At 74.5% G+C, this 55,718-nt stretch carries 50 protein-coding genes and 1 riboswitch (1 of these 51 running past the window's edge); of the genes, 32 read left to right on the top strand and 18 right to left on the bottom strand.

The genetic code is table 11. From position 1 onward, the window contains the following. Positions 1–34: the beginning of a TetR family transcriptional regulator gene (locus AC3ERT_RS29795; RefSeq protein WP_435177884.1), read on the bottom strand. Its footprint begins 764 nt before the window's first position; 34 of the gene's 798 nt are visible here — the first part of the coding sequence; it begins with the start codon at positions 32–34; its stop codon lies beyond the left edge, outside the window. Between the two features lie 104 nt (positions 35–138). Here AC3ERT_RS29795 and AC3ERT_RS29790 point away from each other — a divergent pair, with 104 nt between their 5' ends. Both AC3ERT_RS29790 and AC3ERT_RS29785 read left to right on the top strand, forming a co-directional pair. Continuing rightward, complete coding sequence (locus AC3ERT_RS29790) at positions 139–291, top strand: hypothetical protein (RefSeq protein WP_200823366.1); 153 nt, start codon at positions 139–141, stop codon at positions 289–291. 143 nt (positions 292–434) lie between these two features. Then, complete coding sequence (locus AC3ERT_RS29785) at positions 435–650, top strand: DUF4190 domain-containing protein (RefSeq protein ID WP_335976915.1); 216 nt, start codon at positions 435–437, stop codon at positions 648–650. Positions 651–741: 91 nt separating this feature from the next. Here the strand turns inward: AC3ERT_RS29785 and AC3ERT_RS29780 are convergent, their stop codons facing one another. Then, positions 742–2,217 carry a glycine hydroxymethyltransferase gene (locus AC3ERT_RS29780; protein WP_335976398.1) on the bottom strand — a complete coding sequence of 492 codons (1,476 nt, stop codon included), beginning with the start codon at positions 2,215–2,217 and terminating at the stop codon, positions 742–744. Between the two features lie 27 nt (positions 2,218–2,244). Continuing rightward, positions 2,245–2,335, bottom strand: a riboswitch (ZMP/ZTP riboswitch). A gap of 129 nt (positions 2,336–2,464) precedes the next feature. Between AC3ERT_RS29780 and AC3ERT_RS29775 the strand changes: the two genes are divergently transcribed. From AC3ERT_RS29775 to AC3ERT_RS29755, 5 genes are all read left to right on the top strand, one after another. Beyond that, positions 2,465–3,475 carry an enoyl-CoA hydratase/isomerase family protein gene (locus tag AC3ERT_RS29775; protein WP_435136561.1) on the top strand — a complete coding sequence of 337 codons (1,011 nt, stop codon included), beginning with the start codon at positions 2,465–2,467 and terminating at the stop codon, positions 3,473–3,475. Between the two features lie 140 nt (positions 3,476–3,615). After that, entirely contained in the window at positions 3,616–4,356 is a 741-nt protein-coding gene (locus tag AC3ERT_RS29770; protein WP_335976392.1) for a class I SAM-dependent methyltransferase, read from the top strand. A 277-nt stretch (positions 4,357–4,633) separates the two neighbouring features. Beyond that, entirely contained in the window at positions 4,634–5,704 is a 1,071-nt protein-coding gene (locus AC3ERT_RS29765; protein ID WP_435177882.1) for a LacI family DNA-binding transcriptional regulator, read from the top strand. A gap of 325 nt (positions 5,705–6,029) precedes the next feature. Next, positions 6,030–7,937: a ricin-type beta-trefoil lectin domain protein gene (locus AC3ERT_RS29760; RefSeq protein WP_435177880.1), complete on the top strand. Its 1,908-nt coding sequence runs from the start codon at positions 6,030–6,032 to the stop codon at positions 7,935–7,937. Between the two features lie 301 nt (positions 7,938–8,238). Further along, positions 8,239–9,216, top strand: coding sequence for a lysylphosphatidylglycerol synthase transmembrane domain-containing protein (locus AC3ERT_RS29755; RefSeq protein WP_435177878.1), 978 nt, complete (start codon positions 8,239–8,241; stop codon positions 9,214–9,216). A gap of 76 nt (positions 9,217–9,292) precedes the next feature. Here AC3ERT_RS29755 and AC3ERT_RS29750 read toward each other — a convergent pair whose 3' ends face one another. Both AC3ERT_RS29750 and trxA read right to left on the bottom strand, forming a co-directional pair. Continuing rightward, complete coding sequence (locus AC3ERT_RS29750; RefSeq protein ID WP_435177876.1) at positions 9,293–10,990, bottom strand: bifunctional 3'-5' exonuclease/DNA polymerase; 1,698 nt, start codon at positions 10,988–10,990, stop codon at positions 9,293–9,295. Between the two features lie 135 nt (positions 10,991–11,125). Next, positions 11,126–11,530 (bottom strand): thioredoxin, encoded by a 405-nt coding sequence (trxA, locus tag AC3ERT_RS29745; RefSeq protein WP_435177874.1) that lies wholly within the window; start codon positions 11,528–11,530, stop codon positions 11,126–11,128. A 122-nt stretch (positions 11,531–11,652) separates the two neighbouring features. Between trxA and AC3ERT_RS29740 the strand changes: the two genes are divergently transcribed. Continuing rightward, entirely contained in the window at positions 11,653–11,907 is a 255-nt protein-coding gene (locus AC3ERT_RS29740) for a hypothetical protein (RefSeq protein WP_335976379.1), read from the top strand. Between the two features lie 55 nt (positions 11,908–11,962). On the opposite strand, the gene AC3ERT_RS29735 is transcribed toward AC3ERT_RS29740, so the two are convergent. Continuing rightward, positions 11,963–13,354: a citrate/2-methylcitrate synthase gene (locus AC3ERT_RS29735; protein ID WP_435136542.1), complete on the bottom strand. Its 1,392-nt coding sequence runs from the start codon at positions 13,352–13,354 to the stop codon at positions 11,963–11,965. A gap of 114 nt (positions 13,355–13,468) precedes the next feature. On the opposite strand from AC3ERT_RS29735, the gene AC3ERT_RS29730 reads away from it, so the two are divergent. The 4 genes from AC3ERT_RS29730 to pspAB all read left to right on the top strand — a co-directional run bounded on the left by AC3ERT_RS29730 (position 13,469) and on the right by pspAB (position 17,420). Next, a complete protein-coding gene (locus AC3ERT_RS29730; protein WP_435177872.1) occupies positions 13,469–14,629 on the top strand; it encodes a citrate synthase in 1,161 nt (386 codons plus the stop codon). A 139-nt stretch (positions 14,630–14,768) separates the two neighbouring features. Then, entirely contained in the window at positions 14,769–15,722 is a 954-nt protein-coding gene (locus AC3ERT_RS29725) for a quinone oxidoreductase family protein (RefSeq protein ID WP_435177870.1), read from the top strand. 238 nt (positions 15,723–15,960) lie between these two features. Beyond that, positions 15,961–16,860 carry a zinc metalloprotease HtpX gene (htpX, locus tag AC3ERT_RS29720; RefSeq protein WP_335976372.1) on the top strand — a complete coding sequence of 300 codons (900 nt, stop codon included), beginning with the start codon at positions 15,961–15,963 and terminating at the stop codon, positions 16,858–16,860. After that, on the top strand, positions 16,860–17,420 hold the full coding sequence (pspAB, locus tag AC3ERT_RS29715; RefSeq protein ID WP_435177868.1) for a PspA-associated protein PspAB: 561 nt from the start codon (positions 16,860–16,862) through the stop codon (positions 17,418–17,420). Before htpX ends, pspAB begins: the two co-directional genes overlap by 1 nt. Before the next feature lies 1 nt (position 17,421). On the opposite strand, the gene AC3ERT_RS29710 is transcribed toward pspAB, so the two are convergent. Beyond that, positions 17,422–18,963, bottom strand: a complete 1,542-nt coding sequence (locus tag AC3ERT_RS29710; RefSeq protein ID WP_335976367.1) for an APC family permease — start codon at positions 18,961–18,963, stop codon at positions 17,422–17,424. 139 nt (positions 18,964–19,102) lie between these two features. Next, a complete protein-coding gene (locus AC3ERT_RS29705; protein ID WP_435136531.1) occupies positions 19,103–20,059 on the bottom strand; it encodes a hypothetical protein in 957 nt (318 codons plus the stop codon). A gap of 263 nt (positions 20,060–20,322) precedes the next feature. On the opposite strand from AC3ERT_RS29705, the gene AC3ERT_RS29700 reads away from it, so the two are divergent. The 5 genes from AC3ERT_RS29700 (at position 20,323) to AC3ERT_RS29680 (ending at position 28,321) form a co-directional block, all read left to right on the top strand. Beyond that, positions 20,323–21,846 carry an NsdA family TPR-like regulatory protein gene (locus AC3ERT_RS29700; protein ID WP_435136528.1) on the top strand — a complete coding sequence of 508 codons (1,524 nt, stop codon included), beginning with the start codon at positions 20,323–20,325 and terminating at the stop codon, positions 21,844–21,846. 147 nt (positions 21,847–21,993) lie between these two features. Then, positions 21,994–23,157, top strand: a complete 1,164-nt coding sequence (locus tag AC3ERT_RS29695; RefSeq protein WP_435177866.1) for a CaiB/BaiF CoA transferase family protein — start codon at positions 21,994–21,996, stop codon at positions 23,155–23,157. 111 nt (positions 23,158–23,268) lie between these two features. Then, positions 23,269–24,483, top strand: a complete 1,215-nt coding sequence (locus tag AC3ERT_RS29690; RefSeq protein ID WP_435177864.1) for an acetyl-CoA C-acetyltransferase — start codon at positions 23,269–23,271, stop codon at positions 24,481–24,483. Positions 24,484–24,568: 85 nt separating this feature from the next. Beyond that, entirely contained in the window at positions 24,569–26,755 is a 2,187-nt protein-coding gene (locus tag AC3ERT_RS29685; protein WP_435177862.1) for a 3-hydroxyacyl-CoA dehydrogenase NAD-binding domain-containing protein, read from the top strand. A 150-nt stretch (positions 26,756–26,905) separates the two neighbouring features. Next, on the top strand, positions 26,906–28,321 hold the full coding sequence (locus AC3ERT_RS29680; protein ID WP_435177860.1) for a M1 family metallopeptidase: 1,416 nt from the start codon (positions 26,906–26,908) through the stop codon (positions 28,319–28,321). 34 nt (positions 28,322–28,355) lie between these two features. Here AC3ERT_RS29680 and AC3ERT_RS29675 read toward each other — a convergent pair whose 3' ends face one another. Continuing rightward, positions 28,356–28,832 (bottom strand): macro domain-containing protein, encoded by a 477-nt coding sequence (locus tag AC3ERT_RS29675; RefSeq protein WP_435177858.1) that lies wholly within the window; start codon positions 28,830–28,832, stop codon positions 28,356–28,358. A 47-nt stretch (positions 28,833–28,879) separates the two neighbouring features. Further along, positions 28,880–29,971 carry a fatty acid desaturase family protein gene (locus tag AC3ERT_RS29670; RefSeq protein WP_435177856.1) on the bottom strand — a complete coding sequence of 364 codons (1,092 nt, stop codon included), beginning with the start codon at positions 29,969–29,971 and terminating at the stop codon, positions 28,880–28,882. A 291-nt stretch (positions 29,972–30,262) separates the two neighbouring features. Between AC3ERT_RS29670 and AC3ERT_RS29665 the strand changes: the two genes are divergently transcribed. The 5 genes from AC3ERT_RS29665 (at position 30,263) to AC3ERT_RS29645 (ending at position 35,753) form a co-directional block, all read left to right on the top strand. Then, positions 30,263–32,680, top strand: coding sequence for a Tex family protein (locus tag AC3ERT_RS29665; protein WP_435177900.1), 2,418 nt, complete (start codon positions 30,263–30,265; stop codon positions 32,678–32,680). Positions 32,681–32,872: 192 nt separating this feature from the next. After that, positions 32,873–33,055, top strand: coding sequence for a hypothetical protein (locus AC3ERT_RS29660; RefSeq protein ID WP_328472075.1), 183 nt, complete (start codon positions 32,873–32,875; stop codon positions 33,053–33,055). A 61-nt stretch (positions 33,056–33,116) separates the two neighbouring features. Further along, a complete protein-coding gene (locus tag AC3ERT_RS29655; protein ID WP_435177854.1) occupies positions 33,117–33,662 on the top strand; it encodes an MOSC domain-containing protein in 546 nt (181 codons plus the stop codon). A gap of 7 nt (positions 33,663–33,669) precedes the next feature. Continuing rightward, positions 33,670–34,344 carry a riboflavin biosynthesis intermediates N-glycosidase gene (gene ybiA / locus AC3ERT_RS29650; RefSeq protein WP_435177852.1) on the top strand — a complete coding sequence of 225 codons (675 nt, stop codon included), beginning with the start codon at positions 33,670–33,672 and terminating at the stop codon, positions 34,342–34,344. Next, on the top strand, positions 34,341–35,753 hold the full coding sequence (locus tag AC3ERT_RS29645) for an FAD-dependent oxidoreductase (protein WP_435177850.1): 1,413 nt from the start codon (positions 34,341–34,343) through the stop codon (positions 35,751–35,753). The genes ybiA and AC3ERT_RS29645 overlap by 4 nt, the downstream gene beginning before the upstream one ends. On the opposite strand, the gene AC3ERT_RS29640 is transcribed toward AC3ERT_RS29645, so the two are convergent. Then, complete coding sequence (locus AC3ERT_RS29640) at positions 35,737–36,582, bottom strand: hypothetical protein (protein ID WP_335976334.1); 846 nt, start codon at positions 36,580–36,582, stop codon at positions 35,737–35,739. The two genes, AC3ERT_RS29645 and AC3ERT_RS29640, sit on opposite strands and share 17 nt — an antisense overlap. Before the next feature lie 208 nt (positions 36,583–36,790). Between AC3ERT_RS29640 and AC3ERT_RS29635 the strand changes: the two genes are divergently transcribed. Next, positions 36,791–37,198, top strand: coding sequence for a hypothetical protein (locus tag AC3ERT_RS29635; RefSeq protein ID WP_435136498.1), 408 nt, complete (start codon positions 36,791–36,793; stop codon positions 37,196–37,198). Here the strand turns inward: AC3ERT_RS29635 and AC3ERT_RS29630 are convergent. Next, positions 37,185–37,793: a class I SAM-dependent methyltransferase gene (locus AC3ERT_RS29630; protein ID WP_435177848.1), complete on the bottom strand. Its 609-nt coding sequence runs from the start codon at positions 37,791–37,793 to the stop codon at positions 37,185–37,187. The two genes, AC3ERT_RS29635 and AC3ERT_RS29630, sit on opposite strands and share 14 nt — an antisense overlap. 13 nt (positions 37,794–37,806) lie before the next feature. On the opposite strand from AC3ERT_RS29630, the gene AC3ERT_RS29625 reads away from it, so the two are divergent. From AC3ERT_RS29625 to AC3ERT_RS29615, 3 genes are all read left to right on the top strand, one after another. Beyond that, a complete protein-coding gene (locus AC3ERT_RS29625) occupies positions 37,807–38,142 on the top strand; it encodes a YnfA family protein (protein WP_335976323.1) in 336 nt (111 codons plus the stop codon). A 119-nt stretch (positions 38,143–38,261) separates the two neighbouring features. Continuing rightward, positions 38,262–38,666, top strand: coding sequence for a roadblock/LC7 domain-containing protein (locus tag AC3ERT_RS29620; RefSeq protein WP_435177846.1), 405 nt, complete (start codon positions 38,262–38,264; stop codon positions 38,664–38,666). 209 nt (positions 38,667–38,875) lie between these two features. Next, positions 38,876–40,162: a DUF6397 family protein gene (locus tag AC3ERT_RS29615; protein ID WP_435177844.1), complete on the top strand. Its 1,287-nt coding sequence runs from the start codon at positions 38,876–38,878 to the stop codon at positions 40,160–40,162. Here the strand turns inward: AC3ERT_RS29615 and AC3ERT_RS29610 are convergent. Continuing rightward, entirely contained in the window at positions 40,069–42,582 is a 2,514-nt protein-coding gene (locus tag AC3ERT_RS29610) for a DEAD/DEAH box helicase (protein ID WP_435177842.1), read from the bottom strand. The two genes, AC3ERT_RS29615 and AC3ERT_RS29610, sit on opposite strands and share 94 nt — an antisense overlap. A 133-nt stretch (positions 42,583–42,715) precedes the next feature. Between AC3ERT_RS29610 and AC3ERT_RS29605 the strand changes: the two genes are divergently transcribed. Further along, positions 42,716–43,510: a metal-dependent hydrolase gene (locus tag AC3ERT_RS29605; RefSeq protein WP_335976314.1), complete on the top strand. Its 795-nt coding sequence runs from the start codon at positions 42,716–42,718 to the stop codon at positions 43,508–43,510. A gap of 4 nt (positions 43,511–43,514) precedes the next feature. Here AC3ERT_RS29605 and AC3ERT_RS29600 read toward each other — a convergent pair whose 3' ends face one another. Then, positions 43,515–44,777, bottom strand: coding sequence for an MFS transporter (locus AC3ERT_RS29600; RefSeq protein WP_435177840.1), 1,263 nt, complete (start codon positions 44,775–44,777; stop codon positions 43,515–43,517). Positions 44,778–44,937: 160 nt separating this feature from the next. Here AC3ERT_RS29600 and AC3ERT_RS29595 point away from each other — a divergent pair, with 160 nt between their 5' ends. After that, complete coding sequence (locus AC3ERT_RS29595; protein WP_435177838.1) at positions 44,938–45,672, top strand: hypothetical protein; 735 nt, start codon at positions 44,938–44,940, stop codon at positions 45,670–45,672. Here the strand turns inward: AC3ERT_RS29595 and AC3ERT_RS29590 are convergent. Next, the gene (locus AC3ERT_RS29590; RefSeq protein ID WP_435177836.1) at positions 45,587–46,558 is read right to left on the bottom strand and encodes a LysR family transcriptional regulator; all 972 of its coding nucleotides are present in this window, start codon (positions 46,556–46,558) and stop codon (positions 45,587–45,589) included. The two genes, AC3ERT_RS29595 and AC3ERT_RS29590, sit on opposite strands and share 86 nt — an antisense overlap. Before the next feature lie 146 nt (positions 46,559–46,704). Between AC3ERT_RS29590 and AC3ERT_RS29585 the strand changes: the two genes are divergently transcribed. Further along, positions 46,705–47,676 (top strand): NADP-dependent oxidoreductase, encoded by a 972-nt coding sequence (locus AC3ERT_RS29585; protein WP_435177834.1) that lies wholly within the window; start codon positions 46,705–46,707, stop codon positions 47,674–47,676. Positions 47,677–47,708: 32 nt separating this feature from the next. Here AC3ERT_RS29585 and AC3ERT_RS29580 read toward each other — a convergent pair whose 3' ends face one another. Together AC3ERT_RS29580 and AC3ERT_RS29575 are read right to left on the bottom strand one after the other, a co-directional pair. Next, entirely contained in the window at positions 47,709–49,493 is a 1,785-nt protein-coding gene (locus tag AC3ERT_RS29580) for an ABC transporter ATP-binding protein (protein WP_435177832.1), read from the bottom strand. Further along, positions 49,490–51,424 carry an ABC transporter transmembrane domain-containing protein gene (locus tag AC3ERT_RS29575; protein ID WP_435177830.1) on the bottom strand — a complete coding sequence of 645 codons (1,935 nt, stop codon included), beginning with the start codon at positions 51,422–51,424 and terminating at the stop codon, positions 49,490–49,492. Before AC3ERT_RS29575 ends, AC3ERT_RS29580 begins: the two co-directional genes overlap by 4 nt. A 308-nt stretch (positions 51,425–51,732) precedes the next feature. Between AC3ERT_RS29575 and mscL the strand changes: the two genes are divergently transcribed. After that, positions 51,733–52,197 carry a large conductance mechanosensitive channel protein MscL gene (gene mscL, locus AC3ERT_RS29570; RefSeq protein WP_335976300.1) on the top strand — a complete coding sequence of 155 codons (465 nt, stop codon included), beginning with the start codon at positions 51,733–51,735 and terminating at the stop codon, positions 52,195–52,197. 166 nt (positions 52,198–52,363) lie between these two features. On the opposite strand, the gene AC3ERT_RS29565 is transcribed toward mscL, so the two are convergent. After that, positions 52,364–52,948: a MarR family winged helix-turn-helix transcriptional regulator gene (locus AC3ERT_RS29565; protein ID WP_435177828.1), complete on the bottom strand. Its 585-nt coding sequence runs from the start codon at positions 52,946–52,948 to the stop codon at positions 52,364–52,366. Positions 52,949–53,088: 140 nt separating this feature from the next. On the opposite strand from AC3ERT_RS29565, the gene AC3ERT_RS29560 reads away from it, so the two are divergent. After that, positions 53,089–54,993: an ABC transporter ATP-binding protein gene (locus AC3ERT_RS29560; RefSeq protein WP_435177826.1), complete on the top strand. Its 1,905-nt coding sequence runs from the start codon at positions 53,089–53,091 to the stop codon at positions 54,991–54,993. 101 nt (positions 54,994–55,094) lie between these two features. Next, positions 55,095–55,487: a DoxX family protein gene (locus AC3ERT_RS29555; RefSeq protein WP_335976296.1), complete on the top strand. Its 393-nt coding sequence runs from the start codon at positions 55,095–55,097 to the stop codon at positions 55,485–55,487. A gap of 30 nt (positions 55,488–55,517) precedes the next feature. Here the strand turns inward: AC3ERT_RS29555 and AC3ERT_RS29550 are convergent. Beyond that, a partial coding sequence (locus AC3ERT_RS29550) for an LUD domain-containing protein (RefSeq protein WP_435177823.1) occupies positions 55,518–55,718 on the bottom strand: 201 nt, incomplete at its 5' end.

Genomic DNA, 55,718 nt, shown 5'->3' with positions numbered 1-55,718 from the left:
GCTGCGGCCGCGGGCCGTCGGAAGTGTGACTCATGTCATTCAGTAAACAACCGTTCTCCGACTTTGGCCACCGTACACTGGAGAAGTCAGTGAACAACTGTCATCCGAAATCTCGAACTCGCTGGAGGTGCAGCAGACATGAGCCTCGTCGTCCTCCTGCTGGGGATGGGCATCCTGATGGGTGCCGCCGCCCACACCTCGCTCACGGTCTTCACCGTCCTCGCCGCCGCCATCGCGGCCTGGCTGCTCGGTTTCGCCGTCCGCGAGGGCATCGCCCGCCGCCACCGCTGAGCGGGCGCCCGACCGACGCCCGGAAGAACCCACCGTTTTCCGAGAGGAACACCGTGAACACCGCAGCGCACCCCGTCAGCGCCGCTACCCCGGCCGCCCCCGCGACCCCGGCGGTCTCCCGCAACGTCCGCGACGCGGACGGCATGGCGGTCGCCTCCTTCCTGCTCGGCCTGCCCGGACTGCTCGTGCTCAACGTCGTGCTCGGCCCGGTCGCCGTCGTCCTCGCACTCGTCGCGTTCGCCCGCGGCACCCGCCGCCGCGGCCGCGCCGCCCTCGGCCTGGTGCTCGGCGTGGCCGACCTGGCCGTCATGGTCGCGGTCACCGTCGCCAACCACGGCGTCATCTGGTCCTTCACCTGAGCGGCCCGGCGCAGCGCCCCACACCGCGAACGGCCCGCCCCTCGTACGGATCGACGTACGAGGGGCGGGCCGTTCGGCGTCCCGGCGGGCGTCAGCTCAGGTCGATCCCCGGGTAGAGCGGGAAGCCCGCCAGCAGGTCCGAGGAGCGCGCCGCGACCTGCTCCGCGACGGCCGGGTCCAGCACGTAGTTCGCCTTCGAGGTGCCGCCCTTGGCCGCGGCCGCGGGCGTGGCGGCGGTCAGCACCGTGTCGATCAGGCCGGCGATCTCGTCCATCTCCGGCGCGCCCAGCCCCCGGGTGGTCAGCGCCGGGGTGCCGATCCGGATGCCGGAGGTGTACCAGGCGCCGTTCGGGTCCTGCGGTACCGAGTTGCGGTTGGTGACGATGCCCGCGTCCAGCAGAGCGGCCTCCGCCTGGCGGCCCGTCAGGCCGTAGGAGGAGACGTCGATCAGCGCGAGGTGGTTGTCGGTGCCGCCGGTGACGAGCGTCGCGCCGCGCCGCAGCAGGCCCTCCGCCAGGGAGCGGGCGTTGTCCACCACGGCGTGCGCGTACGTGCCGAACTCCGGCCGGGCCGCCTCCGCGAGCGCCACCGCCTTGGCCGCCATCACGTGCGGCAGCGGGCCGCCGAGCACCATCGGGCAGCCGCGGTCCACGTGCTCGGCGAGCGCGTCGTCGCACAGCACCATGCCGCCGCGCGGACCGCGCAGCGACTTGTGCGTGGTCGTGGTGACGATGTTCGCGTGCGGCACCGGGTCGAAGTCGCCGGTGAGCACCTTGCCCGCGACCAGCCCGGCGAAGTGCGCCATGTCCACCATCAGCGTCGCCCCGACCTCGTCGGCGATCTCGCGCATGATGCGGAAGTTGACCAGCCGCGGGTAGGCGGAGTAGCCCGCGACCAGGATCAGCGGCCGGAACTCGCGGGCGGCGGCGCGCAGCGCGTCGTAGTCCACCAGGCCGGTCGCCGGGTCGGTGCCGTAGCTGCGCTGCTCGAACATCTTGCCCGAGATGTTCGGCCGGAAGCCGTGCGTGAGGTGGCCGCCGGCGTCCAGTGACATCCCCAGCATCCGCTGGTTGCCGAAGTCGGCGCGCAGTTCGGCCCAGTCCGCCTCGGACAGGTCGTTGACCTGGCGGGCGCCGGCCTTCTCCAGCGCCGGGCGCTCCACCCGCTGCGAGAGCACCGCCCAGAACGCGACGAGGTTCGCGTCGATGCCGGAGTGCGGCTGCACATAGGCGTGCGCGGCGCCGAAGACGGTGCGGGCGTGCTCGGCGGCGAGCGACTCCACGGTGTCCACGTTGCGGCAGCCGGCGTAGAAGCGGCGGCCGACGGTGCCCTCCGCGTACTTGTCGCTGAACCAGTTGCCCATCGCCAGCAGCACCGCGGGAGAGGCGTAGTTCTCGCTCGCGATCAGCTTCAGCATCTCGCGCTGGTCGGCGACCTCGGCGGCGATCGCGTCGGCGACCCGCGGCTCGACGCTCCGCACGACCTCCAGCGCGCTGCGGAACGCGGTCGAGGCGACAGAGTCGCGCTGCGGGGAGGCGGAGTGGGAGGGGACGGACGGCTCGGCCATGGCGGGGTCCTCCGGAGGTTTCGGCAACGGGGTGGCCCAGGCGTACGGCACTTCGGTCCAGAACGAGCCGCTTCCCGATGGTTGCACCCATCCCAGCACGCCAGTCACGGCTCACCGGCAGCGTATCAAGGCGGAGGTCCGCCGCGTAGGGTCGGTCCGGGGCCGCCGCCGGGGCGGCCTCCTTACGGCGGGGGCCGGGCCGGCGCGGCGCGCCCCCGGTGCGGACGGCGAGCGGCGGGAGCGGCGGATGGGAACGGCACGGGCCTCGGCATCGGTACGGGGCGAGGTCACCGCCGCGGGCGCGGGCGTCATCGCATTGGACCGGCCCCGCGCGCTCAACGCGCTGGACCTGGACATGGTCCACGCGATCGGCGCGCTGCTGCGCGGCTGGCGGGAGGACCCGGCGGTACGCGCGGTGGTGGTGCGCAGCACCTCGCCCAAGGCGTTCTGCGCCGGCGGCGACATCGTGGCGATGCGCGCCGCGGGCATGGCCGGCGACGACGCGGCGGTCCGTGCGTACTTCAGCGCCGAGTACGCGCTCAACGCGCTGATCGCGCGCTACCCGAAGCCGTACACCGCGCTGGTCGACGGCTACGCGATGGGCGGGGGCCTGGGGATCTCGGTGCACGGCTCGGCGCTGGTCGCCACCGAGCGGGCGGTGCTGGCGATGCCGGAGACGGCGATCGGCTTCTTCCCGGACATCGGCGCCACCTACTTCCTGCCGCGGCTGCCCGGCGCGGTCGGCTGGTACCTCGGGCTGACCGGCGCCCGGCTGACCGGCGCCGCGGCCGTCGGGTGCGGCCTGGCCACGCACTACGTGCCCGCCGCCGAACTGCCCGCGCTTCAGGAGGCCCTGACCGGGCCGGACGGGGGCGCGCCGGACGCGGTGCTGGCGCGGTTCGCCGTGCCCGCCCCGCCCGCCGAACTCGCCGGGCGCGGCGCGGTGATCGAGCGCTGCTTCGGCGCGCCGGACCTGGACCAGGTGCGGGAGCGGCTGGCCGCGGCGGCCGCCGGCGGCGGCGCGGACGACCGCGCCTGGGCCGAGGACGCCCGCGCGCTGCTGGACCGGGCGAGCCCGATGAGCCTGGACCTGACCTTCCGGATGCTGCGCGAGGGAGAGGGCGCGAGCCTGGAGCAGTGCCTGGCGAACGAGTTGGAGAACGCCTGCCGCACCGCCCGGCAGCCCGACTTCCACGAGGGCGTGCGCGCGGCCCTGGTGGACCGGGACCGGACCCCGGTCTGGGCGCCCCGGCCGTAGCCGCGGCGTGAGCGTTCCGTCGTTCCGCCATGTGAGACGTCGGTATCACCATGTGGGCGGATCGGCGTACGCTGGCACCCGACGGCACCGGACCGCCGCCGTCGGGCGGCCGGCGGTGGCCGCGGGACGATTGGAGCGCCATGCCCCGGGAATGGGACGCCAGGACGTACGACTCCCTGCCGCTGCCGCACCTCGGCTGGGGGCGGCGCACGCTAGGGCGGCTGCCCCTGCGCGGTGGCGAACGCGTGCTGGACGCGGGCTGCGGGACCGGGCGCGACACCGAGGGGCTGCTCGACCGGCTGCCGGACGGCCGCGTCGTCGCCGTGGACGGTTCCGCCCAAATGCTGGACAGGCTGCGGGAGCGGCTGGCCGGGCGGCTGGACCAGGTGGAGGTCGTGCTCGCCGACCTGACGAAGCCGCTGCCCTTCGAGGGCGAGGTCGACGCGGTCTTCAGCGTCGCCGCCTTCCACTGGATCGAGGACCACGCCGCGCTCTTCGCCGCGCTCGCCGAGCGGATGCGGCCCGGCGCCCGCCTGGTCAGCGACTGCGGCGGCCGCGGCAACATCGCGGCCATCAACGCCGCCGTCGCCGACGTCACCGGCACCCCCTCCGACACCTGGGAGTTCGCGGGCGTGGACGACACCCGCGAGCGGCTGGCCGCCGCCGGGTTCACCGACATCGACGTGCGGCTGCGGCCCGACCCGGCGGTGTTCGAGCGCGGCGAGCAGCTGGAGGCGTTCCTCGCCACCCTCATCCTCGGGCCGCGGCTGGACGCCATGGCCGAGGACGACCGTGAACCGTTCGTCAAGGCGGTCGCGGCGCGGCTGGCCGAACCCGTCGCGGACTACGTCCGGTTGGAGATCTCCGCGGTGCGCGGCTGAGGGGTGCTTCCTGGGCGGGCGGCGCGTGGGCAGGAGGCCGGCGGGCAGGGGGCGCCGGCGGTGGACCGGCGGCGCGGGTGGGGCGAGGCGGGCACGGTGGGCGCGGTGGCGAGGGCAGGAGCGGCTCAACCGGTTGAGCCCGCGGCGCCCTGACGCGCCCCCACTTGCCGCCTGCGACAGCACCTGCGGACCGGTTCAGCGTTGTTAAGCTGGGTGGCCCGTCCGCCGCACCCGGCCCGCCCGCGGGCCCCATACCGCCCGAGGCCGTATGCCCCCCGTGTCGTCGCCCGTGCCCCCCGCCTCGCCCCGCAAGCGCCCCACGATCGCCGACATCGCCGCGGCCGCGGGCGTCTCGAAGGGCGCGGTGTCCTACGCGCTCAACGACAAGCCCGGCGTGTCCGAGGGCACCCGCGCGCGCGTCCTGGAGATCGCCGCCCGGATGGGCTGGCACCCCAGCAGCGCCGCCCGCGCGCTGTCCGACGGCCGCTGCGGCGCGATCGGCCTGGTGGTGGACCGCCCGGCGTGGGTGCTGGGCATCGAACCGTTCTTCATGCGGCTGATCTCCGGGGTCGAGGCCGGGCTCGCGGCCACCGGCACCGCGCTGCTGCTCCAGGTCACCGAGGACGTCGGCGCGGAGGCGGCGGCGTACCGGCGCTGGTGGGGCGAGCGGCGGGTGGACGGGGTGCTCCTGGTGGACCTGCGCGAACCCGACCCGCGGCCCGGGCTGCTTGCCGAACTCGGCATGCCCGCCGTGGCGGTGGGGCACGCCGGGCGCCTGTCGGGGATGCCGTCGGTGTGGATCGACGACGCGGTCGCGGTCCGCGAGACCGTGGCCTACCTCGCCGCCCTCGGGCACCGCGAGGTCGCCCGGGTGGCCGGGCCGCCGCACTTCGTGCACACCCGCGAGCGCAGCGAGGCGTTCGAGGCCGCCGCCGAGGAGTTCGGGATCGGCGGGGTCACCTGCGTCTACACCGACTACACCGGCGAGGGCGGCGCCCGGGCGACCCGTCGGCTGCTGTCGGGCACCCGGCGGCCCACCGCCGTCGTCTACGACAACGACGTGATGGCCGTCGCCGCGCTCGGGGTGGCCCAGGAGATGGGGGTGCCGGTGCCGGGCGAGCTGTCCCTCGTCGCCTGGGACGACAGCGAGCTGTGCCGGCTGGTGCACCCCGCGCTGACCGCGGTCAGCCGCCATGTGCCCCAGTACGGCCGCCAGGCCGCGGAGGTGCTGCTCGCGCACATCCGGGGGGAGCAGGCTGCGGGCGCGGCCCCGTTGGAGCCGCCGGTGCTGGTGCCGCGCGGGAGCACCGCCCCGGCGCGGTCGGCGGATGGCGCGGCATCGGCCTGAGCGGCATCGACCCGAGCGGCATCGACCCGAGCCGGCCAACGCCCTTTTGTTTCACGGTGTTTCAGTGCCCCGATGCATGTGTGGGCCCTTGACGGCCCGGAACGGCGCGAGTTAAATCACGTCGCGATAAAAGTCGTGAAACAAGTCCGGGAACAGCTGATGAGCGCAGGCGTGCGGGCCCCCTCGCCGCATGGCTGCCTCGCCCGGACCGCGGACGTACGGGCGTACGCCCCGCTCACGGCACCGCGCGCACGCCCGTACGCCCGCACGCCCGCACGCCCCCCCATGTCAGCCCATGCCACATTGCCGAGAAGGGCAACGAACCATGAGCGCAGCAACACGCCCCCGCGCGGGCGCAACCCGGATGCGGCGCACCCTCGTCGGGGTGGTGACGGCCGCCGCCGCGGCCGTCGCGCCGATGCTCGCGGCGCCCGCCACCGCGCACGCGGCCGGCGAGAGCGTCCAGGTCTACCTGACCACCACCAGCGACTCCGGCGGCCGGAACGTCACCAAGGGCCTGGAGCAGCAGGCCCCGCTGGCCTTCTCCGCCGGCACCGGCGGCTCCGGTCAGCAGGTCACGGTCGACGAGAACACGCAGTACCAGCAGTTCACCGGCGGCGGCGCGTCGTTCACCGACACCGCCGGCTACCTGCTGGGCTCCAGCGGCGCCCTGTCGGCCGCGACCCGCGACTCGGTCATGAAGAAGCTCTTCGACCCCGTCGACGGGATCGGCCTGGACTTCCTGCGCAACCCGATGGGCGCCTCCGACCTGGCCCGCAGCAGCTACACCTACGACGACATGCCGGCCGGCCAGACCGACCCGTCCCTCGCGCACTTCTCCGTCGCCCACGACCAGACCGACATCCTGCCGCTGACCAAGCAGGCCGAGCAGATCAACCCGGACGTCACGGTGATGGCCACCCCGTGGACCCCGCCGCCGTGGATGAAGGACAACGACAGCTATGTGCAGGGGTGGCTCCAGGCGCAGTACTACGCCGCCTACGCGCAGTACTTCGTGAAGTACATCCAGGCGTACCAGGCCGCGGGCGTGCCGATCGACTACGTCTCGGTGCAGAACGAGCCGACCGTCGGCGGCGACTACCCCGGCGCGAACTGGAACGGCTCCGGGCTCGCCTACTTCACCAAGAACGACCTGCTCCCGGCGCTGCACACCGCTGGCCTGTCCACGAAGGTGCTCGCCCTGGACTGGAACCCCGACTCGTACGACAGCTACGCCGCGCCCACCGTCGACGACGCCGCGATCCGCGACGCCCCCAACTTCGGCGGCATCGCCTGGCACGGATACGAGGGCAGCACCAGCGAGCAGACCACGATCCACGACAAGTACCCGGACGTGCCGGACTTCGACACCGAGCACTCCGGCGGGACCTGGATCGGCAACCAGCAGAAGGAGGACATGGAGAACCTGATCGACTACACCCGCAACTGGGGCCAGAGCTGGGTCAAGTGGAGCCTGGCGGTCGACCAGGACATGGGCCCGCACAACGGCGGCTGCGGCACCTGCACCGGCCTGGTCACCGTGCACAACGGCGACAGCCGCAGCGGGCAGGTCGACTACACCATCGAGTACTACACGATGGGCCAGCTGACGAAGTTCGTCCGGCCCGGCGCCCACCGGATCAGCTCCGACGACAACTCCACGATCCGCAACGTCGCCTGGCGGAACCCGGACGGCTCCAAGGCGCTGATCGCCTACAACGAGTCCTCCTCCGCCCAGCCGGTCACCGTCGACTGGGGCGGCGAGCACTTCACCTACACGATGCCCGCGGGCGCCTCGGCCACGTTCACCTGGTCCGGCACCCAGAGCAGCGGCGGCACCTCCTCCGGCCACACCGGCACCATCACCGGTTACGGCGGCAAGTGCGCCGACGTCGCCGGCGGCAACTCCGCCAACGGCACCGCGGTCCAGCTCTACGACTGCAACGGCACCTCCGCCCAGCAGTGGACCGCGAGCGGCAACACCCTCCAGGCGCTGGGCAAGTGCCTGGACGTCACCTCGGCCGGCACCGCCGACGGCACCCCGACGCAGCTGTACGACTGCAACGGCACCGCGGCCCAGCAGTGGACCCGCGGCCCGAACGGCGAACTGGTCAACACCGGTTCGGGCAAGTGCCTCGACGCCACCGGGCCGAGTTCGGCCAACGGCACCAGACTCCAGATCTGGAGCTGCACCGGGGCCGCCAATCAGCAGTGGACGGCGCCCGCCGCCTGATCCACTGCCCGCAACGGCCGGGTGGCGGACCTCTCACCGCCGCCCGGTCGCGCTGAGGGAAGAGCCGCCGGTCCGCGTCACCTCGCGGACCGGCGGCCGCAACTGCTCCCGCCTACCGGGCCTTCTCGGCTCCGCCGCCTGGCCGGCCCCCCTTGCGGGGGAAGGCGTACCTGTGCGCGCGAAATCCCCCGGTCGACTGATGTTCCCCAGCGCTTTGACCCAAGTGGCCCTGGGCGGGTAGGAGAGCGGCTCCACCAGGTCCTAGCCTGGAGCAGCCGTCCCCACGCGCCGAGGAGTCGCCGTGTCCGTCGCACGCACCGATGGAGCCCTTTGGCAGCGCGCCTCCGTGCGGTCCACGGCGATGGCCCTGCCGCTCGCCGCCGTCGCGGTCCTGCTGGTCAGCAAGTGGACGGTCATCAACTCCGGTGCGGGGCGGCTGGGTTCGGCCGACGGCGAGTGGCTCTCGGTCGCCTGCCTGGCCGCGGTCATGACCTGGGTGTTCTCCGCCGTCGCGCTCCAGGGCGCCGTGGTGCGCGCGGTCCCGCCCGGGCGGCTGCTGGCCGCGCAGTTCGCCGCCTCGGCCGCCAACCACGTGCTGCCGGCGGGCGTCGGCGGGAATGCGGTGAACCTGCGCTTCCTGGTCCGGCGCGGCATGACCCCCACCGCCGCGCTCGCCGCCCTCGCGGTGCGCGCGGCCGCGGCCGTCGCCGGGCGGATCGCGCTGCTGCTGGTGGCGCTGCTGGTCTTCCCCGACGCCCTGCACATCCGCCGGGTGGTCGCCGGGCGGCCCGCGCTGCCGGACCACCTGCTGCTGCTGGCCGTCGGCGGTACCGCCGCGGTCGTCGGGATCGTGCTGCTGCTGCGCTACGCCCGCCGGCTGGGCGCCCGGCTGCGCGGCTTCCTCACCTCGGTCGTCCAGGACGTGCGGGCGGTGCACCGCGACCCGGCCCGGGCCGCCGCCCTGTGGGGCGGGTCGCTCTGCTTCCCGCTGATGCACGGCGCGGTGGTCGTCGCGGTGATCCGCGCGGTGCACGCGCCCGTGCCGGTCAGCGGCGCCCTGGTGGCGTACCTGTGCGCGAGCACCGCCGCGGGCTGGCTGCCGACCCCGGCCGGAATCGGCTCGCTCGACGCCGCGCTGGCGCTGGCCCTGGTCACCGCGGGCGCCTCCGGGGTCGCCGCGACCTCCGCCGTCCTCGGCTACCGCCTGCTCACCACGTGGCTGCCGCTGGTCCCCGGCGCCGTGGTCCTCGCGGTGCTGGTCCGCCGCGGCGAGCTGTGAGGCCCGCGGTCCGGGGCTCATCGCCTGGGGCCCGGCTTCGGGGCCCGGGGTCCGGTGCGCGCGGCGGCAGGCGGCGTTACTTCGCGTCCGCGTAGCACTCGACGGCGTGCGTCTCCAGCGGGAAGGGCACCGGGGTGGCACCGAAGACGAGGCGGCGGGCCTCCTCGCCGGCCTCGGTGACGGCCGCTTCGACGGCCGGGGCCAGGTCGGCGGGCACATGGACGACGACCTCGTCGTGCTGGAAGAGCACCAGCCGCGGCTGCGGGCCGATCACGGCCAGCCGCCTGCGCAGCGCCGCGAGCATCGCCAGCGCCCAGTCCGAAGCGCTGGCCTGGATCACGAAGTTGCGGGTGAAGCGCCCCCAGGAGCGGGCGGCCCGCAGGTTCGGCGAGGAACTGTCCCCCGGGTCCTCGGCCGCCCCCGGCTCCGCACCGTCGGCGTCGAGGAACCGGCCCGCCGACGGGGTGGGCGAGGTGCGGCCGAGCCGGGAGCGCACGACACCGCCCGCCTCACCGGTGCGGGCCGCCGCCTCCACCAGGGCGAGCGCGCTCGGGAAGCGGCGCCGCATGACCGCCAGCAACTGCCCGGCCTCCCCGCTGGTCTGCCCGTACATCGCCGCGAGCAGCGCGATCTTCGCGCGCGGCCGGTCACCGGCGAACGCGTCCAGGGCGAGCGCCGCGTACAGGTCGCCGCCGGACGCGGCCCTGGCCAGCCCGGGGTCACCGGACAGCGCGGCCAGCACCCGCGGTTCGAGCTGGCCGGCGTCGGCCACCACCAGCCGGTGCCCGGGATCGGCGACCACCGCGCCGCGCAGCAGCCGCGGGATCTGCAACGCCCCGCCGCCGCGCGTCGCCCACCGCCCCGACACCACCCCGCCGACCACGTACTCCGGCCGGAACCGGCCGCCGCGCACCCACGCCTCGCGCCACGCCCAGCCGTGCGCGGCATGGATACGGGACAGCTCCTTGTACCGCAGCAGGAGTGCGGCGGCGGGGTGTTCGACCTCGCGCAGCTCGTGCGAGCGGGTGGTGCGCAGCGGCACCCCGAGCCGGGCGAAGGCGGGCAGCACCTGCGCGGGGGAGTCGGGGTTGACCGGGCGGCCCAGCGCCTGCTGGATGCGCCGGGTGAGGTCGCCCAGGACGGCGGGGCGGGCGCCGCCGGCCGGGCGGGCGCCGAGCAGGCCGGTGAGCAGTTCGTCGTGCACGGCCGCGCTCCACGGCAGGCCGTCGCGGCCCATCTCCACCGCGGCCAGCGCACCGGCGGACTCCGCGGCGCACAGCAGCAGGGTACGGTCCGGGTGCCCGCTCCCGGCGATACGGCGCCGCTGGTCGGCGTAGACCGCGATCAGCGCGGCCAACGGGTCGGTGTCCGGCGGCAGATGGTGCCGGTCGGCCGCGAAGAGCACCGGCTGGTCGTCGGCGCCGGGCTCCGGCGCGTCCGCCGGCTCGGGCAGGTCGTGCAGCCGCGCCCAGGCCGCGCCCAGGGAGCGCGGCCGCGCGTGCCACCCGGCCATGCCCAGCAGCAGGGACTCCACGAGCTTCACGTCATGGCAGCGGCCCGGCCGCACCGCGGCGCGCTCCAGCAGCCATGGATAGATCTCGTCGGTGGCCGCCCACACCCAGCGCGGCCGCTCGGCCGCCTCGCGCCGCGCCACGGCCGCGGCCAGGTAGGGCACGGCCTGCACCGGCCCCGCCGCACCCCCGTCCGCCGCGAGCGCGCACCACCGACCGCCGGACCCCACCGGGTCCGCGACGACGGCCACCACACTCTCCACACCCCGACCTTAGGTCCGACCACTGACAGGGCCGTGTCCCGGGGTCTTCGCGCAGGTCACCCCGCCCGGACGGCACGTCGGCCGCCGGGCGGGGCGGGGGAGAGGGCAGGGCTGGGGAGGGCGGGGGTGCGGGGCTCAGGCGGAGGCGCCGCCGGCCGCCTCGCCCCCGGACGCGCCGCCGGCCTGGGACTCGGCGACCGCCTTGCGCACCTCGGCCATGTCCAGCGCGCGGGCCTGCGCGATGATGTCCTCCAGCGCGGGCTCGGGCAGTGCGCCCGGCTGCGCGAAGACCGCGACCTTGTCCCGCACGATCATCAGCGTCGGGATCGACTGGATCTGGAAGGCGGCCGCCAGCTCCGGCTGCGCCTCGGTGTCGACCTTCGCGAAGACCAGATCACCGTGCTTGTCCGACGCCTTGTCGTAGACGGGCGCGAACATCCGGCACGGCCCGCACCAGGCGGCCCAGAAGTCGATGAGGACGAAGTCGTTGGCGGACACGACCTCGTCGAAGTTCTCCTTGGTCAGCTCCACAGTGCTCATGACTGTCGCAACGGCCGTGGCCCGCCGGAAATTCCGGCCCCGCGCGGCGCGGCCGTCACTCGTTCGTGTGCCGCGTCGGCCGCCGCAGTGGCTGTACCCGACTCGTCCTCGTTGATCGGCGTATGGCAGCAACGAAGTGGGTTCGCCAGGATCTGACGGTCAGCGGCACCGCCGCGACCCCGGCCGCGGGGACGCCGGCGGCCTGGCGGACGGGGAGCGCGCCCGGCCCTGGCGTAACGGTTCTGCAGGCGCCGGACGCGCCGCTGTTCTCGGCCCTGGTCGCCCAGTGGCAGTCCGCCGGGCGCATGGTGCCCGGCCAGATCGACGCCGAGTGGGCCGAGCTGGTCGGGCGCGTCCCCCGGCTGACCGGCGTGTGAGCCCGGGCGGGGCGGGGCAGGTCGGGCGCGTCCCGGCCGTGCCGTTCGGCGCCGGTCAGCGCGGGTCGGGCCGGGGGAGCGGGCAGCCGGGGCGCGGACCGGCGTAGGCGCCGATCAGCCGCATCCGCAGCGGCGGCTCCGCGTACTCCTCCAGGGCGTGGGCGATCCAGCCCGCGGTCCGGGCGACCGCGAAGACCGTCTCGCCCGCCTGCGGCGGCATCCCGTGGGACACGGAGAGCACGCCGAGCGCCAGGTCGACGTTCGCGTGCAGGTCGCGGTGGCGGGCGGCGGCGGTGGCGACCACGTCGCGGGCCGCGCCGAGCGCGTCCGCGGCGGCCGGCACCTGGTCCAGCAGCGCGAACAGGGCGAGGGCGCGCGGGTCCTCGCCCCGGTAGAGCCGGTGCCCCAGGCCCGGGACGCGCTGCCCGGCCCGCAGGTACTCCGCGACGACCGGCCCGGCGCCGCCCTGCACCGCGACCTCGGCGAGCATGCGGTGGGCAAGCGCGCTGGCCTGCCCGTGCAGCGGCCCGTCCAGGGCGCCGAGCCCGGCCGAGACGACGGCGTAGGGGTGCGCGCGGGCGGAGGCCGCGACCCTGGCCGCGAGCGTGGACGCGGCCAGGTCGTGGTCGATGAGCAGCGACAGCGCCGTGTCCAGGACGCGCAGCGCCGCCGCGTCTGCCGGGGCGGCGGTCAGCTTCGGCCACAGCCGGTGCGCGAGCGGGCCGCCGCCGGGGTCGGCGCGGCCGACCGGCGGCAGCGCGTCCACCAGTGTGGCGATCAGGCTGCGCGCGGTGCCCAGGACCGCGGGCTCGGACAGGTCGAAGCGCAGCGGGTCCGCGCTCGCCGCCGCCGCGACGGCGACCCGCAGCCGGTCCATCGGGCCGCTCCCGGCCGGCAGCGCGCCTGCCGTCGTCCGGGCGGCGGCCAGCGGCGCGGGGGCGGCGGTGAAGCGGGTGCCGGGCCGCAGCGCGCCCGTCCACAGCCATTCCGCGATCTCCTCGTAGGCGTACTCCCCGGCGAGTTCGACCGCGTCGACGCCCCGGAAGAAGTACCGCTCCGGGCCGATCAGGGTGATGCCGGTGCGCAGCCGGCCCCAGCCCTCGGTGGTACCGCCGCCCGGCGCCGCGCCCGGTTCCCGCACCGCGGGCGGCGCGGCAGCCGCCGGGTCGGGCTGGGCCGCCGGGCGCCCCCGCCGGGCGAGGGCGGCGACCTGCGCGGGGTCGAAGGTGCTGCCCCGGCCGCCCTGCGCGCGGCGGCTGTCCAGCAGTCCGCGGGAGACGTACGCGTACAGCGTCTCCGGCTTCACCCCGAGCCGCCGGGCCGCCTCCCGGGTGCTGATCCGCGCCGGCGGCTGCGGTCCGGCCGGTTCGCCGCTGCCGTCGGTGCCCCTGCTGCCGTCGGCGCGCGCGTCCTGCGGCTCCGGCTGCCCTTCCTGCTCCCTCGTCATGGGCCCCACCGTATCTGTACATCTGTACTGGACGGGTCTTCATATTGATTAAATCAACGTTGACACGCTTGAATCAATCATGGACAGTCGCGTACATACCCAAGGAGGAACACCATGCCGACCACCGAGCCCAGCGCCCCGATCGACGTACCCCGCGGTCTCAAGGGCGTCGTCGTCACCGAGACATCCATCGGCGACGTACGCGGGGCCGAGGGCTTCTACCACTACCGCGAGTACTCCGCGGTGGAGCTGGCGCGCACCCGCACGTTCGAGGAGGTCTGGCATCTGATGTGCCACGGCGTGCTCCCCGACGCGGCGCAGCTGGCCGCCTTCCGGGCCCGTACGGCCGAGCTGCGGCACCTGCCGGCCGACGTCGTGGACGCGCTGCCCGCCATCGCCCGCTCCACCGCGCTGTCCGGGCCGCTCGCGGGCCTGCGCACCGCACTGTCGCTGGCGGGCGCGTCCGCCGGGTTCCGGCCGCTGTACGACATCGACCCCGAGCAGCGGAAGGCCGACGCGCTGGCCGCCTGCGCCGCCGTACCCACGCTGGTGACCGCGCTGCACCGGCTGGGGCAGGGCCTGGCGCCCGTAGAGCCGCGTGACGACCTGCCGTACGCGGCCAACTACCTCTACATGCTGACCGGGCGCGAACCGGAGCCGGCCCGGGCGCGGGCGGTGGAGAGCTACCTGATCTCCACTATCGACCACGGCTTCAACGCGTCCACGTTCACCGCGCGCGTCATCGCCTCCACCGGCGCCGACCTGGCCGCCTGCCTCGTCGGCGCCCTGGGCGCACTGTCCGGCCCGCTGCACGGCGGCGCCCCCAGCCGCGCCCTGGACACCCTGGACGCGATCGGCACCCCGGACCGGATCGACGCCTGGCTGCGCGAACGGGTCCTCGCGGGCGACCGCATCATGGGCTTCGGGCACCCCGTGTACACCACCGAGGACCCGCGCTCCCGGATGCTCAAGTCCATCGCGCGCGGCTTCGGCGGGGAACTGGTCGACTTCGCCCTGAAGGTGGAGGAGCGGGCCGAGGCGATACTCGCCGAGCTGAAGCCCGGCCGCGAGCTGCACATCAACGTCGAGTTCTACGCCGGTGTGGTCATGGAGCTGTGCGGGCTGCCCCGGGAGATGTTCACCCCGACCTTCGCCGCGGCCCGGATGGTCGGCTGGAGCGCCAACGTGCTGGAGCAGGCCGAGGACAGCAAGATCATCCGACCCCTGGCCCGCTACGTCGGCCCGCCGCCGGCCCGCCCGGTGCCCGCCGCATGACCCGCGGACCCCACCGCGGCTGCGGGACCTGACCGGGTCGGGCGGAGTCGCGTGCGCCGCATACTGACCAGTCGGTAGTCTTTGCGGGCGAGCTCCCCGCCACCCGGCGGGGACCGCCCCACCCGGAGGAGTGGCGACCGTGCGCGCGATCCAGATCACCGAGTTCGGCGGCCCGGAGGTACTGCACCTCACCGAACTGCCCGAGCCCGTACCGCAGCCCGGCCAGATCCTGATCGACGTCGACTCCGCGGGCGTCAACTACGCCGACACCCACACCGTCGAGAACAGCTACCTGGCCGCCTCCTCGCTGCCCATGGTCCCCGGCGCCGAGGTCGTCGGCCGCACCGCCGACGGCCGCCGCGTCGTCTCCCTCACCGACAACGGCGGCTACGCGCAAAAGGCACTGGCGGCCGAGCACCTGGCCCACGACCTGCCCGACGGCGTCAGCGACGGCCAGGCCCTGGCCCTGGTGGTCCAGGGCGTCACCGCGTGGCACCTGCTGCGCACCTGCGCGCGGCTGGCCGAGGGCGAGAGCGTCGTGGTCCACGCGGCGGCCGGCGGCACCGGGTCGCTGGCGGTGCAGCTCGCCAAGGAGTCCGGCGCCGGCCGGGTGATCGCCACCGCCTCCACCGAGGAGAAGCGGGCCCTCGCCCTGGAGCTCGGCGCCGACGCCGCCATCGACGGCGCGCCCGAGGGCCTGACCGAGCGCCTGGTCGAGGCGAACGGCGGCCGCAAGGTCGACGCCGTCCTGGAGATGACCGGCGGCCCGGTCTTCGACGCCTCGCTCTCCGCCCTCGCCCCCTTCGGCCGCCTGGTCACCTACGGCATGGCCTCCCGCGTCCCGCCCACCCCCGTCGAGCCCGCCCGCCTGATGGGCCGCTCGCGCGCGGTCATCGGCTTCTGGCTCGCCCACTGCCTCGGCCGCCCCGGTATGTACCACGAGCCGCTGGACGAGCTGCTCGCCATGACCGCCGGCGGCCGGCTGCGCCCCCTGATCGGAGCGGTGCACCCGCTGGCCGACGCCGCCCGCGCCCACGAGGATCTGCGGGCCCGCCGCACCACCGGCAAGCTCGTCCTGGACGTGCGCGCCTGACCCGCGGGGTACGAGGGGCTTCGCGCACCGCGGGCTGTGGGCTGTGGACTGTGGACCGGATTGTGGACTGGGCTGTGGGCGACTCCACCCGAATGCCGCAGCGCCCGCGGAACCGGACGGGACGTCCGGAACGTTGCACCGTTGGGCAGGTAGCCGTCGGGCACACCTGTCCAGCACCCTAGGGAGCACGCGGGCCGCAGGCTTGCGACCCGCGCCCCCGCACCACTCGGGAGGGGCCATGCCACGTAACCGCTTCGCCCCCGACCGGGGACTGACGACCCGCATGGTCGTCACGATGTTCCTGATCGGACTGCTCTACGTCGTCTTCGTCGGCGTGCTGCTCGCCCTGCTGCACGGCGCCTGGCCGATGATCCTGATCATCGCGGGCGGGCTCTTCGTCGCGCAGTTCTGGTTCAGCGACAAGATCGCCGCCTTCAGCATGGGCGCCCGCGAGGTCACCCCCGAGCAGGCCCCCGAACTGCACGGCGTCGTCGACCGCATCTGCGCCCTCGGCGACATGCCCAAGCCCAAGGTCGCCATCGCCGACTCCGACGTGCCCAACGCGTTCGCCACCGGCCGCAACCAGCGGAACACGATGGTCTGCGCCACCACCGGCCTGCTGCGCCGCCTGGAGCCCGAGGAGCTGGAAGGCGTCATCGCGCACGAGATGTCGCACGTCGCGCACAAGGACGTCGCCGTCATGACGATCGCGTCCTTCCTCGGCGTGCTCGCCGGCGTGATGACCCGCATCGCGCTGTTCGGCGGCTTCCGGCGCAGCCGCGACCCGGGCAGCAACGCACTGATCGTCCTGATCCCGCTGGTCAGCGCGGTCGTCTACGCGATCAGCTTCCTGCTCACCCGGATGCTGTCGCGCTACCGCGAGCTGTCCGCCGACCGCAGCGCCGCGCTGCTCACCGGCCGCCCCTCGGCGCTGGCCTCCGCGCTCACCAAGGTCAGCGGGCAGATCGCCGCCATCCCCACCGAGGACCTGCGCCGCTCCCAGCCGTTCAACGCGTTCTTCTTCGCCCCCGCGCTGAGCGCCGGCGCCACCGCCTCCAAGCTGCTGTCCACCCACCCCACCCTGGAGCGGCGGCTGGAGCAGCTCGCCCAGATCACCCGTGAACTGGACCGCCGCTGATGGGACTGCTCGATGTGCTGCTCGGCCGCAGCAAGCCGGTCCGCCCCGACCTCGACCAGCTCTTCGGCCTGACCTCCGCCGCGATCACCCTCCAGGCGGCGAGCGACCTGCGCCCGACCGGCATGGGCGCGGTGTGCTTCGCCGCGGTCGAGGGCGGTGCGTTCGCCGAGACCCAGCAGGACCTGCGCGCCCTGCTGCCCTCGGTGGAGACCAGCCAGGACAGCTACGGCTACACCTGGCTGCTGTCCCGCCACCGCCCCGAGGAGACCACCGACCTGGTCACCGACCTGCACGCCATCAACTCCGCGCTCGAACAGCAGGGCTTCGGCCCCCAGCTGCTGTGCTCCCTGGTCAGCTTCAAGGACGCCGCCGGCCACCTGCTGGCCCTGGTGTACCTCTACAAGCGGGGCAGCTTCTACCCCTTCTGCCCGCTGCCCGGCGAGAAGCGGGACAACGCACTGGAGCTCCAGGTCAAGGCGCTGGTCGCCAACGACCTGCGGCTGGAGGAGGACCTGTCGCGCTGGTTCCCGGTCTGGGGAGCGCCGGGCCTCACCGGCTGAGCTACTGCGCCGGGCCGGCCGCCGCGGCTGCCTTCTCCAGCTGGAACGCCTCGTTGCCCTGGCCGATCCTGGCGTGCACCTCGGGGCGCCGGCTCCGCAGCACCGCGCCGTGCACCAGGCCGATCGCGGCGGCCAGCGCGATGATGCCCGGCAGTATCCAGCGCAGCCCGTGGCCCGGGTCGGCGCCCAGCAGCACCGCGAAGTCCTTCACCGAGTACCCGAAGATGACCAGCAGCCCGATCGCGGCCAGGCCCGAGGTCACCAGCCGCCAGCCCTGCACCGCCGCCGCGCCGCGCTTGACGAAGAAGACGATCACCGCGACCGCGGCCATGGCCATCAGCAGCACCACACCGAGCGCGCCCACGTTGCCCGCCCAGGTGAACAGCCGCAGCACCGGTGCCGTCGGGTCCGGGCCCTGCGGGCCGAACGAGCCGTGGTCGGTCACCGCGAAGACCGCCACCACCACCAGCGCCACCAGCGACTGGAGGAAGGACCCGGCCGCCGGGGCACCGCTGGCCTTCGACGTCCGGCCCACGGCCGCCGGCAGCAGGCCGTCGCGCCCCATCGCGAAGGCGTAGCGCGCCACCACGTTGTGGAAGCTCAGCATGGAGGCGAAGATCCCGGTGATGAAGAAGACGTTCAGGGTGTCGGTGAACGCGCCTCCCAGCCGGCTCTGGTTGAGCGCGAAGACCAGGTTCGCCGACTGCTCCCGCGACTGCCCGACCACATGCGCCGGTCCGGTGGCCACCGTGATCGCCCACGAGCTGAACGCGAAGAAGACCGTCGCGAAGCCGATCGCCAGGAACATCACCTTCGACACCACGCGGTGCGGCTCGCTGGTCTCCTCCGCGTAGACCGGCGCCTGCTCGAAGCCGACGAACCCGGCGATCACGAAGCACAGCGCGGTGCCCAGCCCCGCGCCGCTGAGCGTGCCGGGGTCGAAGGCGTGCAGCGAGACCCCCTGCGGTCCCGGGTCGCCGAGGAAGCTGATGTCGAAGACCACCGTGAGCAGGGTCTCCACCAGCAGCAGCACGCCCAGCGTCCTGGCGTTCAGGTCGATCTTCAGCGCGCCGAACACCGCGGTGACCGCCACCCCGCACAGCGCGGGAATCCACCAGGCCACCTGGTGGTGCCAGTGCTGGAAGACCTGCCCGGATATCTCGAAGCCGAAGATCCCGTAGGTGCCGATCTGCATGATGCTGTACGCGAACAGCGCGACATAGGACGCGCCCGCGCCCATGGTGCCGCCCAGGCCGCGGGAGATGTAGGCGTACAGGGCGCCCGCGTTGTGCACATGGCGGCTCATCTCCGCGTAGCCGAAGCTGAACAGCGCCAGCACCACGCCGACGATGACGAAGAGCAGCGGCACCCCGACGATGCCCATGGTGCCGAAGGTGGTCGGGATGACACCGGCCACCACCATCAGGGGGGCCGTCGCGGCCAGCACCGACAGCAGCAGGGCGGGCGCGCCGATCCGGCCCGCCCGCAGCGCGCGCTGCTCACCCTTGAACGTGTTGATCTCGTGCGGACTGCCCGTCAACATGCCTTCGGTTCCTTCCGGTACACGGTGGGAGGTGCGGATGGAGCACGGTCTGCCGGGGGGAGTGCGGGTGGTGCTGGGCGGCGCCCGGGGCGCGGGCGGGTGGGGCGACTTCCGGCCGATTCCGGTCAGTCCGTCCCGGTCACGACGGTCCAAAACCTAGGGCGTAGTTGCGTGCGGCGAGGAACGCCTTCTTGGGGTCGCGGTCCGGGTACGACCAGGGCACGCGGGTGGCGGCGGTGCCGATCCGGCTGAACAGCGAGGCGGCCTCCACGGTGTCGCCGACGTGGAACTTGCCGTACGCCACGTAGTTCAGGTCGACCGGAAGCCGCGGGTAGGGTGCCCCGTTCCACCCCAGCCACCAGTCGAAGCCGGTCCGGACGCTGTTGCGGGCCCGCGCGGTGGTCCAGTACGGCAGGCCGTCGGGCTCGGGCGGCAGCGTACCGGCCGCGGCCAGCACGCGGTACCGCTCCACCAGGGCGACCAGCGGCAGCGCGACCAACGGTGAGGCGGGACCCGCCTCACCGGCCGCCCAGTCGGCGAACTCGTACACCTCGTGGAACGGGTCGTCGCCCTCGGTCTTCTGACGTTCCGCCAGACATCGCGTCATCAGATAATGTGCGTGGTGGTGGCCGCGGTGCCGGCCGCGTACCTGGTCGAAGGCGCGCACCTGCTCGTCGTCGCTGCCGGTGTGCCGGGCCAGGACCAGCAGGAGCAGCCAGGGTGTCGGGTCGGCCGCCGCCATCCGCGCCACCCGCAGGCACTTCTCCCGCGCTTCCTCCGGCTTCTGCTTGCCGGCGATGGCCCGGAAGACCGCCGCGGCGGCGGCCAGCGCCGCGGCGTCCGCGCTCTCCGGCTCGGCGAGCCGCCACTCCTCCGCCCACGCGGCGGCCGACTTGCCCTCGCCGAGCACCACCAGGCGGTGGCCGCGGCAGTCCCAGTCGTCACCGGTGCCGGCCAGCAGGGTGCGGACCACGGTCCACCGCCCCTGATTGAGGGCGGCCCGCGCGGCGACGAGCTGCTGGTCGCCGAACGCGGGGTCGAAGGACATGCCGTCCTTGCCGCGGGAGAAGCGGAAGGGTGGGGGCGGTGGGGTCATCCGCGGGCAGCCCTCCACGGCGCACGTTACGTCCAGTGATCGCGAACAGCCAATCGGTATGCAACAGTTCAGGACAAGGGCGCACCTGTTGTCTTCGTGTAGTCCCGTATCGTTGCCGGAGTTTGGGAGCCGGACCGCGGCACAAGGCGCTGGGCCACCGGTCGCCCAACAGGTGCGGAACACGGCATAGTTGACATTCGAAAACCTGCTCACCGGGCGGCTGCCGCACGGCGATCCGGGTGAGTCCAGTGGGGACCAGGTGAATGGACGAAAGTAACGTGGCACGAGAGGGCACGCCCGCCGCGTCCACGCATCCACTCGCCTACGTGCGCCGCCGGCACGGCTGGAGCTACCAGGACCTCGCGCGGGTGATCGCCGACCACGCGCGGGCGCTCGGCGTCCCGATGGCCGCGCGGCGCGAGAAGGTGTGGCGCTGGGAGCACTGGGGCGTCGTGCCCGAGGCGGACAGCCAGCGCGCCCTCGCCCGCGCGCTCGGCGTCGCCCCGCGCGAGCTGGAGCTCCACCCGTGGCCCCAGTGGCTGCCCGCCCACACCGGGATGCCTGACGGCCTGTCATGGGACGCGGACGGCTCCCGCGCCGCCCTGGAGGCGCTCCTCGACGGCGCCGACGACTCCAGCGGCTGCGCGGTCGCCCAGGGCCACGCGCTGAGGAACGCGATCGCCGAGTGGGACACCGCCCTCGCGGCGCCGCCGCGGGAGCCGGTGGCCGTGCCGTCGCCGCCGGAAAGCGTGGTGGGCACCACTCTGCGGGGCCCTGGAGGCGCCGGCGCGCGGGCCGCCGGCCGCGCGGCCGTGCGGTCGGCCGACCCGGCCCGCGGCGGCCGCCCGGTGGTGCCGCGCCCCGCGCCGGGCGCCGTCCGGCGCACCCGGGTGCCCGAGCAGGCGGGGGCGCCGGGCGCCGTGGACAGCGGCGTGCTGGAGTGGCTGGAGGCCGGTGTGCTCGGGCTGCGGCGGCTGGACGACCGGCTCGGCGGCTCGGCCGTACGGCACCGGGTCGAGGCCGATCTGCGGCTGGTGCGCGGGCTGTTGGCGCGCCGCTCGCACAGCGCCGCCATCGAACGGCGCCTGCTGCGGACCGCCGCGGACCTCGCCCAGCTCGGCGGGCTGGCCGCCACCGACGGCGGCCGCTACGGCGCCGCCCAGCGCCACCACCTGACCGGGCTGCGGCTCGCCCACGCCGCGGGGGACCGGCCCCTCGCCGTCGCCCTGTGGGGCGGCATCGCCCTCCAGGCGGTGCTCACCGAACGGCCGCAGGACGCCGTCGCGGCGGCCGAGGCGGCGGTCCGGGCCGCGGGCGGCACCCCCTCGGCGGTACGCGCGCTGGCCGCGATCAGGCTGGCCCGCGCCCATGCCGCGCTCGGCGCCGAGGGCGCCTTCCGGCGGGCCGCCGCCGAGGCCGAACGCCGGCTGGCCGCAGCGGAGGACGAGGCCGGGGCCGACCGGGCCGCCGCGGCCGCGCCGCCGTGGCTCTACTGGCTGGACGGGCCCGAACTCGCCGCCCAGCAGGGCCTGGCGCTGCTCGACCTTGAACTGCCCTACGAGGCCCGCCCGCTGCTCGAACAGGCGCTGGCGATGCAGAACCCCTGCTTCGTCCGCAACCGCGCGCTGTACTCGGCGCGCACCGCCCACGCCCGCGCGCTGACCGGCGACCATGACGCCGCGCGCGCCCTGGCCCGTGACGCGGCGCGGCTGTCCCGGCACTGCGCCACCGCGGCCCTCACCCAGGCGCTCGACCTGGTCGCCCCCCTGCTCACCAGCCCGCGCTGAGCCGGCCGCCCGCCTGCCGTCGCGCTCCGGTGCTGCTCACCGACCGCGCCGCGGCCCGACCGGGCCTCGGCCCGGCCGTGGCGACGCGCTGAGCGAGCGCTCAGTCAGCCCTTGCCAAAACTGGAACACGTTCCTACCATCGCGGAAGTGACAGCAGAATCGCCGAACCCGGCCGCCGGTCCCGCACCCGGCCCGCTGGCAGGCGTGCGCGTCCTCGAACTCGCGGGCATCGGGCCCGGACCGTTCGCCGCCATGCTCCTCGCCGACCTGGGCGCCGACGTCGTCCGCGTCGACCGCCCCGGCGGCCAGGGCCTGGGCATCGACCCGGCCCTCGACGTCACCAACCGCAACAAGCGCTCCGTCCTGGTCGACCTCAAGGCCGAGGGCGGCCCGGCCGCCGTACTGGACCTCGCCGCCCGGGCCGACATCCTCATCGAGGGCTACCGCCCGGGCGTCGCCGAGCGGCTGGGCGTCGGCCCGCAGCCCTGCCTGGCCCGCAACCCCCGCCTGGTCTACGGCCGGATGACCGGCTGGGGCCAAGACGGACCGCTCGCCCCGACCGCCGGCCACGACATCTCCTACGTCGCGGTGACCGGGGCCCTGCACATGACCGGCGAGCCCGACCGGCCGCCCGCCCCCGCGGCCAACGTCCTGGGCGACTACGCGGGCGGCTCCCTCTACCTCGTCACCGGGGTGCTCGCCGCGCTCCACCACGCCCGCGCCCACGGCCGCGGCCAGGTGGTCGACGCCGCCATCGTGGACGGCACCGCGCACCTGACCGCCATGCTCCACGGCATGCGCGCCGCCGGCGCCTGGCAGGACCGCCGCGGCTCCAACCTCCTCGACGGCAGCGCCCCGTTCTACGGCGTGTACGCCACCTCCGACGGCGGCCACATGGCCGTCGGCGCCCTGGAACAGCGCTTCTACGACCAGTTCGCGGCCCTGCTCGGCCTGCCCGCCGCCACCGCCGCCCTGCGCGACGACCCCGCCCGGTGGCCCGAGCTGCGCGCGGCCGTGGCCGCCTCGTTCCGCACCCGCACCCGCGGGGAGTGGACCGCCGTCTTCCACGGCACCGACGCCTGCACGGCCCCCGTACTGCCGCTCGGCGAGGCCGCGGAGCACCCGCACCTCGCCGCCCGCGGCACCCTGACCACATACGAAGGCGTGGTCCAGCCCGCCCCCGCGCCCCGCTTCTCGGCGACACCCGGGACGCTGCGCCGCCCTCCCGCGCTGCCCGGCGCGCACACCGCGGAGGTGGCCCGCGACTGGGGCGTCCCCGCGCCGGCCCGCGCCGACGACCCGCCCGGCTGACCCGCACCCGCCGCCGTACAGACCCCCCGTACCAGGCCCGCCACAGGGCCCCCGCACCCGCATTGCCCACCCGCACCGCCCACCCGCGAACCCTCAACGAAAGGCACGACGTTGAGCACCGACGCCTACGTCTACGACGCCGTACGCACCCCGCGCGGGCGCGGAAAGGCCAACGGCTCCCTGCACGGCACCAAGCCGATCGACCTCGTCGTCGGCCTCATCCACGAACTGCGCCGCCGCTTCCCGAACCTCGACCCGGCCGCGATCGACGACATCGTGCTCGGCGTGGTCAGCCCGATCGGCGACCAGGGCTCCGACATCGCGCGCGTCGCCGCCATTGCCGCGGGCCTGCCCGACACCGTCGCGGGCGTCCAGGAGAACCGGTTCTGCGCCTCCGGCCTCGAAGCGGTCAACCTCGCCGCGGCGAAGGTCCGTTCCGGCTGGGAGGACCTGGTGCTGGCCGGCGGCGTGGAGTCGATGTCCCGCGTCGCGATGGGCTCCGACGGCGGCGCCTGGGCCATGGACCCGATGACGTCCATGGAGACCGGCTTCGTGCCCCAGGGCATCGGCGCCGACCTGATCGCCACCATCGGCGGCTGGAGCCGGCACGACGTCGACACGTACGCCTCGCTGTCGCAGGAGCGGGCCGCGCAGGCGTGGAAGGAGGGCCGCTTCGACCGCTCCGTCGTCCCGGTCGTGGACCGCGCCGGGCTGACCGTCCTGGACCGCGACGAGCACATGCGCCCGGGCACCACCCCCGAGTCGCTGGCCGCCCTCAAGCCGTCCTTCGCCACGATCGGCGACGCCGGCGGCTTCGACGCGGTCGCGCTCCAGAAGTACCACTGGGTGGAGCGGATCGACCACGTCCACCACGCCGGCAACTCCTCGGGCATCGTGGACGGCGCGGCGCTGGTCGCCATCGGCAACCGCGAGGTCGGCGAGCGCTACGGCCTCACCCCGCGCGCCCGGATCGTCTCCGCGGCCGTCTCCGGCTCCGAGCCGACCATCATGCTCACCGGACCCGCCCCCGCCTCCCGCAAGGCGCTGGCCAAGGCCGGGCTGAGCGTCGACGACATCGACCTGATCGAGATGAACGAGGCGTTCGCGGCCGTCGTGCTGCGCTTCGCCTCGGACCTCGGCGTCAGCATCGACAAGGTCAACGTCAACGGCGGCGCGATCGCGCTCGGCCACCCCCTGGGCGCGACCGGCGCGATGATCCTGGGCACCCTCATCGACGAACTGGAGCGCCGCGACCAGCGCTACGGCCTCGCCACCTTGTGCGTGGGCGGCGGCATGGGCGTCGCCACCGTCGTCGAACGCCTCTGACCGGGCCGCCCCCGCCCGGTCCCTGCCCAGTCCCGCCTCGCCCCCACCTCGCCGGACCAACCGGACCAACGGAGCTTCGAAGACCATGAGCGAGTCCACCACCATCCGCTGGGAGCAGGACGCCGACGGCGTCGTCACCCTCGTCCTCGACGACCCCGCGCAGTCCGCGAACACCATGAACGCGGCCTTCGCGGACTCCCTGGACGCCACCCTCGACCGCCTGGAAGCCGAACTCGACGGCATCCGCGGTGTGATCATCACCTCCGCCAAGAAGACGTTCTTCGCCGGCGGCGACCTGCGCGACCTGATCCGCGCCACCCCTGAGACCGCCGAGCAGGTCTTCACCGGCTCGCTGCGCATCAAGCGCCGCCTGCGCCGCCTGGAGACCCTCGGCAAGCCCGTCGTCGCGGCGATCAACGGCGCCGCGCTCGGCGGCGGCTACGAGATCGCGCTCGCCTGCCACCACCGCGTCGCCCTGGACGCGCCCGGCAGCAAGATCGGCTGCCCCGAGGTCACCCTCGGGCTGCTGCCCGGCGGCGGAGGCGTGGTGCGCACCGTGCGCCTGCTCGGCATCGCCGACGCCCTGCTCAAGGTGCTGCTCCAGGGTCGCCAGTACGCCCCGCAACGCGCCCTGGAAGCCGGCCTGGTGCACGAGGTGGCCACCGACCCCGACGACCTCCTGGCCCGGGCCCGCGCCTTCATCGACGCCCACCCCGAGGCCCGGCAGCCCTGGGACGAGCCCGGCTACAAGATCCCCGGCGGCACCCCGAAGAGCCCCGCCTTCGCCGCGAACCTGCCCGCCTTCCCCGCGAACCTCACCAAGCAGCTGGCCGGCGCCCCCTACCCGGCGCCGCGCGCCATCCTGGCCGCCGCCGTCGAGAGCTCCCAGGTGGACATCGACACCGCGTTCACCATCGAGGCCCGCTACTTCACCGAACTGGCCTGCGGACCGGTCTCGAAGAACATGATCCAGGCGTTCTTCTTCGACATGCAGGCCGTCAACTCCGGCGCCAGCCGCCCCGAGGGCGTGCCCGCCCGCCAGGTCGCCAGGGTCGCGGTGCTCGGCGCCGGCATGATGGGCGCGGGCATCGCGTACTCCTGCGCGCGCGCCGGGATCGACGTCGTGCTGAAGGACGTCACCCAGGAGGCCGCCGAGCGCGGCAAGGCGTACTCCGCGGGGCTGCTGGACAAGGCGCTCGCCAAGGGCCGCACCACGCCCGGCAAGCGCGAGGCGCTGCTCGCCCGGATCACGCCGACCGCGGACCCGGCCGACCTCGCCGGCTGCGACGCCGTCATCGAGGCGGTCTTCGAGGACGCCGCCTTGAAGCACAAGGTGTTCCAGGAGATCCAGGACGTGGTCGCGCCGGACGCGCTGCTGTGCTCCAACACCTCCACCCTGCCGATCACCGCCCTCGCCGAAGGGGTGCGCCGGCCGGACGACTTCGTCGGGCTGCACTTCTTCTCGCCGGTCGACAAGATGCCGCTGGTCGAGATCATCCGCGGCGAGCGGACCGGCGACGAGGCGCTGGCCCGCGCCTTCGACCTGGTGCGGCAGATCCGCAAGACGCCGATCGTCGTCAACGACTCGCGCGGCTTCTTCACCTCCCGGGTGATCGGCCAGTTCATCAACGAAGGCGTCGCCATGGTCGGCGAGGGCGTCCCGGCCGCCTCCGTCGAGCAGGCCGCCGCGCAGGCCGGCTACCCGGCGAAGGTGCTGTCCCTGGTCGACGAGCTGACGTTGACGCTGCCGCGCAAGATCCGCGCCGAGACGCGCGCGGCCGTCGAGGCGGCCGGCGGCACCTGGCGGGCCCACCCGGCCGAGCAGGTGATCGACCGCATGGTCGACGAGTTCGGCCGCACCGGCCGCTCCGGCGGCGCGGGCTTCTACGACTACGAGGACGGCCGCCGGACGCGGCTGTGGCCGGGCCTGGCCGAGCACTTCGGCAAGGCGGCGGACGAGCCCCCAGCGGTGGCCGGGTCGCCGCTGCGCGACATGCAGGAGCGGATGCTCTTCGCGGAGTCCCTGGACACCGTGCGGCTGCTGGAGGAGGGCGTCCTGACCTCCGTCGCCGACGCCAACATCGGCTCGGTGCTGGGCATCGGCTTCCCGGCGTGGACCGGTGGCGTGCTCCAGTACATCAACGGGTACGAAGGCGGCGTCGCCGGCTTCACCGCCCGCGCGCGGGAGCTGGCCGCCGCGTACGGGGAGCGCTTCGAGCCGCCGGCGCTGCTGGTGCGGAAGGCGGAGAGCGGGGAGCGGTTCACGGACTGACCCGGCGGGGCGTGGCGGGCCGCGGCGCTCGCGGTAAGGGCCGGTCGCCTGGCGCACGGGTCTTACCCTGCGTCCGGGCGGCTGGGGGCGCGCCGGTCCCGGCCGCCGCCCCGGGCGCGCGCCGGCCGGCCACCTCGTACGCTGGCCGGCGTGCGCCTACGCCTGCCGCCGCGCGCGGTCCCGCTGCTGCTCGCGGGCTGCCTGCTCGCCTGCGGCGTGTCCTGCACCGGCACCGGCGACCCCTCCGCCACCGGCGCCCCCGGTGTCGGCGACCGGCTCTTCCCCGACGCGGGCAACGGCGGCTACGACGTCGGCCATTACACCCTCGACCTGGACTACGACCCCGCGTCCGGGCAACTGCGCGGCACCGCCGTCCTCACCGCCACCGCCGACCGGCAGCTGGACCGCTTCGACCTCGACCTGGCCGGGCTCACCGTCCGGCGCGTCACCGTCGACGGCGCGACGGCCCGCACCAGCCGGAAGGGCGACGAACTGCGGGTCAGCCCCGCGCACCCGCTGCGGCCCGGCGCCCGTTTCACCACGACCGTCGCCTACCAGGGGGCGCCCCGGCTGCTGACCGACCCGGACGGCTCGCACGAGGGCTGGTTCCGCACCGACGACGGCGCCCTCGCCCTCGGCGAACCGGTCGGCTCCATGGCCTGGTTCCCCGGCAACGACCACCCGTCCGACAAGGCTGCCTACGACATCACCGTCACCGTCCCGCGCGGCCTCACCGCCGTGTCCGACGGCGAACTGGTCGCCACCCGCCCGGTCGCCGACGACCGCACCTCCTACCACTGGCGCAGCACCGCACCGATGGCCACCTACCTGGCGACCGTCGCCATCGGGCACTTCGACGTCACCCGTTCGACGACACCGGACAAACTGCCCCTGTACGTCGCGGTCGACCCGCGCTCCGACGACGCCGCGACCGCCGCGGCGCTGGCCCGCATCCCCGAGATCCTGCACTGGGAGCAGGGCCTGTTCGGGCCCTACCCCTTCGCCTCGGCGGGCGCCATCGTGGACCACCTGGCGCGCGGGCGGGTCGGCTACGCGCTGGAGACGCAGAACCGCCCGGTCTTCCCCGGCGACGGCCCGCCGCCCGCGGTCGACACGACCACGCTCGTGCACGAACTGTCGCACCAGTGGTTCGGCGACTCCGTCACCCCCGCCGCCTGGCAGGACATGTGGCTCAACGAGGGCTTCGCCACCTTCACCGAGTGGCTGTGGAAGCAGCACGAGGGCGGCCCGTCCCTCGACGCGAGCGCCGCCTCCGCCTTCGCCTCCGACGCCGACTGGGCCTTCCCGCCCGCCTCCCCGCCCCACGCGGCGGCCGTCTCCGCCGCGCCCGTCTACGGCCGCGGCGCCCTGGTGCTGTACGAACTGCGCCGCACCCTGGGCGCCCCCGCCTTCGACCGGCTGCTGAAGCAGTGGCCGGCCGCGCACCGCCACGGCAACGCGTCCACCGCCGACTTCACCGCCTTCTGCGCCCGGTTCACCTCCCGCGACCTGCGGCCGCTCTTCGCCACCTGGCTGTACGGCACGGCCAGGCCCGCCCGCCTGTGAACCCGCGGCCCCCGAGCGGACCCGGGCCCGTACCTCACTCGTGGTCGTAGACCGTGACGTCCACCCCGTGCTCCACCAGCCGCGCGGTGACGAGTGGTTCGACGCGCTCCCACCTGCCCCCGGCCAGGCCGCACCCGACACGCGGCATGTGCACCGACGCGCCCAGCTCCAGGGCGCGGCCGCCCAGGACCGCCAGCGCGCTGTCGATCGCCTCGTAACGTACCGGCACGCCCTTGCTGCCGGTGCGTATGCCGCGCTGTCCCACCATGTTGGCCACCCAGGTCCGGCGGTCGACCCGGACGAGCTGGAGGGCGCCCAGCCCGAAGTCGTTGCGCGCCCGGTCGCGGTGCCAGCGCCGGTAGGCCGCCTCCGGTTCCGGCCAGCGGCGCGAGAGCGCCACCACGAACCCCTTGCCCCAGCCGCCGATGTCGTTGCAGACGTGCGCGACCACCTTGACGCCCTTGCCCCGAGGTGCGGTGGCGTCTCCCCGCACATACGTGATCTCCCCCATGCCCTTCACGCTAGCCGCCACCACTGACAGCGGGCCCGGGCGCCGGTTCAGCGCAGCGGCTCGCCGACCGCGTGCATGTGGCCGAGCGCCTGCCGGTAGGACGCGACCAGCCCCGTCTCGGTGTACGGGATGCCCAGGCGGGCGCAGTGCGCGCGGACCAGCGGCTGGGCCAGCCGCAGGTGCGGGCGCGGCATGCTCGGCACCAAGTGGTGCTCCACCTGGTAGTTGAGGCCGCCCAGGAGGAAGTCGACGACCGGGTTGCCGCGCACGTTGCGCGAGGTGAGCACCTGGCGGCGCAGGTGCCCCCAGCGCGATCCCTCCTCGGGCATCGCCATCCCCTTGTGGTTGGGCGCGAACGCGCACCCCAGGTGCACCCCGAACAGCGCGTGGTGCAGCGCCGCGAACGCCACGGCCTGCGCCGGCGACAGCGCGGTCAGCAGCAGCGCCGCGTACCCCGCCGTGTGGGCCACCAGCAGCCCGCCCTCCACCAGCCGCTCCCGGCGCGGGAGGCGCCGCAGGTCCTGGAAGCTGGCGACCTTCAGCGCCAGCCCTTCGAGCAGCAGCATCGGGAAGAACAGCCACGCCTGGTACTTCGTCAGGAAGCGGGCGAAGCCGCGCCGTTCGACCGCCTGCGCCCGCGTCCACACCAGGGCTCCCACCTCGACATCGGGGTCCTTGCCGACGTGGTTGGGGTTGGCGTGGTGCTTGTTGTGCTTGTCGGACCACCAGGCGGCGCCCATCCCCAGCAGCAGGTTCCCGTGCAGCAGCGCGATCGCGCGGTTCGCCCGCCGCCCGGCCGCGATCTGCTGGTGCCCCGCGTCGTGCCCGACGAAGCCGGAACGGGCCGACAGCACCGCCGCGGGCAGCGCCAGCGCCAGCACCCGCCACGACCCGGTGCCGCCGACGAGGAAGACCGCCGCCCACACCGCGGCGAACAGCAGCAGGTTCACCGTCATCGACACCGCGTAGTGCCCGCGCCTGCGCCGGAGCAGCCCGGCGTCCTTGATCTGCCGCAGCAGCGGCGCGAACTCGCTGCCCGCAGCCTGTTCCGGGGCCGTCGGACCGCCCTGCGGTTCAGGACGCGGGACCGCGGGCACGACGGGCGGCGCGGCGGTCAGCGTACGGCTTTCGGGCGGCATGGACGCTCCTCGGGGCAGGCTCCCGTACCGCGTTGCCGCAGACGGGGAGTCGGGGTGGTGAGCGACCGCGACGGCCGCACCCCCGACGCTAGGAACCGCCGCCGCCCGCAACCATGGCGCCATCACCCGGCTTCCGCCGGGCGGGCCCCACGCCCCACCGGGGGATAACCCCACCCCCGCGCCGCCGCGCCCCGCGGGCGTTCGAGTGCTCCTGGCGCCCTGGGTGCGGCCGACTCCGTCCGGCACCGCCTGGCGTCTACGATGCAAGACACACGCGGGGCGGCGCGCGGGATGCGCCGCCCGGCAGGCGAGCTTAGGAGCGAGATCATCAGCGGCAACGTGTCGGTGGAAGCCAGGATCGCCGAGGAGCTTGGCGTACGCGAAGGACAGGTCCGGTCGGCGGTCGACCTGCTGGACGGCGGTGCGACGGTGCCGTTCATCGCCCGCTACCGCAAGGAGGCGACCGGCACCCTGGACGACGCCCAGCTGCGCACCCTGGAGGAGCGGCTGCGCTACCTGCGGGAGTTGGACGAGCGGCGCACGGCCGTCCTGGAGTCCATCGACGCGCAGGGCAAGCTCGACGACGCGCTGCGCGCCCAGATCATGGCCGCGGACTCCAAGGCGCGCCTGGAGGACATCTACCTGCCCTACAAGCCCAAGCGCCGTACCAAGGCGCAGATCGCCCGCGAAGCCGGCCTCGAACCGCTCGCCGACGCCCTGCTCTCCGACCCGGGCCTGGACCCGCAGGCCGAGGCGGCCGCATACGTCGACGCGGACAAGGGTGTCGAGGACGCGGCAGCCGCCCTCGACGGCGCCCGCGCGGTGCTGACCGAGCGCTTCTCCGAGGACGCCGACCTCGTCGGCGAACTGCGCACCCGGATGTGGAACCGCGGCCGGCTGATCGCCAAGGTGCGCGACGGCAAGGAGGAGTCGGGCGCGAAGTTCGCCGACTACTTCGACTTCGGCGAGCCCTTCACCAAGCTGCCCTCCCACCGGGTGCTCGCCATGCTGCGCGGCGAGAAGGAGGAGGTCCTCGACCTCACCCTGGAGCCCGAGGAGCCCGGCGACGGCCCGACCAGCTTCGAGCGGCGCATCGCCCAGCAGTTCGGGATCGCCGACCGGGGCCGGCCCGCCGACCAGTGGCTCGGCGAGACCGTCCGGTGGGCCTGGCGCACCCGCTTCCTGGTCCGCCTGGGCATCGACCTGCGCGTCCAGCTGCGGCAGGAGGCCGAGGACGAGGCCGTCCGCGTCTTCGCCGCCAACCTGCGCGACCTGCTGCTCGCCGCCCCCGCCGGCACCCGCGCCACCATGGGCCTGGACCCGGGCCTGCGCACCGGCGTCAAGGTCGCCGTGGTCGACGGCACCGGCAAGGTCGTGGCCACCGACACGATCTACCCGCACGCCCCCCGCAACCGCTGGGACGACTCCCTGGCCGCCTTGGCGCGGCTCGCCGCCGCCCACCGCGTGGACCTGATCGCGATCGGCAACGGCACCGCCTCCCGCGAGACGGACAAGCTCGCCGCCGACCTGATCAAGGCGCACCCGGAGCTGAAGCTCACCAAGGCGGTCGTCTCCGAGGCGGGTGCGTCGGTGTACTCCGCGTCGGCGTACGCCTCGGCCGAGCTGCCCGAGCTGGACGTGTCGCTGCGCGGCGCGGTGTCCATCGCGCGCCGCCTGCAGGACCCGCTCGCCGAGCTGGTCAAGATCGACCCGCGCTCCATCGGCGTCGGGCAGTACCAGCACGACCTGTCCGAGGTGAAGCTGTCGCGCTCCCTGGACGCGGTCGTCGAGGACTGCGTCAACGGCGTCGGGGTGGACGTGAACACCGCGTCGGTGCCGCTCCTGCGGCGGGTGTCGGGCATCACCGAGGGGCTGGCCGGCAACATCGTGGCGCACCGCGACGCCAACGGGCCGTTCCGCACCCGCAAGGACCTCAAGGGCGTCGCCAGGCTCGGCCCGAAGGCGTACGAGCAGTGCGCGGGCTTCCTGCGCATCCAGGGCGGCGAGGACCCGCTCGATGCCTCCAGCGTGCACCCGGAGGCGTACCCGGTGGTACGCCGGATCAGTGCGAGCGCGCAGACCGACATCCCGGCGCTGATCGGCAACGGCGCGGTGCTGCGCGGCCTGCGCCCGCAGGACTTCGTCGACGACTCGTTCGGCCTGCCGACCGTCACGGACATCCTCGCCGAGCTGGAGAAGCCCGGCCGGGACCCGCGTCCCGCCTTCAAGACCGCGACCTTCAAGGAGGGCGTGGAGGAGATGAAGGACCTGCGGCCGGGGATGCTGCTGGAGGGCGTGGTCACCAATGTGGCGGCCTTCGGCGCGTTCGTGGACGTCGGTGTCCACCAGGACGGCCTGGTGCACGTCTCCGCGCTGTCCGACTCCTATGTGTCCGACCCGCGGGACGTCGTCAAGCCCGGCGACATCGTGCGCGTGAAGGTGCTGGATGTCGACCTGCCGCGCAAGCGGATCTCGCTGACGCTGCGGCTCCAGGACGAGGCGCGGCCGCGCGGGGGCGACCGGCAGGGCGGGGAGCGGCAGGGCGGCGACCGGCGCGGCGGACCGCCGCGGCAGGGCGGCCGCGGCGGCAACGGAGGAAAGGGCGGCGGCCAGGGCAACGGCGGCCGGCGGGGCGGCTCCGGCCAGCCCGCTCCGAGCGGTGCGATGGCCGACGCGCTGCGCCGCGCGGGCCTGACCGGCGGCAAGTAAGCCCGGGCTCCAGGGCGCGCGCTCCTTACCGCACCCCGTGCCGCCCCGACGGCCCCGCGATGTCTTGCCCGGTTTTTACCCGCCGGGTCTTGCGTCGCGGGGCCCCGGGAACCGCGGCGGCTCGCGGCGCGTTCCACTGGACAGGTACGGTGAGGACGCGGCGCGGGCCGCCGTGAGACGGAGGCGGGGACCATGACGAATCGCACGAAGGTCGCCATCGGTGGCGTGGTGGTCGGGCTGATCCTGCTCGCCTGGATTCCCTGGTGGGTGTTCTTCCTGGTCGTGATCGGCGTGCCGGCGGTCGCCTACTTCACGCTCGACTCCTCCCAGCGCCGCCGGCTGCGCCGCGTGAGCCGGCGGCAAATCGGTCGCTGAGCCCGGGCTCCCCCGATAGGGTGAAGCGTCGGGTCAGGGAATCCGATCGAGGGGACACCCCATGCTCAGCGCTTCTGTCCTGGCAGTCAGCCGAGATGCGAAGCACCGGTTCAGCAAGGCCAACCAGCACAGCATCCGGCTGCTGGCCGGACTCGGCGTCGAGGGCGACGCGCACCTGGGCACCACCGTCCAGCACCGCTCCCGTGTCGCCCGGGACCCCAGCCAGCCGAACCTGCGGCAGGTCCACCTGATCCACGCCGAACTCTTCGACGAACTGCGTGCGGCCGGGTACGACGTGGCGCCCGGCGACCTCGGCGAGAACATCACGACCAGCGGTCTGGCCCTGCTCGACCTGCCCACCGGCACCCGGCTGCGCCTCGGCCCGGCCGCGGTCGTCGAGGTGACCGGCCTGCGCAACCCCTGCCTGCAGATCGACGCCTTCCGCAGCGGCCTGCTCAAGGAGGTCGTCGGGCGGGACGAGACGGGCGCGGTCGTCCGCAAGGGCGGCGTCATGAGCGTCGTGGTCGTCGGCGGCGTCGTACGGCCCGGGGACGCGATCGCCGTCGAACTGCCTGACCCGCCGCACCGCCCACTGGAAAGGGTCTGAAGCCGTCATGTCGGCAGACACCCCCGCAGCCGCCGCGTCCTCCGCCGGGACACCCGGCGCCGACGCTGCCGCCGTCCGCTCGGTTCCAGACCTCGCCGCCCTGGTGGCCGCCGGCACCCGCGTGAAGTACCTGCACTTCTGGGGTCACCGCCCGCAGCGCGACGGAAGTGTCGGCGCGGGCTGCCTCAGCCAGTGGTGGCCGGCTCCCTTCACGGTCGACGGCGTCACCTACGCGACCGCCGAGCACTGGATGATGGCGGGCAAGGCCCGGCTGTTCGGTGACGAGGACGCCGAGCGCCGCGCGGTGGCCGCCGGCCACCCCAAGCAGGCGAAGAGCGCGGGCCGCTCGGTCCGCGGCTTCGACGAGGCGGTCTGGCAGCACGAACGCTTCGGCCTGGTCGTGGCGGGCAGCGTGCACAAGTTCGCCCAGCACCCCGACCTGCGCGCCTATCTGCTCGGCACCGCGCGCCGCGTCCTGGTGGAGGCCAGCCCGCTGGACCGGGTCTGGGGCATCGGCCTGGCCGCCGACGACGAGCGGGCCGAGCGCCCCGACGCCTGGCGCGGCCTGAACCTGCTCGGCTTCGCCCTCATGGAGGCGCGGGACCGGCTCGCCGCCCAGGCACCAGGACGCGCAGCGGACACCGCACCCCGCCCCGCACTCCAGGAGCACACCGCCTCATGACCGAGCGCCTCGTCGTCGTCGGCGGCGACGCCACCGGCATGTCCGCCGCCTCCCAGGCCCGGCGCCGCAGGCCCGCCGACGGTCTGGAGATCGTCGCCTTCGAGCGCGGGCAGCACGTGTCCTACAGCGCCTGCGGCATCCCCTACTGGATCGCCGGGGACACCAGCGGCCCCGACGCCCTCGTCGCCCGTACCGCCGCCGAACACCGCGACCGCGGTATCGACGTGCGCCTGGGCACCGAGGTGACCCGGATCGACCCCGAGGGCGGCCGCGTCCTGGTGCGCGACCCCGACGGCCACGAGAGCTGGACCGGCTACGACCACCTGGTGCTCGGCACCGGCGCGGTGCCCGTACGGCCACCGATCCCCGGCATCGACGCCCCCGGTGTCTTCGGGGTGCAGACCCTGGACGACGGCGAGGCCGTCCTGCGCGGCCTGGACCGTACCGGCGTCCGGCGGGCCGTGGTGGTCGGCGGCGGCTACATCGGCGTCGAGATGGCCGAGGCGATGCTGCGGCACGGCCTGGAAGTCACCCTCGTGGACCGCAACCCGCAGCCGATGACCACCCTGGACCCCGACATGGGACGCCTGGTGCGCGAGGCGCTCGAAGGGCTCGGCGTCACCGTGGTCTCCGGCGCGGCCGCCCGCGAGGTGCTCACCGACGCCGAAGGGCGCGCCCGCGCCGTCGCCACCGACGACGCGGAACACCCCGCCGACCTCGTCGTCCTCGGCCTGGGCGTCCGGCCGAACACCTCCCTCGCCCGCGACGCCGGACTCCCGCTCGGCACACACGGCGGGTTGCTCACCGACCGTTCGATGCGGGTGCGCGGCACCGACCGGATCTGGGCCGGCGGCGACTGCGTCGAAGTGCTCAACCTCGTCTCCCGCGCCTGGCAGCACATCGCCCTGGGCACCCACGCCAACAAGCACGGCCGGATCATCGGCACCAACATCGGCGGCGGCTACGCCACCTTCCCCGGCGTGGTCGGCACCGCCGTCAGCAAGGTGTGCGACGTGGAGATCGCCCGGACCGGCCTGAAGGAGTCGCAGGCCAGGGCCGCCGGCCTGGACTTCGTCACCGCGGTCATCGAGTCCACCAGCCGCGCCGGGTACTACCCCCACGCGGCCTTGATGACCGTGAAGGTGCTCGCCGAACGCGGCACCGGGCGGCTGCTCGGGATGCAGATGGTCGGCCGGGAGGGCGCCGCGAAGCGGGTGGACATCGGCGCGGTCGCGCTCACCGCGGGGATGACCGTCGGGCAGATGGTCGACCTCGACCTCGGCTACGCCCCGCCCTTCTCCCCGGTCTGGGACCCCGTGCTGGTCGCCGCCCGCAAGGCCGCGGACGCGGTGGCCGCCGACATCGTACGAACGGCGCCCGCCGCCCGGGACGTCACGAAGCCGGGCTGACCTCGGCCGCGGCGAGCCGGCTGAGCGCTTCCAGCAGCGGTGGCAGTGCGGCGCCGCGGCCCACCGGCAGGACCTCGCCGGGCTCCTCGTCGAGCAGTACGAACGCCATGTCGTCGGTCCGGGCCACCAGGCTCCAGCCCGGACCGTCGGCGCGGACCGCCCCGTACGCGGTCCGGACCCGGCCGGGCGGAGGCGGCTCGCGGGTGTACGCCTCGGCGCTCTCCAGGGCGCGGCGGACACCGTCGTGCGAGATGGCGCCGAGCGCGGCCCTAGGATCGGCGGACGCCGCCGGGGACGCCGGGCTGTCATCGCCGCGGGCTCCTTGCGGTCCTGCGGCGGCCGGGCCGACCTGGTCGCGCCACTCAAGCCACCTGACCGCTATCTCGTCGGCCCCCAGCCGCCGTTGCGGCGGCCCCCACACCGACGTGTCGGGCGGCGCGAGAACCGGTCCGGCATCCGGCGCACCGTCAGGGTCGTGCGGCTCGGGCACCCCGGGCGCCGAGACCGCGACCGGCAGCGGCCAGCCCGGCAGGGACGCGACCATGGTGCTCTCGTCCGGCGCCAGTTCGTAGGCGAGCCCGCAGTCCCACGCGGCCAGCGCGCACGCGACCATCGCGGCATCGCTGGTCACCACCGTCCAGCGGGCCCCGGCGGAGTCCTGTCCGAACACCAGGCCGTAGCCGCCGGCCAGCGGTTCGAGCCCCAACCCTGCGCAGGCCGCGGGATAGTCGTCGCCCAGCACACCGGGAAAGCCGCCGGGCGTCAGCATCGCCGCCGTCAGCACGAGGAGCGCGTCCTCCTCAGGCGTGTCCTGCGCGTTGCCGCCCATCCCCAACCTCCCTGTCGCCACACGGGTCCGCCGCACCCTAACCAGCCGGTAACCTCCGCGTCGAGTAGTGCGGAGTGAGGAATCCGTGCAGGTGGTGCGCTCGCGCGCCGCATCGCCCCCGCCGGTCAGGAGCCGCGCGGCCCGCGGTACGCCGCGCCTGCCGCAAATCACTGGCGGGGCGGCGCCGTTGCCTTCTACGATCCCGCGCATGTCCGGTATCAGGCGCTCCCACTTCGTCTGCGTGTCCTGCCGCGCCTCATGGAAGAAGCAGACGGGACGGGTGGACCGCGGCGACGTCTGCCCGCGCTGCGCCGGGCCGCTCGTCGACGCGGGGATTCAACTCGCGGTGCCGCGCAAGCGGGACACGGCCGGTTGGCGCGCCCTGGAAGCGGTGCTGGCCGCCGGGCTGCGCTTCAACCCGTCCTGTATCGGCTGCATGGACGGTCCCGGCTACCGCCCGCGCACCCCGCGGGAGGTCAGGGAGCGGCTCGCCCACGCGGCGGCGACCGGTGTGCCCGTGGCGGAGGCGCTCGCCTGCCAGGACCCGACCCACAGCGACCTACGCCCCGGGCCGGGGGCACGCCGTGCGGGCGCCGGCCGGCTCAGGACTTCCTGACCGCCAGGGCCAGATAGCGGGCGGCGGAGTCGTCGAGGCACCTCAGCTGCCAGCCGCTTTCGTCCAGCAGCCGTCCGAGCTGCGGCTGCGCGCGGATGTCGTCGGGCGACAGCGCGTGCCCGTGGCGGGCGGCCAGCGCAGCCCGGCCGCAGGGGTGGAAGAGCGCCAGGCGGCCGCCGGTCCTGGTGACACGGGCCAGTTCGCGCAGACCGGCACCCGGGTCGGGCAGGTGGTGCACCAGGCCCGAGGCGAGTACGGCGTCGAAGGCGCCGGATCTCAGCGGCAGTCGGGCGCAGTCCGCCTCCACCAGGGTGCCCTGGGCCCGGCGGCCCAGTGCGGCCGCCTCCCGCAGCATCTCGGGCGTCAGGTCGACCCCCACCACGACGCCCCCGGGCCCGACCGCGTCCCGCAGGTGCGGCAGCGCCCGTGCCGTGCCGCACCCCGCGTCGAGCGCCGACCGGCCCGCACCCAGCTCCAAGGCGGCGACCGCGGCCGCGAACGCCGGGCCGTCGTCGGGGAAGCGCTCCTCCCAGCCCGCGGCCCGCGCCGCGAAGAACTCCCGCACCCCGCCCCGTCCGCGCCCTGTTCCGGCCATGCATCATGTTCGCATGATCACGCTGCGTTCCGTCGCCCTGTTCCTGCTCGCCGCGGTGCTCGAGATCGGTGGCGCGTGGCTGATCTGGCAGGGCTTGCGCGAGCACCGCGGAATCGGCTGGATCGCCGCGGGTGTCCTCTCCCTCGGCTGCTACGGATTCGTCGCGACCCTCCAGCCGAGCGCCGACTTCGGACGCATCCTCGCGGCCTACGGCGGGGTGTTCGTCGCGGGATCGCTGGTGTGGGGCATGATCCTCGACGGCTACCGGCCGGACCGCTTCGACGTGATCGGTGCGGCGGTGTGCCTCGTCGGCGTCGGCGTGATCATGTACGCCCCGCGCGGTGGCTGATTCCCGCCGTCCGCGGGCGTGCGAACGGCCGTCCGAACGCCGTCGGCGCGAAGGTGGGGCTTGCCCTCGCGCGCCGGGCGTACCAGGCTGCGTAGCGCAGCGGAGACGGGAGGCAGGCGATGACGGTGGGCAACGGGCTCGCATGGCTGCTCGATGACCTGACCAAGCGGGTGCCGCACGTGCAGCACGCGCTCGTGCTGTCCAACGACGGCCTGGTCACGGGGGTCAGCGGCGACCTCGACCGGCCGACCGCCGAGCACCTGGCCGCTGTGTCATCGGGTTTCCACAGCCTCGCCAAGGGCGCCGGCCGGCAGTTCGGCACCGGCGGGGTGCGGCAGACCATGATCGAGTTCGAGGAGGGCTTCCTCTTCGTCACGGCGGCGGGCGACGGCAGCTGCCTGTCCGTGCTCAGCGGGATGGACGCGGACATCGGCCAGGTCGCGTACGAGATGACGCGGCTGGTGCGCCGGGTCGGCGAGCATCTCGGCGTGGCGCCGCGGCAGTCCGGCACCGCGCACGCGTGAACGGCCAGGCCCTCCCGCCCGGCCCGGCCCGAGCGCGCCGGGCTCGCCCTCGCCGACCGGGCGAGTTGTCCTGGCCGGAGCGCTTGAACCGGTCCTGAACTGCGGTTTCCTGCGGTTCTCGGAGTTGTCCACAGGCCCTCCGCGGGGGGTTTCCGTTCCGCGCTAGTTTGGTCACTGTCAGTGATCGAACTTCGCGGAAGGTGATGGACATGGGTGTGACGCAGGAGCGGCAGCAGCGGTTCGAGACGCAGCGGCCGACGGGACAGGCGGGTGCGGCAAGGGCACGGCGGGCGGCGCGCCCGGCGCAGGACCGGCTCGCCGTGGACGGGCCGCCCGCGGTGGCGGACGGCTCCTTGATGACGCTCGCGCGAGCCCGCGACGCGCTGGGCCTGGACTATGACGAGTTCGAGCTCGCCGTGCAGATCGGCGAGGTCTCCACGGTCGTGTGCGGGACGCACAGTTGGAAGGTGGAATCGGAGGAGGTGGACCGGCTCCTGGCGGAGGAGGGGCATCCCCTGCCGCTGCTCGACCGGGTCCGGCTGGTCGGCAGCGCCGAGGCGGCCAGAGAACTCGGGGTGGGCCGGGAGCGGTTCGTCCGGCTGGCCAGAGCCGGGCACATCCGTCCGGTCCGCTGGTATGTCAACAGGTACCGCGCGCTGGTGTGGATGTATCTGGCCCGGGATCTTCCGGTGCTCGCCGAGCAGTTCCCTGAGCTGCTCAAAGGCCCGCTGCCCGAGGAGCTACGGGCCGCGGTGGCCGAAGGCGGGGACGAACGGGCCCGCGGCTGGCGCTCCCGCCGTGTCACCCAGCTGCTGCGCGACGCGTCCGACGCGTGGGACGAGGCGGCGGTCTGGTCGGCGCTGCTCGGGCCGGAGCTGGTCGACAGCGCGGTTCCCGACCCCTACGAACGGGCGCATCTGCGCAAGTTGCGCGCGGCCCTGCCGCCCGGCCGGCCCGGCATGGCCACACCCGAGCAGATCAAGGCGATCGCCACGGCCGACCACCCGGACGAGATCGCACCGGCCCTCGTGGCGCTCGCGGACGCGCTCGGTCGGGCCAGGAGCGCGCGCCCCGCGCCGGGGCGGGCCGTCGGGGCCGCGGCCGGACTCGTCGCCGGGCTCGCCCCGTTGCCGGCGGCGCCGCCCCCGTCCCAGCCGGTGCCGTCGTCCGTGCCGCCGGCATCCGTCACGCCACCGCCGGCGCTGCCGGCGCCGGGGCGCCCTGTCGCCGCAGCCGGACCGAAGACAGCGGGGCCCAAGACAGCGGGGCCGAAGACCGCCGAGCCGGAGGCGGCAGCGGCCACGCCGGGCCTGCGCGGGCTGCTGCGGCTGCTCGGGCGCAGGCAGCGGTCAGCGGGCGCGGGCGCGGACCCCGGCCGGTGTGGCACCGACCGGGGCAGAACTCACAGCTCGCCGACGTCGGTGACCCGGACCACCGCGCGGCCCTCCTCGTCGGAAGCCGCGAGGTCCACCTCGGCCGAAATGCCCCAGCCGTGATCGCCGTTCGGGTCGGCGAAGGTCTGGCGGACCCGCCACAGGCCGTGCTCCGGCTGCTCCTCGATGAGCAGGAGCTTCGGACCGCGCGCGTCCGGTCCGGTGCCGAGGTCGTCGTACTCCTCCCAGTAGGCGTCCATGGCGTCGGCCCAGGCGTCGGCGTCCCACCCGGAGTCGGCGTCGAGTTCGCCGAGCTGGTCGTACTTCTCCAGCGCGGCCAGCTCGACACGGCGGAAGAGGGCGTTGCGGACCAGCACCCGGAAGGCGCGCGCGTTGGCGGTCACCGGCTTGACCTGATCGGCGCGCTCGGCGGCCTCCTCGGCGCTCTCCTCCTCGGGGTTGGCCAGCTGCTCCCACTCGTCGAGGAGGCTGGAGTCGACCTGCCGCACCAGCTCGCCGAGCCAGGCCGTCAGGTCCTGGAAGTCCTCCGACTTCAGGTCGTCGGGCACCGTGTGGTCCAGCGCCTTGTACGCGCCGGCCAGGTAGCGCAGCACGATGCCCTCGGTCCTGGCCAGCTCGTAGTAGGAGACGAACTCCGAGAAGGTCATGGCCCGCTCGTACATGTCGCGGATCACGGACTTCGGCGACAGCGGATGGTCGCCGACCCACGGGTGGCTCTTGCGGTACACGCCGTAGGCGTGCAGCAGCAGCTCCTCCAGCGGCTTGGGGTAGGAGACGTCCTGGATGCGCTCCATCCGCTCCTCGTACTCGACCCCGTCGGCCTTCATCTCCGCGATCGCCTCGCCGCGCGCCTTGTTCTGCTGGGCGGCGAGGATCTGGCGGGGGTCGTCGAGGGTGGACTCCACGACGGAGACCATGTCGAGGGCGTAGGAGGGGGAGTCGGGGTCGAGGAGTTCGAAGGAGGCCAGCGCGAAGGTGGACAGCGGCTGGTTGAGCGCGAAGTCCTGCTGGAGGTCCACGGTGAGGCGGACGATCCGGCCCTCGGCGTCGGGCTGGTCGAGCCGCTCCACCACACCGCCGTCCAGCAGCGACCGGTAGATCGCGATGGCCCGCCGGATGTGGCGCAACTGGGACCTGCGGTCCTCGTGGTTGTCCTCCAGCAGCCGACGCATCGCCTCGAACGCGTTGCCCGGCCGGGCGATCACCGACAGCAGCATCGCGTGGGTCACCCGGAAGCGGGAGGTCAGCGCCTCCGGCTCGGACGCGATCAGCTTCTCGAAGGTGTTCTGCCCCCAGCCGACGAAGCCCTCGGGCGCCTTCTTGCGCACCACCTTGCGGCGCTTCTTCGGGTCGTCGCCGGCCTTGGCGAGCGCCTTCTCGTTCTCGATCACGTACTCGGGCGCCTGCGCCACCACGAACCCGGCGGTGTCGAAGCCGGCCCGGCCGGCGCGCCCGGCGATCTGGTGGAACTCCCGGGCCCGCAGCACCCGCACCCGCTGCCCGTCGTACTTGGTCAGTGCGGTGAACAGCACCGTGCGGATGGGCACGTTGACCCCGACACCGAGGGTGTCGGTGCCGCAGATCACCTTCAGCAGCCCGGCCTGCGCCAGCTTCTCCACCAGCCGGCGGTACTTCGGCAGCATCCCGGCGTGGTGCACCCCGATGCCGTGCCGCACGTAGCGGGAGAGGTTGCGGCCGAAGGCGGTGGTGAAGCGGAAGTTGCCGATCAGGTCGGCGATGGCGTCCTTCTCCGCCCGCGTGCACATGTTGATGCTCATCAGCGCCTGCGCCCGCTCCACCGCCGCGGCCTGCGTGAAGTGCACGATGTACACCGGCGACTGACGGGTCTCCAGCAGTTCGGTGAGGGTCTCGGTCAGCGGGGTGGTGCGGTATTCGTAGCTGAGCGGCACCGGCCGGGTCGCGGAGCGGACCACCGCGGTGGGCCGCCCCGTGCGCCGGGTGAGGTCCTCCTCGAACCGCGACACGTCGCCGAGCGTCGCCGACATCAGCACGAACTGCGCCTGCGGCAGTTCCAGCAGCGGGATCTGCCAGGCCCAGCCGCGGTCCGGCTCGGCGTAGAAGTGGAACTCGTCCATGACGACCTGGCCCACGTCGGCGTTCCGGCCGTCGCGCAACGCGATCGAGGCCAGCACCTCCGCGGTGCAGCAGATCACCGGCGCGTCCGGGTTGACCGAGGCGTCGCCGGTGAGCATGCCGACGTTCTCGGTGCCGAACATCTTGCACAGGTCGAAGAACTTCTCCGAGACCAGCGCCTTGATCGGCGCGGTGTAGAAGGTGACCTCGTCGCGGGCGAGCGCGGCGAAGTGGGCACCGGCCGCCACCAGGCTCTTCCCGGAACCGGTGGGGGTGGACAGGATCACGTTCGCGCCCGAGACCACCTCGATCAGCGCCTCCTCCTGGGCCGGGTAGAGCGTGATGCCCTGCCCCTCGGCCCACGTCGAGAACGCTTCGAAGAGGGCATCGGGGTCGGCGTCGGAAGGGAGCTGATCGATAAGGGTCACCCCTCCATCTTGCCCGTCCGAGCGGCCGAGGGCGGAACCGGCGGTGAGAGCGATGATCACCACCGGTAGTGTGTGGCGTCGACCACACGTCAACTCCGCCCGCGGGCGGCCGAATCGGGGGTACCGCAGCACCATGATGGGACCAGCACACTCGCTGTCGGGAGCGGCGGCCTGGTTGGCGGTCGGCGCCATCTCGGCCGGCCTCGGCGATCCGATGCCGTGGCCGACCGTCGTGGTCGGTGCGCTGATCTGTGCCGGTGCGGCGCTCGCGCCGGACCTGGACCACCAGGCAGCGACGATCTCCCGCGCCTTCGGCCCGCTGTCCCATGTGGCCTGCAAAGTCATCGACGCGCTGTCCCACCTCGCCTACCGGACGACCCGGAAGAGCGGCGACCCCCGACGGGCCGGCGGCCACCGCACGTTGACCCACACCTGGCTGTGGGCGGCGATCCTCGGGGTCGGCTTCTCGGCACTGGCCGTCTACGGCGGCCGGTGGGCGGTGCTGGCGATCCTCTTCGTGCACATGGTGCTCGCCGTGGACGGCCTGCTGTGGCGGCAGGCCCGCACCTCCAGCCACATCCTGGTGTGGCTGCTCGGTGCGACCAGCGCCTGGATGCTCGCGGACGTGCTGGACGATCCGGGCCAGGGCAAGGCATGGCTGTTCACCCAGCCGGGCCAGCACTACATGTGGATCGGTATGCCGATCGTGCTCGGCGCCCTGGTGCACTGCGTCGGTGATGCCATCACGGTCTCCGGGTGCCCGATCCTGTGGCCGATACCGATCGGCCGCCGCCGCTGGCACCCGCTGGGCCCGCCGAAGTTCATGCGGTTCCGTGCCGGGAGCTGGGTGGAGCTGAAGATCCTCACGCCGGTGTTCTTCGTCGCGGGCGGCGTCTGCGCCGTCGGCGCCCTGGGGTTCGTCGGCTGACGGCTCAGCCCTCCTTCGCCCGCTCGGCCGGGCGGCCGCGTCCCGCCCGCGCCGGCTGCCGCGGCCGGGCGCCGCGCACCGCGGGCACAGCGAGCACCGCGGCCACCGCCGCGACCTGCCACACCGGCCCGAAGCCCAGCACCCGCGCGGAGCCGAGGAGCGCGGCGGCCGGGCCGGCCGCGGCCAGGCCGATCGGGCCGAGGACGTAGGCCCCGAACGAGCCGTAGGCGCTCACCCGGGCGAGGACCTCCGGCGGCACACCGCCCTGCACCCCGGCCAGGTAGAGCGTGGTGCAGAACGCCGAGCCCACGCCGCCCAGGAAGGCCGCGGCGCAGACCCAGCCGAGGGGCAGTCCGGCGGCGAGGGTGGCCGGTGGCAGCGACCAGCCCAGCGAGGCGGCCGTCCCCACGAGCAGGGGGCGGCGCGGGCGGCGGCCGAGCAGGGCGAGGCCGCCGGCCACCGCCCCGGCCCCGTAGCCGGCCATCACCAGCCCCCAGGCCGCGGAGCCGCCGAGCCGCTGCTGGGCGACGACGGGGCCGAGGACCAGGAACGGCGCCCAGACGAAGAGGTTCATCAGGCCCATGTGCACCGTCGTCACCCACAGCCAGATACGGGAGCGGAAGGCCGACCAGCCGCTTCGCAGGTCGGCGGCGAAGGACGAGCGGCGGGCGGCGGGCCGGACCGTGCGCGGGAGCAGCAGGAGCGCCGCGACGCTCACGGCGTAGCTGGCGGAGTCCAGTGCGATCACGCTGGACGGGCCGCTGACGGCGGTCAGCACCCCGGCGAGCGCGGGCCCGGCGATGGAGGTCGCCGAGGCGGCCGTGCCGAGCAGGGCGTTGGCGTCGGAGAGCGACGCGGTGCCGGCGAGGTGGGGGACGAGGGCGTTGAGCGCCGGGTTGAACAGCGCCTCGGCCGCGCCCCAGAGGCCGACGAGGGTGACGAGTGCCCACAGCGGTGGCCGGGAGCCGAGGAGCACCGCGGCGAGGGCGCCTTGGGTGAGGCAGCGCACCGTGTCGGCGGTCAGCATCACCTGCCGGCTGCCGAGCCGGTCCGCGAGGACGCCGCCGGCCAGGAGCACCAGGACGAGCGGCGCGATCCGGGCGCTGAGGACCAGGCCGAGTTCGGTGCCCCCGCCGCCGGTGGTGAGGATCGCGAAGGCGAGCGCGACGGAAGCGGTCGAGGAGCCGAGGAGGGAGGTGGCGTAGCCGATGAAGAAGCGGCGGAAGTCCCGTTCGCGCAGCAGGGAGAGACCGGAGGGGAGAGGCATGGGCGCAGCGTGCAGGGCGCGTGCGGCGACACGCCAGATCGGGTGACGAAAAAAGCTGAGTCGAGGCGAGTCAAGTTATGCTGCTGTCTGGAGCATTCTGAAGTGCGTTTACTGCGATGGGCTGAACGGGGGCGATATGAGTCGGCCGGTGGAGTACGCGGTGGCTGTGGAGGGGTTCGTCGCCGCGGCGGAGTTGGGGGCGGGCTCCCGGCGGGTCTACCGGATCGCCCTCGCCACCTGGGCCTGGTCGCTGGTGGACAAGGCCCCGCCGGTGGGGGAGGGGCGCAGGGGCGCCACACCGCCGACGGTGCCGCTCGGCCTGCTCGACGCCCCGCGGACCGCAGAGCGGCTGCGGGAGGCGTTCCGCGCGCGGGCCGGGGCGGTCGGGGCGCGCACCGCCAACCGCGAGCTGTCGATCCTTGCCGCGGCGCTGAACTGGTGGCGCGAGCAGGGGTGGTTGACGGGCGACCCGCTGTCCGCCGTGAGCCGCCTGCCGACGTCGGCCGCCCGGCAGCCGGAACCGCGGCTCGACGCCGGCCAGGTCCGCGCTGTCCTCGGTCTGCCCGTCCCCTTGCGGGAGAAGGCCTTCTGGCACCTGCTCCATGAGTCCGGGGCGAGCATCGAGCGGGTCCTCGCCCTCGACATCGGCGACCTGGACCTGGCCGGCCGCCGAAGCCGCGGGCGGGCCGCACTGCACTGGGGCGAGGGTGCGGCTGCACTGCTCCCGCTGCTCACCCTGGGCCGGCTGGACGGGCCGCTCTTCGTGACCGGGCGGGGGCGGCTGTCCTACCGCCGCGCCGCGGAGGTCTTCACCGCGGCGACCCGGCCGCTCGACCCGCAGGGGCGCGGGTGGACGCTGCGGCGGCTGGCGGCCGCGGCCGGGCCGCGGACGTAGGGGCGGGCGTGCGGGCGGGCGCGGAGTCGGGGCCGGGCTCGCCCATCCCGAGGGCGGCCGCGGCGGAGGCCGCCGCCCGCACCAGCGCGGCCACCCCGCGGCTGCGGGAGTGCTCCGGCCAGGCGATGACCAAAGTGGCGGGCGGGCAGTCCGCGAGGGGCACGTAGGAGACAGCCTGCCGCGGGTAGCGCGCGGCGACCGACCGGGGCAGCACGGTCGTCGTGGCACCGAGGCCGACAAGGGCGAGGAGCTGCGCGAGGTCGTGGACGCCCTGCGCGGCGATATCGCGTTCGGCCCGGTCGTCGACCTGGTCGGGGCCGATGCCGAGGTCGGCCAGGCGCACGGCGGCGGCACCGGCGAGCGGATGACCCGCGGGCAGCGCGGCCACACGGGGTTCGCGCGCCACGACATCCGCGTCGATGCCGCTGGAGTCGTACGGCTCGAACATCAGGGCGGCGTCGGCCTCGCCGGTCCGCAGCAGCCGGGTGCGCTCGCGCCAGCCGCACAGCCGTACGGCGACCGGTTCGGCACCGGGCTCCTCGGCGACCGCGGCGAGGAGGTGTTCCAGCAGCCCGCCGTCGGCGTCGGCCTTGACGGCGAGCAGCAGCCGGCGGTCCGCGGTCCCGGCGCGCACGGCGCGCCGGGCGGCCGCGTCGAGCGCTTCGAGGGCGGGCCGTACCTGGCTGAGCAGCACCTCGCCGGGCTCGGTTAGGGCCACCACCCGGGTCGTGCGTTCGAACAGCCGCACCCCGAGGTCGGCCTCCAGGCTCCGGATCGCCCGTGACAGCGCGGGGGCGGCGATGCCGAGCCGCTCGGCGGCGCGGGTGAAGTTGCGTTCCTCCGCCACGGCGACGAAGTACCGCAAGGGTCGGGACTCCACGGGCATGGCCCCATTATGACCCGCCCGGTCGGATGATTGTTGCCTGCCGGGTCATAGTCGGTGCCGAGCTGGTCGTTCTGCCGCGGCCGCCGCGTCCGCAGACTGGGGAGCGCCGCAGGGCGTACGTCCCTCGGCGGAACGGAGCAGGACCCATGCGCGCAGTCGGCATCGAGCGCTTCGGCGACACCCCGGAACTCAGGAAGGTGCCCGAACCCGAGCCCGGCCCCGGCCAGTTGCGGGTCGCCGTCGAGGCCGCGGCCACCAACCCGCTGGACCTGGCGATCGCCTCGGGGGCACTCGCGGAGGCCGGCGCCTACCGCTTCCCGCTCACGCTCGGCATGGACGGCGCGGGCACGGTCACCGCGGTCGGCGCGGGCGTCACCGGCTTCCGGGTCGGGGAGCGCGTCTTCGGGCAGTTCTGGAGCAGCCCCTTCCAGTTCGGCACCTTCGCGGATGTCTGCGTCGTCCAGGAGGCACCCGCGCTCGGCGCGCTCGCCGCCGTACCCGACGAACTGCCCAGCCACCTGGCGGCCGCGCTGCCGACCGCCGCCATGACCGCGCTCGGCGTCATCGAGCAGGCACAGCTGCCCGCGGGGGGCACCCTGGTCGTCATCGGCGCCACCGGAGGCGTGGGGACGTTCGCGGTGCAGGCAGCCGCGGCCCGCGGCCTCCGCGTCGTCGCCACCGCCTCCACCGCCTCGGGCGGGCGTGCCGACCGGCTGCGGGAACTGGGCGCCGACACGGTGCTGGCCGGTGGTGGACAGCCGCTCGACCAGGCGCTGCGCGACCTCGCGCCCGACGGGGTGGACGCGGTCCTGGACGCCGTCGGCGACCGCGCCCTGGCCGGCAGCGCGGCCGGCGCCGTACGGGACGGCGGCGCCCTGATCTCGATCGCCTTCGGGCTGGACGAACGCGCACAGGCCGACCAGCGCATCCGCGCCGCGAACTACCGCCTCGACCGCAAGCCCGAACTCCTCGCCCAGGTCGCACAGCTGGCCGCCGCAGGCACCCTGCGGCCCGTCATCGGCGCCGAGGTCCCGCTGGAGGACACCCCGCGGGCCCTCACCGGCGCCGTCCCCTTCACCGGCGGCCTGCGCGGCAAGGTCGTCGTCCGGGTGGGCTGAACGCGCCGCCCGCGGCAGGCCCCCGGGCCGCCTCACCCGTGCCAGGACCGCCACAGCGCCGCGTACGCCCCCTCCGCCGCCACCAGTTGGTGGTGGCTGCCCAGCTCGCTGATCCGGCCGTCCTCGACCACCGCGATCACGTCCGCGTCGTGCGCGGTGTGCAGGCGGTGCGCGATGGCCACCACGGTACGGCCGTCCAGCACCCGGGACAGCGAGCGTTCCAGGTGCCGGGCGGCCCGCGGGTCGAGCAGGGAGGTCGCCTCGTCGAGCACCAGGGTGTGCGGGTCGGCCAACACCAGCCGGGCCAGCGCGAGTTGCTGCGCCTGCGCCGGGGTCAGGGCGGCGCCGCCGGAGCCGACCTCGGTGTCCAGCCCGTCCGCCAGCGCGGCCGCCCACCCTCGCGCGTCCACGGCGGCCAGCGCGTCCCACAGCTCGCCGTCGCCAGCCGCCGGGCGGGCCAGCCGCAGGTTGTCGCGCAGGCTGCCGACGAAGACGTGGTGCTCCTGGTTGACCAGCGCGACGTGCTCCCGGACCCGCTCGGCGGGCATCCGGGCCAGCGCGGCACCGCCGAGGGTGACCTCGCCGGTCCGCGGCGCGTAGAGCCCGGCCAGCAGCCGCCCGAGCGTGGACTTGCCCGCGCCCGACGGCCCGACCAGCGCCAGCCGGGTGCCGGGCGGCACGTCGAGCGACACGCCGTGCAGCACGTCGGTGTCCTCGGTGTAGCCGAACCGGACCTGGTCCGCGGTCATGGTCCGGCCGTCCGGCACCAGTGCGCCGTCGCCCTCCTCGACCTCCACCTCGCGCACACCCACCAGCCGCGCCAGCGACGCCTGCGCGGTCTGCAACTCGTCGTACCAGCGCAGCATCATGCCGATCGGGTCGACCAGCATCTGCGCGTACATCGCGCCGGTGGTCAGCGCGCCCACCGCCAGCCAGCCGTGCAGCGCGAAGCCGCCGCCGATCAGCAGCACGGCGGTGAGGATCAGCACGTGCGTCATCGTGACCGCGGGGAACAGCACGCTGCGCAGCCACAGGGTGTACCGGCTCCAGTCGATCCAGTTCCGCAGCCGGGCCCGGGACAGCTCCTCGCGCCGCCCGCCCAGGCCGTGTGCCTCGATGGTGCGGCCGGCGTCCACGGTCTCGGCGAGCGCGGCGGCCACCGCCGCGTAGCCGGCCACCTCCGCGCGGTAGGCGCGCGGCGCCCGCCGGAAGTACCAGCGGCAGCCGACGGCCAACAGCGGCATCGCCACCACCACGGCCAGCGCCAGCGGCGGGGCGGTCACCACCAGCGCGCCGAGCAGCAGCAGCGCCCACACCACCGCGACGGCCAGCTGCGGCACGGCCTCGCGCATCGCCTCCGACAGCCGGTCGACGTCGGTGGTGATCCGCGACAGCAGATCGCCGGTGCCGGCCCGCTCCAGCACGCCCGGGGGCAGCGAGACCGCACGCACCAGGAAGTCCTCGCGCAGGTCGGCGAGCATGCGCTCGCCCAGCACCGCCCCCCGCAGCCGCACCTGCCGCACGAACCACGCCTGCACCGCCAGCGCGGCCAGGAACAGGCAGACGGTACGCGTCAGATGGATGTCGCGGTGGCCGTCGGCCAGGTCCTGCACCAGGTCGCCCAGCAGGAACGGGCCGACCATCGACGCCACGACCGCGACGGTGTTGACGCCGAGCAGCAGCGCGAACTTGCCGCGGTGCCGCCCGACCAGCTCCCGGACGTAGCCGCGCACCGTGGCGGACGAGCCGACCGGCAGCGTGGCGTTGTTCGCGACCGGCGCCGAGGGGTCGTGCTCCGGCGGTCGTACGCCGATCATGCGAGGTCGTCCTTCGTCGACATGTCGCCACGGGCACCGGCCGCCTCGGCCGCCGCCACCGCTTCGTCCGCCACCGCCCCGTCCATCGCCGCTCCGTTCGCCGCGGTCCCGTTCACCGCGGTCCCGTTCACCACCGCGTCGTCCTCCTCGCGGGTCACCACGGACCGGTACAGCGGCGTCGTCCGCAGCAGTTCGTGGTGGCCGCCGGTGGCCAGCGCGGTGCCGTCGTGGACGAACACCACCCGGTCGGCGCGGTCCAGGACCAGCGGGCTGGAGGTGAGGACCACGGTGGTGCGCCCGGCCCGGATCTCCCGCAGTCCGTGCGCGATCCGCGCCTCGGTGTGCGCGTCGACCGCCGACGTCGGCTCGTCGAGCACCAGCACCCCGGGGTCGGCCATCAGCGAGCGGGCCAGCGCGAGCCGCTGCCGCTGCCCGCCGGACAGCGACCGGCCGCGCTCGATGATCCGCGCCCGCATCGCGTCCCCGGACGCCGCGTCGGCGCCGGCCAGCGACCGCACCAGCGCGTCGAGGACGTCGCCGCACTGCGCGGCGGCCAGCGCCGCCTGCGCGGCCACCCGGCCCGAGGCGGGCACGTCGAGCAGTTCGGCCAGCGTGCCCGACAGCAGCACCGGGTCCTTGTCGTGGACGAGCACTGCCGAGCGGGCCGCCGCGAGCGGTACGGCGTCCAGCGCCCGCCCGCCCAGCAGCACCGACGGGTCGCCCTCGACGGCGGCGGGGCTGTGCCCGCCCAGCCGGTCGGCGAGCCGCCCGGCGGCGTCCGGGTCCCCGCACACCACGGCCGTGAGCAGCCCGGCGGGGGCGAGCAGCCCGGTCGCCGGGTCGTACAGGTCGCCCGCGAGCGCGGCCTCGTCCAGGGCCTGCCCGGCACCGGCCCCGCCCGCCCCCGCCGTGCCTGCCATGCCCGCCACGTCGGTACGCCGCAGCGCCAGCACCCGCGCGGCCCGCTTCGCCGACGGCCGCGAGAACGACCACGCCATGGCGATCTCCTCGAAGTGCTGGAGCGGGAACAGCAGGAAGGACACCGAGCCGTAGACCGTGACCAGCTGGCCGACCGAGATCTGCCCGTCCAGCGCGAGCCGCGCCCCGTACCAGGCGACACCGACCAGCAGCAGCCCCGGCAGCGCGACCTGGACGGCCGCGATGGTGGCCCACATCCGGGCGCTGTGCACCGCGGCCCGCCGCACCTCCTGCGACGTACGGCGGTAGCGCTCCAGGAACAGCTCCTCGCCGCCGATCCCGCGCAGCACCCGCAGCCCCGCCACGGTGTCGGCGGCCAGCTCCGTCGCCCGGCCGCCCTTCTCCCGCTGGAGGTCGGCCCGGCGGGTGGCCGCGGGCAGCAGCGGCAGCACCGACAGCGCCAGCACCGGCACGCACGCGGCGACCACGACCCCGAGCTTCGGCTCGTAGACCACCAGCGCCACGGCCACGCCGACGGTCGCCAGCAGCGCCGAGGTGAAGCGGGCCAGCGCCTCGACGAACCAGCCGATCTTCTCGACGTCGCCGGTGCTGACCGCCACCACCTCGCCCGCCGCGACCCGGCGGGTCAGGACCGCGCCCAACTCGACCGCCTTGGCCGCCAGGAGCTGCTGCACCTTGGTGGAGGCGCTGATCCAGTTGGTGACCGCGGTGCGGTGCAGCATCGTGTCGCCGAGCGCGGTGAGCATGCCGAGGACGAGCACCGCGACACCGGCCAGCACCAGCCGGGTGCCCGAGCGGTCCACCACCGCCTGCACGGCCACGCCGACCACGGCCGGGAAGCAGGCCAGCGGCCCCATGCGCAGCAGGCCCCACGCGGCGGCGGCCACCTGGCCGCGCCACTGGCCCAACTCCAGCCAGATCAGCAGCCGGCGGCCGGAACGGGTGTCGGGACGGCCGGGATCGGCGAAGGGGAGGGCGGTGAGGGACGGCATGATGTCCTGAGGTGGGTGCGTGGCTGCGGGCAGGGGTCAGCGCCCGGACCCGGCTGGGCCCGGGGCGGAGCGGACGTCCCACGGCCCCCTCGCCGCATTCCGGGCGATCCCCCGCGATCCCCCGCGATCGGGCCGGAAGCCGCCGTGGACCGTGTAAGACTCCCTGCGCACCGGCCGCCGGGTCAAATGGATTTCACGGAACAAGATCACTCGTGTGGGTGACCTCCACCACACCGACTTTGCGGTGCGATGGCTGGAAACGGCACACTGTGTGGCTCCACATCTTGGTTACTGAGGAGACCCCCCACATGAAGGGCTTTCGGGCATTTCTGCTGCGCGGCAACGTCGTCGACCTGGCGGTCGGTATCGTCGTCGGTGCCGCTTTCACCGCGCTGGTGAACGGTTTCGTCGGAGCGTTCCTGACGCCGATCGTCGGCCTGGTCAGCGGTGCCACCGGTGATTTCAGCCACCGCAGCTTCCACGCGGAGGGCGTCACCTTCCCGTACGGCGTGTTCATCAACGCGCTGATCAGCTTCGTCATCGTGGCGGCGGTGATCTACTTCCTGGTCGTGCTGCCGATGAACCGCATGCAGGAGAAGTTCTTCCCGAAGGCCGCGGCCGCGCCGATGCGCGAGTGCCCGGAGTGCCTGACCGCGATCCCCGTCGCCGCCAAGCGCTGCAGCGCCTGCACCGCGGTGCTCGCCCCGTCCGTGCCCGCCCAGGGCGGCGAGAGCGAGGCCGCGAGCGACGGAGCGGTCGACATCTCGAAGTAGAAGTTCTCGCAGGAGAAGGAGGGGTCCACGAGGCCCGGGGTCCCCGCCCCGGTCCTCCCCGGTCCTCCCCGGCTCCGGGTGAACGGCGCGCCGCACGGACGAGTGGCGCGCCGCAGCCTTTTCCGCCCTACCCCCGTCGGCGCCCTCGTCCCCCCGCGCGGCCGCGCTACTCCCGCGGCCCGCCGCCCTTCGCGCGCCCCTTCGGCCCGCCGCCGGGCCTGCCGTGGCCCCCGTGCGCTCCATGCGCCCCGTGCGCCCCGCGCCCCTGCGGCTGCCCCTCCCCGAGCGTGTCCAGCAGCGCCGACAGCGCCGCCCGCTTCTCCTCGTCCAGCGGTGCCAGCAGTTCGGCGGCCGCGGCCCGGCGCACCGCCCGCAGCTCGGACAGCGCCCGCGCGCCCTCGTCACGCAGCTCGATCCTGATCACCCGCCGGTTGTGCGGGTCGGGCACCCGCCGCACCATCTCCCGCTCCTCCAGCGCGTCCACGAGCGTGGTCACCGCGCGCGGCACCACGTCGAGCTGCTGTGCGAGGTCGGCCATCCGCGGCGGCGCCTCGCAGTGCGCGAGCGCGCGCAGCAGCCGGGACTGCGCCGGAGTGATGCCCAGCGGCTCCATCAGCCGCCGCTGCGCGCGGTGCAGCCACCGGCTCAGCGTCAGCAGCTGGTCGGCGAGGCGTCCGGTGGTCTCCTCGGCGCCGCCAGGCGCCGGGCGGGACCGGCTCTCCTCGGTGGCCGCGGTGGTGGGGGAATCCATGGCCTCAGGCTATCAGGATGAACCTCATTGTGAGTATAGGTAACAATGACCTACACTCCCTTTGTCCACGCGTCCCGGGCCACCCGACGCCCCGGACGCGCACCCCGATCCGGAGGAGCCCTTTGCGTCCCCAGAACACCGTGTCCGACCGATGGACACCACCGAAAGGCAAGCCCGTCACCCGCGCGGACGTCGACGTCCGCCGCATCCTGCGCCTGTTCCGCCCCTACCGCGCCCGGCTCGTCGTCGTGGGGCTGCTGGTCGCCCTGTCGTCCCTGGTCTCGGTCGCGTCGCCGTTCCTGCTGCGCGCGATCCTCGACACGGCCATCCCGCAGGGCCGCAGCGGACTGCTCGCCCTGCTCGCGCTGGGCATGATCGCCACCGCCGTCGCCAACGGCGTCTTCGGCGTGCTCCAGACCCTGATCTCCACCACGGTCGGCCAGCGCGTCATGCACGACCTGCGCACCGCCGTCTACGAGCGGCTCCAGCGGATGTCGCTCGCCTTCTTCACCCGCACCCGCACCGGCGAGGTGCAGTCCCGGATCGCCAACGACATCGGCGGCATGCAGGCCACCGTCACGTCCACCGCGACCTCGCTGGTCTCCAACCTCACCTCGGTGGTCGCCGCGGTGGTGGCGATGGTCGCCCTGGACTGGCGGCTGACGATCGTCTCGCTGCTCCTGCTGCCGGTCTTCGTCTGGATCTCCCGCAAGGTCGGCCGCGAGCGCAAGAAGATCGCCACCAAGCGGCAGAAGCAGATGGCCACGATGTCCGCCATCGTCACCGAGTCGCTGTCGGTCAGCGGCATCCTGCTCGGCCGCACCATGGGCCGCACCGACTCGCTCACCCGCGACTTCTCCACCGAGTCCGAGCGCCTGGTCGACCTCGAGGTGCGGTCGAACATGCAGGGCCGCTGGCGGATGGCCGTGATCGGCATCGTGATGTCCGCGATGCCCGCGCTGCTGTACTGGGCGGCCGGCCTCACCGGAGGCGGCGGCCCCGGCTCCTCGATCTCCATCGGCACCCTGGTCGCGTTCGTCTCCCTCCAGCAGGGCATGTTCCGCCCGACGGTCTCGCTGCTGGCCACCGGCGTGGAGGTGCAGACCTCGCTCGCGCTCTTCCAGCGGATCTTCGAGTACCTCGACCTGCCCGTGGACATCACCGAGCGGCCCGACCCGGTCCGCATCGAGCGGGTCCGCGGCGACATCCGCTTCGAGGACGTCGACTTCGCCTACGAGGCCGCGGACGGCGGCCGCGCCGAACCCACCCTGCGCGGCATCGACCTCGCCATCCCCGCCGGCGGCAGCCTCGCCGTGGTCGGCGCGACCGGCTCCGGCAAGAGCACCCTCAGCTACCTGGTGCCCCGCCTGTACGACGTGACCGGCGGCCGGGTCACCATCGACGGCACCGACGTGCGCGACCTCAGCTTCGACACCCTGGCCGCCGCGGTCGGCGTGGTCTCCCAGGAGACCTACCTCTTCCACGCCTCCGTCGCGGAGAACCTGCGCTTCGCCAAGCCCGACGCGACCGACGCCGAGATCGAGGCGGCCGCCCGCGCCGCGCAGATCCACGACCACATCGCCGGCCTGCCCGACGGGTACGACACCCTCGTCGGCGAACGCGGCTACCGCTTCTCCGGCGGCGAGAAGCAGCGCCTGGCCATCGCCCGCACCATCCTGCGCGACCCGCCGGTGCTCGTCCTCGACGAGGCCACCAGCGCGCTGGACACCCGCACCGAGGCCGCCGTCCAGGACGCGATCGACGCGCTCTCGGCCGGCCGGACCACCATCACCATCGCGCACCGGCTCTCCACGATCCGCGACGCGGACCAGATCGCCGTGCTCGACGCCGGCCGCGTCGTGGAACGCGGCACCCACGACGAACTCCTCGCCCTCGACGGCCGGTACGCCGCCCTCAGCCGCCGCGGCGCCGACCACCCGGACGCGGCAGCAGCCGAGGCCGCCGCCGAGGGAACATCGGCAGCCGCCGTGACCGCGGCGACCGGGCCGGCGACCGCGCTCGCACCCGCGGCCACCCCGCGCTGAGCGCCGGCGCGGGGGCCGTACGGGGCTTGCCGGCGCCACCTTACTCACGGGTAAGGTGGGCCTCCGGCGGGAGCCGCCCGCCAGTCGGAGGAGGCCGCCCCGTGTCCGTACGCCCCGCATCCCTGCGCCCGGCCCCGCTGCTCGCGGGGCTGCTGGCCACCGCCGGCGCCCTGCACTTCCTGGTGCCCGCGCCCTTCGACGGCATCGTGCCCACTGCCCTGCCGGGCCGCCCGCGCGACTGGACCCGGGCCAGCGGCGCCGCCGAACTCGCGCTCGCCGCCGCCGTCGCCCTGCCGGCCACCCGCCGCACCGGCGGCCTGCTCACCGCCGGCTTCTTCGCCGCGGTCTTCCCCGCCAACGTCAAGATGGCCTACGACTGGCGGCACCGCCCCGCCCCGCTCAAGGCCGCCGCCTACGCCCGGCTCCCGCTCCAGGCGCCGCTGGTGATGTGGGCGCTGAAGGTCAGCCGCTCGGCGGCGTCCGGATCGCGCTGACACGGATCGCGCTGACACGGATCACTGCGATCACTCCGACACCAGGATGACGTCGAGGGTGCGGGGGCCGTGGACGCCTTCGACGCGGTCGAGTTCGATGTCGCTGGTGGCGGAGGGGCCGGAGATCCAGGTGAGGGGGCGGGTGGGGTCGAGTCGGGGGAGGGCTTGGGGGAGGGAGGCGACGATTTGGCGGGGGGTGTGGACGACGCAGATGTGGTGGTCGGGGACGAG

Source organism: Actinacidiphila sp. bgisy145 (genome assembly GCF_057708125.1).
Note: the sequence above shows the minus strand (reverse complement) of the source record. Positions and strands in the feature narration are given on the sequence as shown.

What these genes read in the sequence shown, in the direction of transcription:
- AC3ERT_RS29660 (WP_328472075.1), top strand. Translation starts at nt 32,873, where the DNA reads ATGACGAATCGCACGAAGGTCGCCATCGGTGGCGTGGTGGTCGGGCTG.
- AC3ERT_RS29665 (WP_435177900.1), top strand. Translation starts at nt 30,263, where the DNA reads ATGCGCCGCCCGGCAGGCGAGCTTAGGAGCGAGATCATCAGCGGCAAC.
- AC3ERT_RS29600 (WP_435177840.1), bottom strand. Translation starts at nt 44,777, where the DNA reads ATGCCTCTCCCCTCCGGTCTCTCCCTGCTGCGCGAACGGGACTTCCGC.
- AC3ERT_RS29780 (WP_335976398.1), bottom strand. Translation starts at nt 2,217, where the DNA reads ATGGCCGAGCCGTCCGTCCCCTCCCACTCCGCCTCCCCGCAGCGCGAC.
- mscL (WP_335976300.1), top strand. Translation starts at nt 51,733, where the DNA reads ATGAAGGGCTTTCGGGCATTTCTGCTGCGCGGCAACGTCGTCGACCTG.
- AC3ERT_RS29645 (WP_435177850.1), top strand. Translation starts at nt 34,341, where the DNA reads ATGACCGAGCGCCTCGTCGTCGTCGGCGGCGACGCCACCGGCATGTCC.
- AC3ERT_RS29730 (WP_435177872.1), top strand. Translation starts at nt 13,469, where the DNA reads ATGCCGACCACCGAGCCCAGCGCCCCGATCGACGTACCCCGCGGTCTC.
- AC3ERT_RS29705 (WP_435136531.1), bottom strand. Translation starts at nt 20,059, where the DNA reads ATGACCCCACCGCCCCCACCCTTCCGCTTCTCCCGCGGCAAGGACGGC.
- AC3ERT_RS29640 (WP_335976334.1), bottom strand. Translation starts at nt 36,582, where the DNA reads ATGGGCGGCAACGCGCAGGACACGCCTGAGGAGGACGCGCTCCTCGTG.
- htpX (WP_335976372.1), top strand. Translation starts at nt 15,961, where the DNA reads ATGCCACGTAACCGCTTCGCCCCCGACCGGGGACTGACGACCCGCATG.
- AC3ERT_RS29740 (WP_335976379.1), top strand. Translation starts at nt 11,653, where the DNA reads ATGGCAGCAACGAAGTGGGTTCGCCAGGATCTGACGGTCAGCGGCACC.
- AC3ERT_RS29605 (WP_335976314.1), top strand. Translation starts at nt 42,716, where the DNA reads ATGATGGGACCAGCACACTCGCTGTCGGGAGCGGCGGCCTGGTTGGCG.
- AC3ERT_RS29630 (WP_435177848.1), bottom strand. Translation starts at nt 37,793, where the DNA reads ATGGCCGGAACAGGGCGCGGACGGGGCGGGGTGCGGGAGTTCTTCGCG.
- AC3ERT_RS29670 (WP_435177856.1), bottom strand. Translation starts at nt 29,971, where the DNA reads ATGCCGCCCGAAAGCCGTACGCTGACCGCCGCGCCGCCCGTCGTGCCC.
- AC3ERT_RS29655 (WP_435177854.1), top strand. Translation starts at nt 33,117, where the DNA reads ATGCTCAGCGCTTCTGTCCTGGCAGTCAGCCGAGATGCGAAGCACCGG.
- pspAB (WP_435177868.1), top strand. Translation starts at nt 16,860, where the DNA reads ATGGGACTGCTCGATGTGCTGCTCGGCCGCAGCAAGCCGGTCCGCCCC.
- AC3ERT_RS29580 (WP_435177832.1), bottom strand. Translation starts at nt 49,493, where the DNA reads ATGATCGGCGTACGACCGCCGGAGCACGACCCCTCGGCGCCGGTCGCG.
- AC3ERT_RS29770 (WP_335976392.1), top strand. Translation starts at nt 3,616, where the DNA reads ATGCCCCGGGAATGGGACGCCAGGACGTACGACTCCCTGCCGCTGCCG.
- AC3ERT_RS29785 (WP_335976915.1), top strand. Translation starts at nt 435, where the DNA reads ATGGCGGTCGCCTCCTTCCTGCTCGGCCTGCCCGGACTGCTCGTGCTC.
- AC3ERT_RS29790 (WP_200823366.1), top strand. Translation starts at nt 139, where the DNA reads ATGAGCCTCGTCGTCCTCCTGCTGGGGATGGGCATCCTGATGGGTGCC.
- AC3ERT_RS29700 (WP_435136528.1), top strand. Translation starts at nt 20,323, where the DNA reads ATGGACGAAAGTAACGTGGCACGAGAGGGCACGCCCGCCGCGTCCACG.
- AC3ERT_RS29620 (WP_435177846.1), top strand. Translation starts at nt 38,262, where the DNA reads ATGACGGTGGGCAACGGGCTCGCATGGCTGCTCGATGACCTGACCAAG.
- AC3ERT_RS29635 (WP_435136498.1), top strand. Translation starts at nt 36,791, where the DNA reads ATGTCCGGTATCAGGCGCTCCCACTTCGTCTGCGTGTCCTGCCGCGCC.
- AC3ERT_RS29710 (WP_335976367.1), bottom strand. Translation starts at nt 18,963, where the DNA reads ATGTTGACGGGCAGTCCGCACGAGATCAACACGTTCAAGGGTGAGCAG.
- AC3ERT_RS29590 (WP_435177836.1), bottom strand. Translation starts at nt 46,558, where the DNA reads ATGCCCGTGGAGTCCCGACCCTTGCGGTACTTCGTCGCCGTGGCGGAG.
- trxA (WP_435177874.1), bottom strand. Translation starts at nt 11,530, where the DNA reads ATGAGCACTGTGGAGCTGACCAAGGAGAACTTCGACGAGGTCGTGTCC.
- AC3ERT_RS29760 (WP_435177880.1), top strand. Translation starts at nt 6,030, where the DNA reads ATGAGCGCAGCAACACGCCCCCGCGCGGGCGCAACCCGGATGCGGCGC.
- ybiA (WP_435177852.1), top strand. Translation starts at nt 33,670, where the DNA reads ATGTCGGCAGACACCCCCGCAGCCGCCGCGTCCTCCGCCGGGACACCC.
- AC3ERT_RS29775 (WP_435136561.1), top strand. Translation starts at nt 2,465, where the DNA reads ATGGGAACGGCACGGGCCTCGGCATCGGTACGGGGCGAGGTCACCGCC.
- AC3ERT_RS29615 (WP_435177844.1), top strand. Translation starts at nt 38,876, where the DNA reads ATGGGTGTGACGCAGGAGCGGCAGCAGCGGTTCGAGACGCAGCGGCCG.
- AC3ERT_RS29575 (WP_435177830.1), bottom strand. Translation starts at nt 51,424, where the DNA reads ATGCCGTCCCTCACCGCCCTCCCCTTCGCCGATCCCGGCCGTCCCGAC.
- AC3ERT_RS29685 (WP_435177862.1), top strand. Translation starts at nt 24,569, where the DNA reads ATGAGCGAGTCCACCACCATCCGCTGGGAGCAGGACGCCGACGGCGTC.
- AC3ERT_RS29735 (WP_435136542.1), bottom strand. Translation starts at nt 13,354, where the DNA reads ATGACGAGGGAGCAGGAAGGGCAGCCGGAGCCGCAGGACGCGCGCGCC.
- AC3ERT_RS29565 (WP_435177828.1), bottom strand. Translation starts at nt 52,948, where the DNA reads ATGGATTCCCCCACCACCGCGGCCACCGAGGAGAGCCGGTCCCGCCCG.
- AC3ERT_RS29585 (WP_435177834.1), top strand. Translation starts at nt 46,705, where the DNA reads ATGCGCGCAGTCGGCATCGAGCGCTTCGGCGACACCCCGGAACTCAGG.
- AC3ERT_RS29625 (WP_335976323.1), top strand. Translation starts at nt 37,807, where the DNA reads ATGATCACGCTGCGTTCCGTCGCCCTGTTCCTGCTCGCCGCGGTGCTC.
- AC3ERT_RS29675 (WP_435177858.1), bottom strand. Translation starts at nt 28,832, where the DNA reads ATGGGGGAGATCACGTATGTGCGGGGAGACGCCACCGCACCTCGGGGC.